The 50,024-nt window shown below is 68.5% G+C and carries 46 protein-coding genes, 1 tRNA gene and 1 CRISPR repeat array (1 of these 48 running past the window's edge); of the genes, 19 read left to right on the plus strand and 28 right to left on the minus strand.

All coding sequences use genetic code 11. The annotated features are described in order from the left end of the window. The 3 genes from ACIP8W_RS22575 to ACIP8W_RS22585 form a co-directional block, all read left to right on the plus strand. Nucleotides 1-828, plus strand: partial view of a glycosyltransferase family 39 protein gene (locus ACIP8W_RS22575; RefSeq protein WP_402204327.1) — the end only. Its footprint begins 1,386 nt before the window's first position; the window shows 828 of its 2,214 coding nt (coding positions 1,387-2,214); its start codon lies beyond the left edge, outside the window; the stop codon is at nt 826-828. A gap of 124 nt (nt 829-952) precedes the next feature. Next, nucleotides 953-2,485, plus strand: a complete 1,533-nt coding sequence (locus ACIP8W_RS22580) for an MFS transporter (protein WP_402204329.1) — start codon at nt 953-955, stop codon at nt 2,483-2,485. A 34-nt stretch (nt 2,486-2,519) separates the two neighbouring features. Further along, nucleotides 2,520-3,365: a TetR/AcrR family transcriptional regulator gene (locus tag ACIP8W_RS22585; RefSeq protein ID WP_402204331.1), complete on the plus strand. Its 846-nt coding sequence runs from the start codon at nt 2,520-2,522 to the stop codon at nt 3,363-3,365. Between the two features lie 116 nt (nt 3,366-3,481). On the opposite strand, the gene ACIP8W_RS22590 is transcribed toward ACIP8W_RS22585, so the two are convergent. The 4 genes from ACIP8W_RS22590 to ACIP8W_RS22605 form a co-directional block, all read right to left on the minus strand. Beyond that, entirely contained in the window at nt 3,482-3,946 is a 465-nt protein-coding gene (locus ACIP8W_RS22590; protein ID WP_401954697.1) for a PPOX class F420-dependent oxidoreductase, read from the minus strand. A gap of 49 nt (nt 3,947-3,995) precedes the next feature. After that, complete coding sequence (locus tag ACIP8W_RS22595) at nt 3,996-4,823, minus strand: YceI family protein (RefSeq protein ID WP_401954694.1); 828 nt, start codon at nt 4,821-4,823, stop codon at nt 3,996-3,998. Between the two features lie 62 nt (nt 4,824-4,885). Continuing rightward, entirely contained in the window at nt 4,886-7,375 is a 2,490-nt protein-coding gene (locus tag ACIP8W_RS22600; RefSeq protein ID WP_402204333.1) for an MFS transporter, read from the minus strand. Nucleotides 7,376-7,388: 13 nt separating this feature from the next. Further along, nucleotides 7,389-7,901 (minus strand): MarR family winged helix-turn-helix transcriptional regulator, encoded by a 513-nt coding sequence (locus ACIP8W_RS22605; RefSeq protein WP_402204335.1) that lies wholly within the window; start codon nt 7,899-7,901, stop codon nt 7,389-7,391. Between the two features lie 233 nt (nt 7,902-8,134). On the opposite strand from ACIP8W_RS22605, the gene ACIP8W_RS22610 reads away from it, so the two are divergent. Then, on the plus strand, nt 8,135-8,344 hold the full coding sequence (locus tag ACIP8W_RS22610; protein WP_401954686.1) for a hypothetical protein: 210 nt from the start codon (nt 8,135-8,137) through the stop codon (nt 8,342-8,344). Between the two features lie 276 nt (nt 8,345-8,620). On the opposite strand, the gene ACIP8W_RS22615 is transcribed toward ACIP8W_RS22610, so the two are convergent. The 6 genes from ACIP8W_RS22615 to ACIP8W_RS22640 all read right to left on the minus strand — a co-directional run bounded on the left by ACIP8W_RS22615 (nt 8,621) and on the right by ACIP8W_RS22640 (nt 13,131). Next, nucleotides 8,621-9,496, minus strand: coding sequence for an RNA polymerase sigma factor SigF (locus tag ACIP8W_RS22615; RefSeq protein WP_401954683.1), 876 nt, complete (start codon nt 9,494-9,496; stop codon nt 8,621-8,623). A 233-nt stretch (nt 9,497-9,729) separates the two neighbouring features. After that, the gene (locus ACIP8W_RS22620; protein ID WP_402204338.1) at nt 9,730-10,704 is read right to left on the minus strand and encodes an RNA polymerase sigma factor SigF; all 975 of its coding nucleotides are present in this window, start codon (nt 10,702-10,704) and stop codon (nt 9,730-9,732) included. Nucleotides 10,705-10,879: 175 nt separating this feature from the next. After that, entirely contained in the window at nt 10,880-11,173 is a 294-nt protein-coding gene (locus ACIP8W_RS22625) for a Dabb family protein (RefSeq protein ID WP_401954680.1), read from the minus strand. Between the two features lie 52 nt (nt 11,174-11,225). Then, complete coding sequence (locus tag ACIP8W_RS22630) at nt 11,226-11,390, minus strand: hypothetical protein (protein WP_401954678.1); 165 nt, start codon at nt 11,388-11,390, stop codon at nt 11,226-11,228. Nucleotides 11,391-12,553: 1,163 nt separating this feature from the next. Further along, nucleotides 12,554-12,808, minus strand: coding sequence for a hypothetical protein (locus ACIP8W_RS22635; RefSeq protein WP_402204340.1), 255 nt, complete (start codon nt 12,806-12,808; stop codon nt 12,554-12,556). 74 nt (nt 12,809-12,882) lie between these two features. Next, the gene (locus ACIP8W_RS22640) at nt 12,883-13,131 is read right to left on the minus strand and encodes a hypothetical protein (protein ID WP_402204341.1); all 249 of its coding nucleotides are present in this window, start codon (nt 13,129-13,131) and stop codon (nt 12,883-12,885) included. Between the two features lie 616 nt (nt 13,132-13,747). Next, nucleotides 13,748-16,274: direct repeats of the CRISPR family, unit length 28 nt; unit sequence GGAACACCCCCGCGGGCGCGGGGCCGAC. 188 nt (nt 16,275-16,462) lie between these two features. Between ACIP8W_RS22640 and cas3 the strand changes: the two genes are divergently transcribed. From cas3 to ACIP8W_RS22700, 12 genes are all read left to right on the plus strand, one after another. Further along, nucleotides 16,463-19,468, plus strand: a complete 3,006-nt coding sequence (gene cas3, locus ACIP8W_RS22645) for a CRISPR-associated helicase Cas3' (protein WP_401954670.1) — start codon at nt 16,463-16,465, stop codon at nt 19,466-19,468. 172 nt (nt 19,469-19,640) lie between these two features. Then, on the plus strand, nt 19,641-21,410 hold the full coding sequence (gene casA / locus ACIP8W_RS22650; protein ID WP_402204343.1) for a type I-E CRISPR-associated protein Cse1/CasA: 1,770 nt from the start codon (nt 19,641-19,643) through the stop codon (nt 21,408-21,410). Nucleotides 21,411-21,477: 67 nt separating this feature from the next. Continuing rightward, on the plus strand, nt 21,478-22,098 hold the full coding sequence (gene casB / locus ACIP8W_RS22655) for a type I-E CRISPR-associated protein Cse2/CasB (RefSeq protein ID WP_366396636.1): 621 nt from the start codon (nt 21,478-21,480) through the stop codon (nt 22,096-22,098). 151 nt (nt 22,099-22,249) lie between these two features. Beyond that, nucleotides 22,250-23,404, plus strand: coding sequence for a type I-E CRISPR-associated protein Cas7/Cse4/CasC (gene cas7e, locus ACIP8W_RS22660; RefSeq protein WP_401954664.1), 1,155 nt, complete (start codon nt 22,250-22,252; stop codon nt 23,402-23,404). Between the two features lie 71 nt (nt 23,405-23,475). Next, a complete protein-coding gene (cas5e, locus tag ACIP8W_RS22665) occupies nt 23,476-24,285 on the plus strand; it encodes a type I-E CRISPR-associated protein Cas5/CasD (protein WP_402204346.1) in 810 nt (269 codons plus the stop codon). 5 nt (nt 24,286-24,290) lie between these two features. Further along, on the plus strand, nt 24,291-25,124 hold the full coding sequence (gene cas6e, locus ACIP8W_RS22670) for a type I-E CRISPR-associated protein Cas6/Cse3/CasE (protein WP_401954658.1): 834 nt from the start codon (nt 24,291-24,293) through the stop codon (nt 25,122-25,124). A 3-nt stretch (nt 25,125-25,127) separates the two neighbouring features. Beyond that, nucleotides 25,128-26,291, plus strand: coding sequence for a type I-E CRISPR-associated endonuclease Cas1e (cas1e, locus tag ACIP8W_RS22675; protein ID WP_401954655.1), 1,164 nt, complete (start codon nt 25,128-25,130; stop codon nt 26,289-26,291). Beyond that, nucleotides 26,288-26,566 carry a type I-E CRISPR-associated endoribonuclease Cas2e gene (gene cas2e, locus ACIP8W_RS22680; RefSeq protein ID WP_366396632.1) on the plus strand — a complete coding sequence of 93 codons (279 nt, stop codon included), beginning with the start codon at nt 26,288-26,290 and terminating at the stop codon, nt 26,564-26,566. Before cas1e ends, cas2e begins: the two co-directional genes overlap by 4 nt. Before the next feature lie 983 nt (nt 26,567-27,549). After that, a complete protein-coding gene (locus tag ACIP8W_RS22685; RefSeq protein ID WP_366396599.1) occupies nt 27,550-28,182 on the plus strand; it encodes an HAD family phosphatase in 633 nt (210 codons plus the stop codon). Nucleotides 28,183-28,198: 16 nt separating this feature from the next. Further along, nucleotides 28,199-28,696, plus strand: a complete 498-nt coding sequence (locus ACIP8W_RS22690) for a gamma-glutamylcyclotransferase family protein (RefSeq protein WP_402204349.1) — start codon at nt 28,199-28,201, stop codon at nt 28,694-28,696. A 255-nt stretch (nt 28,697-28,951) separates the two neighbouring features. Then, nucleotides 28,952-29,215, plus strand: coding sequence for a hypothetical protein (locus ACIP8W_RS22695; RefSeq protein ID WP_366396597.1), 264 nt, complete (start codon nt 28,952-28,954; stop codon nt 29,213-29,215). Between the two features lie 29 nt (nt 29,216-29,244). Next, nucleotides 29,245-29,517, plus strand: a complete 273-nt coding sequence (locus ACIP8W_RS22700) for a hypothetical protein (protein WP_402147211.1) — start codon at nt 29,245-29,247, stop codon at nt 29,515-29,517. A gap of 17 nt (nt 29,518-29,534) precedes the next feature. Here ACIP8W_RS22700 and ACIP8W_RS22705 read toward each other — a convergent pair whose 3' ends face one another. From ACIP8W_RS22705 to ACIP8W_RS22720, 4 genes are all read right to left on the minus strand, one after another. Continuing rightward, nucleotides 29,535-29,684: a hypothetical protein gene (locus ACIP8W_RS22705; protein ID WP_401954645.1), complete on the minus strand. Its 150-nt coding sequence runs from the start codon at nt 29,682-29,684 to the stop codon at nt 29,535-29,537. A gap of 105 nt (nt 29,685-29,789) precedes the next feature. Beyond that, nucleotides 29,790-29,874 (minus strand) — tRNA-Ser (locus tag ACIP8W_RS22710). A gap of 79 nt (nt 29,875-29,953) precedes the next feature. Beyond that, nucleotides 29,954-30,382 carry a tRNA adenosine(34) deaminase TadA gene (gene tadA, locus ACIP8W_RS22715; protein WP_401954995.1) on the minus strand — a complete coding sequence of 143 codons (429 nt, stop codon included), beginning with the start codon at nt 30,380-30,382 and terminating at the stop codon, nt 29,954-29,956. Between the two features lie 53 nt (nt 30,383-30,435). Further along, nucleotides 30,436-30,999, minus strand: coding sequence for a hypothetical protein (locus ACIP8W_RS22720; RefSeq protein ID WP_401954642.1), 564 nt, complete (start codon nt 30,997-30,999; stop codon nt 30,436-30,438). 262 nt (nt 31,000-31,261) lie between these two features. Here ACIP8W_RS22720 and upp point away from each other — a divergent pair, with 262 nt between their 5' ends. Then, nucleotides 31,262-31,897 (plus strand): uracil phosphoribosyltransferase, encoded by a 636-nt coding sequence (upp, locus tag ACIP8W_RS22725; RefSeq protein WP_401954639.1) that lies wholly within the window; start codon nt 31,262-31,264, stop codon nt 31,895-31,897. Nucleotides 31,898-31,940: 43 nt separating this feature from the next. On the opposite strand, the gene ACIP8W_RS22730 is transcribed toward upp, so the two are convergent. The 12 genes from ACIP8W_RS22730 to ACIP8W_RS22785 all read right to left on the minus strand — a co-directional run bounded on the left by ACIP8W_RS22730 (nt 31,941) and on the right by ACIP8W_RS22785 (nt 47,287). Next, nucleotides 31,941-32,591: a LytR C-terminal domain-containing protein gene (locus ACIP8W_RS22730; protein ID WP_401954636.1), complete on the minus strand. Its 651-nt coding sequence runs from the start codon at nt 32,589-32,591 to the stop codon at nt 31,941-31,943. 118 nt (nt 32,592-32,709) lie between these two features. Beyond that, on the minus strand, nt 32,710-33,012 hold the full coding sequence (locus tag ACIP8W_RS22735) for a type II toxin-antitoxin system VapB family antitoxin (RefSeq protein ID WP_023540426.1): 303 nt from the start codon (nt 33,010-33,012) through the stop codon (nt 32,710-32,712). A gap of 582 nt (nt 33,013-33,594) precedes the next feature. Further along, complete coding sequence (locus ACIP8W_RS22740) at nt 33,595-34,773, minus strand: cytochrome P450 (RefSeq protein ID WP_402204352.1); 1,179 nt, start codon at nt 34,771-34,773, stop codon at nt 33,595-33,597. After that, nucleotides 34,770-35,996 carry an MAB_1171c family putative transporter gene (locus ACIP8W_RS22745; RefSeq protein ID WP_402204354.1) on the minus strand — a complete coding sequence of 409 codons (1,227 nt, stop codon included), beginning with the start codon at nt 35,994-35,996 and terminating at the stop codon, nt 34,770-34,772. Before ACIP8W_RS22745 ends, ACIP8W_RS22740 begins: the two co-directional genes overlap by 4 nt. Beyond that, complete coding sequence (locus ACIP8W_RS22750) at nt 35,993-36,520, minus strand: regulator component (protein ID WP_401954628.1); 528 nt, start codon at nt 36,518-36,520, stop codon at nt 35,993-35,995. The genes ACIP8W_RS22745 and ACIP8W_RS22750 overlap by 4 nt, the downstream gene beginning before the upstream one ends. Before the next feature lie 454 nt (nt 36,521-36,974). Beyond that, nucleotides 36,975-37,430, minus strand: coding sequence for a Secondary metabolite protein (locus tag ACIP8W_RS22755; protein ID WP_402152089.1), 456 nt, complete (start codon nt 37,428-37,430; stop codon nt 36,975-36,977). 384 nt (nt 37,431-37,814) lie between these two features. After that, a complete protein-coding gene (locus ACIP8W_RS22760) occupies nt 37,815-38,969 on the minus strand; it encodes a Gfo/Idh/MocA family protein (RefSeq protein ID WP_401954623.1) in 1,155 nt (384 codons plus the stop codon). A 918-nt stretch (nt 38,970-39,887) separates the two neighbouring features. Then, the gene (locus tag ACIP8W_RS22765) at nt 39,888-41,249 is read right to left on the minus strand and encodes a hypothetical protein (protein ID WP_401954620.1); all 1,362 of its coding nucleotides are present in this window, start codon (nt 41,247-41,249) and stop codon (nt 39,888-39,890) included. A gap of 36 nt (nt 41,250-41,285) precedes the next feature. Beyond that, nucleotides 41,286-43,220 carry a hypothetical protein gene (locus ACIP8W_RS22770; RefSeq protein ID WP_402152097.1) on the minus strand — a complete coding sequence of 645 codons (1,935 nt, stop codon included), beginning with the start codon at nt 43,218-43,220 and terminating at the stop codon, nt 41,286-41,288. After that, complete coding sequence (locus ACIP8W_RS22775; RefSeq protein WP_401954993.1) at nt 43,217-44,014, minus strand: toll/interleukin-1 receptor domain-containing protein; 798 nt, start codon at nt 44,012-44,014, stop codon at nt 43,217-43,219. The genes ACIP8W_RS22770 and ACIP8W_RS22775 overlap by 4 nt, the downstream gene beginning before the upstream one ends. A gap of 118 nt (nt 44,015-44,132) precedes the next feature. Further along, complete coding sequence (locus tag ACIP8W_RS22780; RefSeq protein ID WP_401954615.1) at nt 44,133-45,389, minus strand: multiprotein-bridging factor 1 family protein; 1,257 nt, start codon at nt 45,387-45,389, stop codon at nt 44,133-44,135. Between the two features lie 422 nt (nt 45,390-45,811). Further along, entirely contained in the window at nt 45,812-47,287 is a 1,476-nt protein-coding gene (locus tag ACIP8W_RS22785) for a glycoside hydrolase (RefSeq protein WP_402204357.1), read from the minus strand. Nucleotides 47,288-47,660: 373 nt separating this feature from the next. On the opposite strand from ACIP8W_RS22785, the gene ACIP8W_RS22790 reads away from it, so the two are divergent. Next, a complete protein-coding gene (locus ACIP8W_RS22790) occupies nt 47,661-48,590 on the plus strand; it encodes an intradiol ring-cleavage dioxygenase (RefSeq protein WP_402204359.1) in 930 nt (309 codons plus the stop codon). Nucleotides 48,591-48,650: 60 nt separating this feature from the next. Continuing rightward, nucleotides 48,651-49,460, plus strand: a complete 810-nt coding sequence (locus tag ACIP8W_RS22795; RefSeq protein ID WP_401958897.1) for a triphosphoribosyl-dephospho-CoA synthase — start codon at nt 48,651-48,653, stop codon at nt 49,458-49,460. 92 nt (nt 49,461-49,552) lie between these two features. On the opposite strand, the gene ACIP8W_RS22800 is transcribed toward ACIP8W_RS22795, so the two are convergent. Continuing rightward, nucleotides 49,553-49,804, minus strand: a complete 252-nt coding sequence (locus ACIP8W_RS22800) for a hypothetical protein (RefSeq protein ID WP_402204362.1) — start codon at nt 49,802-49,804, stop codon at nt 49,553-49,555. Continuing rightward, nucleotides 49,801-50,024: ATP-binding protein (locus ACIP8W_RS22805; protein ID WP_402204364.1), on the minus strand; the 224-nt coding region annotated here is incomplete at its 5' end. The genes ACIP8W_RS22800 and ACIP8W_RS22805, both read right to left, overlap by 4 nt.

Here is a 50,024-nt window from a genome sequence, read left to right on the forward strand (position 1 = left end):
GGACGCAGGCTGGCGATCGCGGCGGCGGGTCTCGCGGCCGTGGCCTCGCTGGCCGGGCCGTTCGCGTACACGCTCTCCACGGTCAACAGCGCGCACACCGGCTCGATCGTCACGGCGGGCCCTGCCTCCATGGGCGGCCCCGGCGGTATGGGCGGTGGTCGTGGCCCCGGCGGTGACGGTGGCCGCGGTGGCATGACCCCGCCCGGACAGCAGGGCACGGGACAGCAAGGAAACGGTACGGGTACGGGCACCCAGAACCAGAACGGCCAGAACCAGAACGGCCAGAACCAGAACGGCCAGAACCAGAACGGCATGGGCCAGAACGGCATGGGCCAGCCCCCCACGGGCGGCGGCGGCCAGATGGGCCAGCCCCCGGCCGGCACCGGCACCACCCGGAACGGCACCACGCAGCGGCCCGGCGGAATGCCCGGCGGCATGGGCGGCGGCACGGGCGAGCGCGGCGGTATGGGCGGCCTCCTCAACGGCCAGAAGGTCAGCGCCGAGGTCGAGACCGCGCTCAAGAAGAACGCCTCCGACTACACCTGGGTCGCCGCCGCCATCGGCTCCCAGAACGCGGCCAGCTACCAGCTCGCCACCGAGAAGCCGGTCATGGCGATCGGCGGCTTCAACGGCAGCGACCCCTCACCGACCCTGGCGCAGTTCAAGCAGTACGTCGCCGACGGGAAGATCCACTACTTCCTCTCGGGCAGCGGCGGCGGCCCCGGCGGGGGCGGCAGCTCCTCCATCACCACCTGGGTCGAGGCCAACTTCAAGAAGGTCACCGTGGACGGCACGACGCTCTACGACCTGACGCAGAAGACGACCTGACGCAGAAGCCCAAGCCGAACGACAGAAGGCAAGCCGAACGACAGATAGTAGATATACAGCGTAAGAGAACTCCTTGTACGGTGTACGGCGACGCCAGTCCCATACACCGTACAAGGAGTTTTTCATGACGGCGACGGCCGCCGAGAGCAACCGGAACCTCACCGCCCCCACCCGCCACCCGCAGCGCTGGCTCATCCTCGGTGTCATCGTCCTCGCCCAGCTCACCGTGATGCTCGACAACACCGTCCTCACCGTCGCGATCCCCTCCCTCACCCGCGAACTGGACGCGTCCACCGCCGATATCCAGTGGATGATCAACGCGTACGCGCTGGTCCAGGCGGGTCTGCTGCTCACCGCGGGCAACGCCGCCGACCGGTACGGCCGCAAGAGGCTGCTGCTCGCCGGGCTCGCGCTGTTCGGGATCGGCTCGCTCGTCGCCGGACTCGCCCAGTCCAGCGCGCAGTTGATCGCCGCCCGCGCCGGAATGGGCGTCGGGGGCGCGCTGCTGACGACCACGACGCTCGCCGTCGTCGTCCAGATCTTCGACGAGACGGAACGCGTCAAGGCCATCGGCATCTGGTCGACGGTCAACTCCCTCGGCTTCGCCGCCGGGCCGCTGCTCGGCGGGGTCGTGCTCGACCACTTCTGGTGGGGCGCGATCTTCCTGATCAACATCCCGGTCGCGGCCCTGGGCCTGGTCGCGGTCGCCGCGCTCGTACCGGAGTCGCGGAGCAAGCGGGGCGACCGGCCGGATCTGCTCGGCGCGCTGCTCTCCACCGTCGGGATGACCGCTCTCGTGTACGCGATCATCTCCGGCCCCGACCACGGCTGGACCTCCGGACAGGTGCTGCTCCCGGGCTGCGGCGGGGCGCTGGTGCTCGGGCTGTTCGTGCGCTGGGAGCTGCGGACCCCGTACCCGATGCTGGACATGCGCCTCTTCCGCGACCAGCGCTTCGTCGGGGCGGTCGGGGGCGTGATCCTGGTCGCGTTCGGGATGAGCGGCTCGCTCTTCCTGCTGACCCAGCACCTCCAGTTCGTCCTGGGGTACGGCCCGCTGGACGCGGGGCTGCGGACGGCTCCGCTGGCCATCGCCGTCGTCGTACTGAACCTGACGGGGGTCGCCGCGCGGATCGTAGGGCGGCTCGGCGCCCCCGGCGCCATCGGCACCGGGATGTCGCTGGTCGCCGCCGGACTCGCGGCCGTCGCGCTGCTCGGCGGGCGGGGGTACGCGGGGATGCTGCTCGGCCTGGTCGTGATGGGCGTCGGGGTCTCGCTCTCGATGCCCGCCATGGCGAACGCCCTGATGAGCGCGATCCCGCCGGAGAAGGCGGGTGTGGGCGCGGCGGTCAACGGCACGCTCGCCGAGTTCGGCAACGGCCTCGGCGTCGCCGTCCTGGGCGCCGTGCTCACCTCCCGCTTCGCCGCGCTCGTCCCGACGGCCGTGGGCGCGGCCTCGCTGCCCGTCGCGCTCGCGGCGGCGGACGGGGAGACGGAGCGGCTGCGGATCGCCGACGCGTTCGCCGCGGGGCTGGAGACGAGCCAACTGGTCGGCGCGGCGGCCGTACTGGCGGGCGGGCTGCTCGCGGCGCTGCTCCTGCGCCGGGCCGAGCGCGCGACGGCGACCGCCGCCTCCCTGGGCGGACCGGGCGCGGCATAGCATCGGAACGGCCGGACGAGACGAGGAGGCCCCCATGGTGTCGGAAGTCGACAGCGCCGAACGGCCGATTCGTACCAGCGTATGGCTGGAGGGCAGGTCTCCGGGCCGGGGCGGTAGGAGCAACAGGGGCGACGACGGTACGGCCCACCCGTCCGGGCTCGACCGCGACCGCATCACCGCCGTGTCGGTACGGCTGCTCGACGCGGAGGGCCACGCGAAGTTCTCCATGCGCCGGCTCGCCGCCGAGCTGGGGGTGACCGCGATGTCGCTCTACTGGTACGTCGACACCAAGGACTACCTCCTCGAACTCGCCCTGGACTCCGTCTTCGACGAGGTCCGTGTCCCCGACGCGAGCACCGACGACGAGACGGCCGACGCGGCCACCGACGACGCCACCGACTGGCGCGTCCAGCTGCGGGACCTGGCGGTCGGCTACCGGGCGCTGCTGGTCCGCCACCCCTGGGTCTCGCCGCTGATCGGCAAGTACCTGAACATCGGCCCCCGTTCGATGGCCTTCTCCGCCGCCGTACAAGCGGTCATCCGCCGTACAGGACTGCCGCCGCACCGGGAGCAGGGCGGGATCGCGGCGGTCTTCCAGTTCGTGTACGGATTCGGCACGGTCGAGGGCCACTTCGTGCAGCGCTGCGCCGATGCCGGGCTCAGCCAGGAGGCGTACTTCCGGCGGGCGATGGGGGCGATCGGAGACCAGCCACGGCTCGCGGGGGCGTTCGCCGACATGGAGGGCGCGCGGGGGGCGGACGGCGGTGCCTCGGTGGAGGTGATGCGCGACCAGGACTTCGATTTCGCGCTCGAACTCCTGGTCGCGGGCATCGACGCGATGTGCGCCCGCGAGCCTCACGAGCCCCGTGCCGCGTCGTAAGTCGCGCTCACCGCACTGGGTAACCGGCACGAGACCCGCCCTGCGGCACGAGACCGGCTCTACGGCACCAGGCGGGCTCTACGACACCAGGCGGGCTCTACGACACCAGGCGGGCTCTACGGCACCAGGCGGGCCGGGAAGCCGCCCGTGGCCAGCGGTCCCCAGCGCTCGGGGGTGACGCGGATGATCGACTTGCCCTGCTTGACCATGGCCGCGCGGTACTCGTCCCAGTCGGGGTGCTCGCCCGCGATGTTCCGGTAGTACTCCACCAGCGGTTCGACCGACTCGGGGCAGTCGATCACCTCGGCGACGCCGTCGACCTGCACCCACGGGCCGTTCCAGTCGTCCGACAGGACGATCACACTCACCCGCTCGTCCCGCTTGGCGTTGCGCGTCTTGGCGCGCTCGGGGTACGTGGAGACGACGATCCGCCCCGAGTCGTCGACCCCGCAGGAGAGCGGCGAGCCCTGCGGACGCCCGTCCGCACGGGTGGTCAGCAGGATCGCCCGGTGCCGGGGGCGTACGAACTCCAGCAGACCCGCGAGGTCCACGGTCGTATTCGTTGCGATGTTCGGTGCCATGGCCCGCAGCCTAACGCCGCGTCCCCCCGCCCCACCGCTACACCCACCGCTACGCCTCCGGCAGGTTCTCCCCCTGTACGGCCTGGATGTCCAGCTCCACCCGCAGGGTCGCGCCGATCGCCGCGATGCCCGCCGACACCACCTGGTTGTAGTTGATGGCGAAGTCCCCGCGATGCAGCTCCGCCGTCGCGTGGAAGGCCGCCCGTACCCCGCCCCACGGGTCGGGTCCCGTGCCCAGATAGCTCAGGTCGAGGTCCACCTCGCGCGCGACCCCGTGCAGCGTCAGCGTGCCGTGCACCTTCCAGCGGTCCGGGCCCGCCGGGGTCAGTCCCGTACTGCTGTACGTGATCTCCGGGTACCGCTCCACGTCCAGGAAATCGGGCGACCTGAGGTGTTTGTCGCGCAGTGCGTTGCCGGTGTCGATGGTCGCCGCCGGGATGACGGCCTCGACGTGGGCCCGCTCCTGGCCGTCCCCGGTCTCCTCGATCTCGATCCGGCCGCCGAAGCCGGTGAACCGCCCGCGCACGCTGGAGATCCCCAGGTGCTGGGCGACCGCGCCCACCGACGAGTGCGCCGGGTCGATGCTCCACACCCCGGCCGGCGGCAGCTCGACGCCGCCCTGTCTGGCCAGCACCACCGTGCCAAGCTCCGCCCGGCCGGTCCTGGTGACCAGCGCGGTGGAGGCGACCGGCGCGTAGCCGACGGCCGTGACGACCACGGTGTACGGGCCGGGCGCGAGCGCCGAGCCGTCCTGTACGTGGCCTTCGTCGTCGGCGGCCGTCCGCAGCACCTGGGCGCCGCTCATGTCGGTCATGGTCACGACCGCGTGCTGGACCGCCCAGCCGTCCCGCGTCCGTACCTGTCCGCGAAGTCCCATCGCCTTCTCTCCTCGATCCCACCGGGGTCCCGGTGCCGGACGCCGAACTGTCGGGCGTCCAACTACCCGCCAGGATGCGCCAGTTCGATGTCATGGCTGTCAACTCCGTGGCCGGCGACCGTCAGTGAGCCGGCCACCGGAGGGTATCCGGTCGCGATGACGGTGTACTCGCCCGAGTCCAGGTCGGTGAAGCCGTACGCCCCGTCCTCCCCGGTCGTCGCCGTGGCGACCACGTTCCCGGCCGCGTCGACCAGCGTCACCCGCGCGTCGGACGCGGGCCGCCGCGCGGCACCGGCCCTGACCGTGCCCCGGAGCAGGGCGCCGGAGCGCAGGACGGCCTCGACCCGGGTGGCGCCCTGGCCGCCGATCTCCACGGGCAGCGCCGTCGGGCGGTAGCCCGGGGCGTTGACCGCGACGGTCACCGAGCCGGGGATCAGCTCGCCGAAGGCGAACTCCCCCTGCCCGGCGGTCCTCCCGGTGGCCAGCACATCGCCGCGCACATCGGTCACGATCACCATCGCGCCCTCGATGGGCAGCCCGCCCTCGGCCGCGCGCACGGAGCCGGTGAGTCCGCTCGTACCGGAGAGCAGGATGTCGTACGGCAGCGGCGCGTCCCCGACGACCACGGTGGACGCCTGCGGCTGGAAGCCGTCGGCGGAGGCGATCAGGACGTACGAGCCGGGGCCCGGCGCGTCCAGCGAGTAGCCGCCGTCGGGCCGCGCGACCGCGCGGGCCAGCTGGCGGCCGGTCAGCGAGATCAGGGTGACGGCGGCGCGGGGCACGCCCGCCCCTTCGGCGCCGAGGACCGTACCGCGTACGGGGGTACCGGCCGGCGCCTCCGGCAGGGGCAGGACGGGAGCCGTGGCCACCGCGGCCCGCACGGACTCCGCGGCCTGCGCAGACTCAACAGCTTGTACGGACTTCACCGGAGCGGCGGCGTTCTCGGGGACCGTGGCACCGGAGGTGTGACCGGCGGCCCGGGTCCTCAGCGCGACCTCCTTGATGAACAGCGTCAGCAGGAAGGCGACCAGCGCGGCCGGGGCCGAGTAGAGGAAGACGTCGCCGACTCCGTGTCCGTACGCCACCTCCATGACCTGCCGCAGGGGGGCGGGCATCGAGGCCAGGTCCGGGATACCGCCGCCGCCACTCGACTTGGCCAGGGCGGCGCCCTGCGGGCCGAGCGCGGTCAGGCCGTCCGTGACGTAGTGGGTGACCCGGTTGCCGAGCACCGCGCCCAGCGCCGAGACGCCGACCGCGCCGCCCAGGGAGCGGAAGAAGGTCACGGTGGAGCTGGCGGAGCCGAGGTCCTCGGGGGCGACCTGGTTCTGGGTGGCGAGGACCAGGTTCTGCATCATCATGCCGACGCCGAGGCCCATCAGCGCCATGTAGACGCCCAGGTGCCAGTACGGGGTGTCGTACCGGATGGTGCCCAGCAGTCCGAGCCCCGCCGTCACCAGCACACCACCGCTGACCAGCCAGACCTTCCAGCGGCCCGTCTTGGTGATGATCATGCCGGAGACGGTCGAGGAGACGAACAGACCACCGATCATCGGGATGGTCATGACACCGGACATGGTCGGCGACTCGCCGCGCGCCAGCTGGAAGTACTGGCTGAAGAACACGGTCCCGGCGAACATCGCGACACCGACGAAGAGCGAGGCCAGCGAGGCCAGGGTGATCGTCCGGTTGCGGAAGAGCCGCAGCGGGATGATCGGCTCGCTCGCCCTCGACTCCACGAGGACGAAGAGCGCGCCCAGCAGGATCGATCCACCGACCATCGTCCAGGTCTGCCAGGAGATCCAGTCGTACTTGTCACCCGCGAAGGTGACCCAGACCAGCAGCAGCGAGACGGCCGCGCTGATGAGGAAGGCACCGCCCCAGTCGACCTTGACCTCGCGCTTGACGACCGGGAGGTTCAGGGTCTTCTGAAGGACGATCAGCGCGATGACGGCGAACGGTACGCCGACGTAGAAGCACCAGCGCCAGCCCAGCCACGAGGTGTCGGTGATGACCCCGCCGAGCAGCGGGCCGCCGACGGTCGCGACGGCGAAGGTCGCGCCGAGGTAGCCGCTGTACCGGCCGCGCTCGCGCGGGGAGATCATCGCGGCCATGACGATCTGCGCGAGCGCGGAGAGACCGCCCACCCCGATGCCCTGGACCACCCGGAGGGCGATCAGCGTGCCCGAGTTGTGCGCGAGACCGGCCAGCACGGAGCCCAGGACGTAGATCACCAGGGCTATCTGGACCAGCAGTTTCTTGCTGTAGAGGTCGGAGAGCTTGCCCCACAGCGGGGTGGACGCGGTCATCGACAGCAGCGCCGCGGTCACCACCCAGGTGTAGGCGCTCTGGCCGCCGCCGAGGTCGGCGATGATGTGCGGCAGGGCGTTGGAGACGATCGTCGACGAGAGGATCGCGACGAACATGCCCAGCAGCAGCCCGGACAGGGCCTCCATGATCTGGCGGTGTGTCATCGGCGTGCCGGTCGCGGCAGCGGGGACGGCCCCATGCTTGGCGTGGCCGCCCCGCACACCCGATGGTGTGGTCGTAGCCATTGAATTCCTTGTCCTACGTCTTGTGCGGTGTGGGTGTACGGGGGGTGGACGTACCGGTGTACGGGCCGGTGCGCGGGTCCTCGTGACGCCGGTCCCGGCAGTCGGTGAAGGCGCCGCGGAGCCGGTCCAGCATCGTGTTGAGTTGTCCGACCTCGTCGTCGGTCCAGCTGTCGAGCGCGTACGCGAACACCTCGGTGATCCGCCGGGCCAGCTCGTCGAGCAGCTCCTGCCCGGCCGGGGTGATCCGCAGGATGCGCGAGCGCCTGTCGGCGGGGTCGGGCATGCGCTCGATCCAGCCACGTTCCGCGACATGGGCCACCTGCCTGCTGGTGACCGACATGTCGACGGCGAGCAGCTCGGCGAGCCGGCTCATCCGCATCTCCCCGTGCCGTCCCAGCAGGGTCAGTACGGCGGCGGCGCCACCGGGGCACTCGGCGGGCAGAGCTCGGTCGAGGCCGCGCTTCACGGTGCCGATCGCGCTGAGCTGTCGGGCCAGTTCCGCGTATGTGCGCCGCGCTGCGGGCATGGGCCCCTCCCGATATTTCGTTGCTTGGAGCAACTATAGAACCCTAGGGGAAGTTGGTTGCTGCAGGCAAACTAAATCGGGCCGATCGCGGTAAAGGAACCCAAAAGGCTTCGCATGACCGAGGTCATGCGGGGCGAGCGAGGGGCGAGACAGGTCGTACGAGAGGTCCGGGAAGGGGCGCGAGAGGGACCGGAGTTGGGCGGGGCCCCGGCGGTTCGCTAGGGTCCTGGCACATGGCACACAACCCCCATGCTCCGCAGGGACCCGAGGGAACTCCTGACCCGGCGGGCAGCACTCAGATGTTCCGCGCGTTCGTCGACGACGGCGAGCCGCAGCGCAGGCAGACGCCTCGGCAGCAGAGCGGACCCAAGCCCGGGGTGATCATCGGTGCGGTCGCGGCCGTGGTGATCCTGGCCGTGGTGGCCTGGCTGGCCTTCCGCTGACGGATCGTGGGCGGGCGGCGGTGGCGGGGACGTAGTACGGCGCGGGCGCCGAAGGAGCTGCTGTACGGCATGGCGCTTCTGTCGGACGGCGGCGAGCCGAGCGATCCCGTGCGGAAGCTTCCGGTTCCCCGGTTTTCCGGTTCCTCGGTTTACGGTTCCTCGGTTTACGGTTCCTTGGTCTCTTCGGTTTCTTCGGTTCTCCAGCTCTCCGGCCGAACCCCGCCCGGGACATCGTCCACGGCACATGGAGTGGACGGTGGGCGGGGTCCGTGTGCCTCAGTCCGAGATCAGCCCCTCGCGGAGCTGCGCGAGCGTACGGGTCAGCAGCCGCGAGACATGCATCTGGGAGATGCCGACCTCCTCGCCGATCTGTGACTGGGTCATGTTCGCGAAGAACCGGAGCATGATGATCTGCCGCTCACGGGGCGGGAGCTTGGCCAGCAGCGGCTTGAGGGACTCGCGGTACTCGACGCCTTCCAGCGCCATGTCCTCGTAGCCCAGCCGGTCCGCGAGCGAGCCCTCGCCGCCGTCGTCCTCGGGGGAGGGCGAGTCCAGCGAGGAGGCCGTGTACGCGTTGCCGACCGCGAGGCCGTCGACCACGTCCTCCTCGGACACGCCCAGTACGACGGCGAGTTCGGGCACGGTCGGCGAACGGTCGAGCTTCTGCGCCAGCTCGTCGCTGGCCTTGGTCAGCGCGAGGCGCAGCTCCTGGAGCCGGCGCGGGACCCGTACCGACCAGGAGGTGTCCCGGAAGAAGCGCTTGATCTCGCCGACGACGGTCGGCATCGCGAACGTCGGGAACTCGACGCCCCGTTCGCAGTCGAACCGGTCGATCGCCTTGATCAGGCCGATGGTGCCGACCTGGACGATGTCCTCCATCGGTTCGTTACGGCTGCGGAAGCGGGCCGCCGCGTACCGCACCAGCGGGAGGTTCAGCTCGATGAGGGTGTCACGTACGTAGGCGCGCTCCGGGCTGTCCTGTTCGAGCACGGCGAGCCGCAGGAACAGGGAGCGGGACAGAGTGCGTGTGTCGATGGCTTCAGGCTGGGACACACGTGGCCGGACTGGCTGGACCACGTGGTCGAGCGCATGGGGCTCGGGAGCGCTCTTTGTGAGCGTGAGCACCTTCGAGCTGCCCTGTTCTACGGACATGCCACCCCCTTGAGGTCGCGGACGGTCGCGGCGGCCGCTCCCGTCGGAGGAACGCAGCCTCCACCTGAATACCGGCGGTGGGACTGCGGCAAACGCGGTTCCAGCAGAATGTCACATGTCGGCAACACGCTGTAGTGACATGTCGACAAGTTGGCGGGTGATGCGTCCGCTATTGGGGCGGTATCCTGCTTTTCGTCCGGTGGGGTGAGTTGACAGGTTTTTACCTGGGAGGGTTACGCCTCGATCCGATTTGCGGATCGCAACCGGGCGAAACTTCTGGCGAGCAATCTGGAAACGTGCATCTGGGAAACGCCCAGTTCCTGGCTGATCTGTGACTGCGTCAGGTTGTTGTAGTACCGCAGCATCAGGATGCGCTGCTCCCTCTCGGGCAGTTGCACCAGCAGATGGCGAACCAGGTCGCGGTGTTCGACCCCGGCCAGCGCGGGGTCCTCGTACCCGAGCCGGTCCAGCAGTCCCGGCAGCCCGTCGCCCTCCTGCGCGGCTTCCAGGGAGGCGGCGTGGTACGAGCGTCCCGCCTCGATGCAGGCCAGCACCTCGTCCTCGGAGATCTTCAGCCGCTCGGCGATCTCGGCGGTGGTGGGCGAGCGGCCGTGAGCCGTCGTCAGATCCTCGGTGGCACCGGTGACCTGGACCCAGAGCTCATGGAGCCGACGCGGTACGTGGACCGTCCGTACATTGTCCCGAAAGTAGCGCTTGATCTCGCCGACGACGGTCGGCATCGCGAAGGTGGGGAACTGGACACCGCGGTCGGGGTCGAACCGGTCGATGGCGTTGATCAGGCCGATGGTGCCGACCTGGACGACGTCCTCCATGGGCTCGTTACGGCTGCGGAAGCGGGCCGCCGCGTACCGCACCAGCGGCAGATTCGCCTCGATGAGTGCCCCGCGCACCCGGGAGTGCGCCTGGCAGCCGGGCTTCAGCTGCTTCAGCTCGGCGAAGAGGACCTGGGTGAGCGCCCTGGTGTCGGCGCCGCGGCTCTGCGGGGTGCGGGGCGGATCGGTTTCGACGACGGTTTCGACGGCGGTTTCGACGACGGTCTCGACCGCGGTCCCGGTCCCGGGCGTGATCACCGTCGTGGTCTGGTTCTGGTTCTGGGGTTGAGGAACGGTTTCGGCCACTGTCTCGGTGATGACAGTGTCGGGGTGCTGGCTCTGGGGCAGCACTTGAGGTGTCGTACTGGCCGGCACGGTTACGCCACCCCTTTGCGGTCGACTACGTCAACTCATCCGTCAAAAGCGGTCATAGCATCACAAGACATGTCCACTGTGTGCAAGCACCCGGAAAAACCGTGTTGACGTCAAAATGGGGTAATAAACCCAAAAACCCCGCACCGAAAGGGTGCGGGGTGGGGGAGCGGACGGCTCAGAACTCGTAGTCGGCGATCACCCAGGTGGCGAATTCGCGCCACTGTGCGGTACATGCCTGATGGGCCGGGTGGTCCAGATAGCGCTGGAGCGCGTCCCGGTCGGCGACCGCCGAGTTGATGGCGAAGTCGTAGGCGATCGGCCGGTCGGTGATGTTCCAGGCGCACTCCCAGAACTCGGCCTCGGGAACCACCCCGCCCAGCTCCGTGGAAGCCTTCGCCGCGGCGATCACCCGGGGCTCGTCGCGCGAGACGCCCTCGTTGAGCTTGAACAGGACCAGGTGGCGGATCATGGGGCACTCCTCAGGGGTGACACGGACCGGGGGTGGGGGCGATGTCGGCCGGTCAGCCGACGAGCGAGGTCATGAACTGCCCGACGCTCTGAGCGGCACCGGCAATGCCCTCGAACCCTACCTGGACGAGTTCGGCGGACCGCTCGGGAGCGGTGATGATCGTGTACAGCACGAAGACGGTGAGCCCGTACATCACGATCTTCTTCGCTTGCCCCATGGGCCACGTCCTCCCCGGTCTCCCCACGTGCGGTCGCGAGAGTCTAACCGTATGAACTGCTTTGCCCGGAAGCCCTCATCGCAGGCCCCGGAACTCCGCTCGGCGATCAACGCAGCCGAAACACCGACCGTACGGGCGCCCGCGGCCGGATCCGCAACGGAGTGACGGGCTCGAAGCCGTGGCGGTGGCGGGAGCGGTGCCCTGAGCGAGCCGACGGTGGACGGGATCACTGGTCGGAGAAGGTCCAGAACAGACCGACCCGGTGTCCGAGACGATGACGAGCCCGCAGTCCTCCAGGAGGACACTCGGCGGGCTGTACCGAAGCTCCGCAGCGTGAAGTCCAGTGTGCCGGGCGTGCTGCCGCTCCTGCCGGCATGGGCGGAGTAGCCGGCGCCGTCCCCGTAACGCGCGAGGATCGTGCGTGCCATCGCCCGCGGTTCGTCCGGGGACTCATCGAAGTACCGGAGGTTGGCCAGGGTGCAGCCGCCCTCCGTGAGGGCCAGGAGCAGGTTCTCGGCGCTGTCCCGGTCGATCCGCCTGAGGCGCCCCGCGACGTACTCCGGAGGGTGGACGGCGAACGGGTACGTGGGAAACCCCATGTGCTCGGAGCCATGTGCCGCGTCGTCCACGCGGGCCCAGCCCCGGGGGTCCGGGACCCGGACCGTCACCGCGAGGACGTCGAGCGTCCAGTCCTCTTGGCGACGCGGGCCCGTGGCGATGTGCGCGTACGCGTCCCTGTACAGGTGACGTACCGCGGCATCCCGGGATCTTTCAAGCCCGTCTGCCTGTGGGGCGTGATGCCAGGTCTGGAAGCAGGCCGGGCATCACGCTGTGCCTGGCGGCCCGCTTTGCGCACGGCCGCGCCGCGTTCGCACCGATGGCGGTCGGGACAGCTGAACCGAATCACCACTGGTCGGATGGGTTTCCCGTTGGCCACTGCCGTATCGCGCTGAACCCGAGTCCTGGCAAGAACGTTGTCCGTGCGGCCGAACCGCCGACACCGTGGGCTCGCACGTCCCGGTGCGCACGTCACTGCCGAGTACATCGAGCGGGCGGCGGGCCGGGGAAAGGTCAGACGCGGACCCATTCCACGGGGCTGCTGCGGCCTATGGATGCGGCGTGGCAGAGCTTCGGAATGTGGGAACCGTCGGTGGATGCGACCTTCATGGGGCCGCCCGAGCAGGCCGCGGTGGCGCGAGCGCGTCCACGACGTTTTCGTGACCGTCCAGGCCGGCGTCCTCCAGTAGTTCTGCCGCGCGGTCGGCGATGATCTCGGTTGCGGGGATGATGGTGAGTCGGGAGCGGAGCCGGCGCAGGTGGTTCGCGGCCTGTCCGGTGCGGCGGACTTCGGCGATGCCGACCGTGGAGATCGCGGCTACGTATCCCTCGGCTTCGGCGACCTTGAGCATCAGTGCCATTCTGCGGTCCTGGTCGGCTAGGAGGGACAGCGGCTGTGCATCAAGGACGAGGAGGGCGCGGGGGAACGACGGGACTACTCGCCGTGCCATGTCCGGCGGGCCTCCTCGATCTCCTCGGGAGTGAAGGAGCCGTGCTCGTCTTCGTACGCCTCGACGATCTCCCTGGTTTTGGTCAGGGCGAGGGCGTGTTCAACGGCGTCGGAGACGAAGCGCGAGAAACCCCGGGCGCCGGTGCGGGCTGCTACCTCGCGGGCAAGTGATCTGGGGATAGTGACGGACTTCTTGACGGTGGTCTCGTCCGGAGGCGCGGGATCGATAACCATGCATCCTTATCCCACCAGAAGTAGGACTTCTGTCCAGTCGGATGCAGACCTTCCGGCGGTCTCCTGTGGGCCCCTCTGCCGGGAAGCGGGCCCTCCCGTGAAGCGAAAAAGGCTCCTGGTCGGCCCGCAGGGGCGGGATCCCTCCGTGGGAGGCGCAACGCGCCTGGCGTGCGGGTCGGTTGCGCTTCTGCCAGCTCCCGTTCCGTACGGTCGTGCGGAACGTTCCGCACGCAAAACACCCTCCTGATCGCGTTTCCGCAGGTCAGGAGGGTTTGAGAGCGGTAGCGGAGGGATTTGAACCCGCTTGCGTGACCCGTCTCACCTGCGGTTTTCCCCGAGAGTGGGACATACCACCCTGTTTCTGTCCCGCTGGACCCTGCTCGATCGGCCTCTGACGGGTTCGGTGTGGACGTGTCCACACCGTGAGAAGGGCCTCCGGCCGTCCGTTTTCGCCTGCCTTCTCAGTGGTCGATCCGGGGTGTGCGGTGGCTGCTGGTTCCGTGCCCATCCTGCCGGAGGCTGCTCAGAACGGTCGTGCAAGGGCCTGAATCCATCTTCGCGAATGGTCGCAGAGTGTAATCGGTATGTGGTGTGCACGGACGGCGGTGAGGCACCGGGAACATCTCCGTAGGCGCGGGGCCGACCCGACCGTGACCACGATCAGCGTGGCGAGGATCGGAACACCCCCGCGGGCGCGGGGCCGACTTGCCGAGCTTGGTCCACGCCGCGGGGTCGTGGGGAACACCCCCGCGGGCGCGGGGCCGACGGGGGCGGCGGTGGCGAACAGGTGGGCGGCCGGAACACCCCCGCGGGCGCGGGGCCGACCGGGACGCGGTGACCTTGCAGTCAGCACGCAGCGGAACACCCCCGCGGGCGCGGGGCCGACCCACGGCCAGTCCCAGCGGGCGAAATCCCCGTGGGAACACCCCCGCGGGCGCGGGGCCGACCCGCACTCAGGGCCGCATACTCGCGGACCATCGGGAACACCCCCGCGGGCGCGGGGCCGACGTGCGGTCCCGCGTCGCCACGTTGATCGCTGTGGGAACACCCCCGCGGGCGCGGGGCCGACGTCTCCTGCTGGGACTCCAGACGACCGTACAACGGAACACCCCCGCGGGCGCGGGGCCGACACGACGATCCCGATCATCAGCAGCAGACAGCCCGGAACACCCCCGCGGGCGCGGGGCCGACACGACGATCCCGATCATCAGCAGCAGACAGCCCGGAACACCCCCGCGGGCGCGGGGCCGACCGCAGCATCTTGGTAATCACCGTGGGACTCCACGGAACACCCCCGCGGGCGCGGGGCCGACCAGGGCCTCCCACGTCAGCGCGGGTCCACTGCCGGAACACCCCCGCGGGCGCGGGGCCGACACGGTGTCCTGAGCGACGTTGCGGCCGAGAAGCGGAACACCCCCGCGGGCGCGGGGCCGACCTCAGCCTTCGGAATCGAGGGGGTCGGGATGACGGAACACCCCCGCGGGCGCGGGGCCGACCCCCTGAACCTCCGTACGAAGGAGCCCTCATGCGGAACACCCCCGCGGGCGCGGGGCCGACCCCCTGACCCTCCGTACGAAGGAGCGCTCATGCGGAACACCCCCGCGGGCGCGGGGCCGACGTACGGGCGGGCAGTCATCTGCTCAGGCATCCGGGAACACCCCCGCGGGCGCGGGGCCGACTGGCAACGCTCGACTGCCTCGGACGTGAGCTGGGGAACACCCCCGCGGGCGCGGGGCCGACCATCGCACTGGTGTGCGTGTAGGGCCTGGGATCGGAACACCCCCGCGGGCGCGGGGCCGACCCGGCGGCCGGTGTCGGCCCGGGTGATCAGGTAGGAACACCCCCGCGGGCGCGGGGCCGACGCCTCAGTGATCCCAAGAACCCAATATCGTGGCGGAACACCCCCGCGGGCGCGGGGCCGACCCACGCCATTCCAGACGTCATCGGGATCAGCTGGGAACACCCCCGCGGGCGCGGGGCCGACGCGCTTCTTCGCCAGGTCGATCACCGGGGCGTCGGAACACCCCCGCGGGCGCGGGGCCGACGCCAAAGGACTCAGGGTGGGCGGAACGTCATGCGGAACACCCCCGCGGGCGCGGGGCCGACATCGTAGTCAAGGTCATCGAGTGGGTCGCCAAGGGAACACCCCCGCGGGCGCGGGGCCGACGTCGCCACGGAGGCCATCAGCTCCGAACCGGGCGGAACACCCCCGCGGGCGCGGGGCCGACGTCGTCGAGGCTGTCAAGGGCATCGTCAACTGGGGAACACCCCCGCGGGCGCGGGGCCGACACGGCTTTGGCGATCTGCTCGGGGGTCATGCGCGGAACACCCCCGCGGGCGCGGGGCCGACTGTGTGAACCGAAGCCCAGAGGTCGCGTCGAACGGAACACCCCCGCGGGCGCGGGGCCGACTACGTGCTCGACAAGGTCGACCCGCAGGAGGTCGGAACACCCCCGCGGGCGCGGGGCCGACCTCTGGGACCCGTTCACCGGCAGGGTGACCCAGGGAACACCCCCGCGGGCGCGGGGCCGACAGCGCGTCCCCCTCTGCCAGGTCGACGCTGAGGGGAACACCCCCGCGGGCGCGGGGCCGACTACTTCCACGGAGCGTATGGGACCCATACACTCGGAACACCCCCGCGGGCGCGGGGCCGACTCGGTTGGGTTGGTGGCAAAGTCCGTCTGGCGGGGAACACCCCCGCGGGCGCGGGGCCGACGACGGCCGCCTCCGTGATTACTAGCTCGCCCGAGGAACACCCCCGCGGGCGCGGGGCCGACTCTCCCGACACACGGGGAGGGGGGTCTCGCGCGGGAACACCCCCGCGGGCGCGGGGCCGACGCCTCCAACTCCCCGACCCGGACCTTCCACCGGGGAACACCCCCGCGGGCGCGGGGCCGACCAGTCGCAGTCGACTCCGGTGAGCCGGTAGAGCGGAACACCCCCGCGGGCGCGGGGCCGACCGGGAGATGAGCGAGGAACAGCTCACCGCCCTCGGAACACCCCCGCGGGCGCGGGGCCGACACCGGATGACCGGATACATGACCCTCACCACCCGGAACACCCCCGCGGGCGCGGGGCCGACCGCCTGACGCAAGGTCTCGGGGCTCGTCTCGAAGGAACACCCCCGCGGGCGCGGGGCCGACACTTGCTGACCTGGTCCTTTATCTGGAGAAGGCTTCGTTTTCATTCAGTGGGATCGACCTGAGACGTTCAACGAGGAGCAGTCGACAAGCGTCAGAAATGAACAATTGCGGTCGATTCCCCACTCGTTGTCAGTGCCGCCACTTACGCTGCCCAATCACCTTACTGAACTGAGTGGACGGGGGGCGGAGTGTCCCGCAGCGGCGTTGAATCCGGTAGTGGTTGTGATGATCTTCTCGGCGTGCTGTGGGGGAAGTCCGAAGAGAAGGCCGGCGGGACGATGAACCTGCTGTTGTCGCATCTCCTGGACACAGCTGCGGTTGCGGAACGTATGTGGGACGACTTCCTGGCGCCGTCCACCAAGCGAATGCTGGATGAGACCGCAGGAGGCGCGGGCAAGGGGCGGCGTCTGTTCTCCTGGTTGTGCGGGGTGCATGACTGTGGGAAGGCGACGCCGGCTTTCCAGCGGATGTGGGTGAAGGGCGCTGAGGCGGTGCGTGCTGCCGGGCTCGGTTGGTCCGAGGCGGCTATCGCTAACTGTAAGTGGCGGCATGACCGAGCTGGTGGGTATCTGCTGCAGAAACTGCTGCCGAGCGGTGGCTGGTGCGAGGAACAGGTGTCCTGGGTCTGGCCGTTGGTGGCGGGGCACCATGGTGCGTTCCCCAGCCGTGCCATCACCCAGCCGGCGCGTAAGGCGCGGGGGCAGTTGGCCGGTAGCGGGCGTTGGCCCGAAGTCCAGCTGGCGTTGGTAGAGCGTTTCACCGAGGAGTTGGGTTTTGGCGACCTGGCTGAGGTGGAGCCGTGCCGGGTTCCGTCGCGGGCGGCGCAGTTACATCTGAGCGGGCTCATTGTGATGGCGGACTGGATCGCCAGCGACGAGAGGCACTTCAAGGGCGTCGATGTCCTGGCGAAGGTGACCCTGGACAACGCACGGGTGCGCGCCGGACTGGTGTGGGAGGCGCTTGGCCTGCGTGGTGGGTGGGGTCGTCTGGCCGAGCCGGGGCCGGAGGCGTTCGGTGATCGGTTCGGGCAGAGTCCTCGTCCGTCGCAGCGGATGGTGATGGAGGCGGCGCGGAGGATGGAGGCCCCCGGGCTGCTGGTGGTCGAGGCGCCGATGGGTGAAGGGAAGACGAAGGCCGCGCTGTTGGCGGCCGAGATCCTGGCGGCGAAGTTCGGGGCAGATGGTGTGTTCGTGGGGATGCCGACACAGTCCACGAGCGACCCGATGTTCAGCCAGGTCAGAACGTGGGTCGCCATGGTCGACGGGGGCTCGGACTCCCAGGTTGCCCTGCTTCATGGCAAGCGGATGTTCAACAAGGAATGGCGGCAACTGCTTGATCCAGGTGCCGATTTGGCTTCCGAGGCCAGGTTCGGAGGGATCGACGAGTACGGCGAGTGCGAGGGCGACGACCTCTACGGCGACGACCTCTACGGGGACGGCGATCCGTACTGCGGGAGCGGCGCCAACGCGCGAGCGGGTCTGCCGGATCAGCCGTCGTCGCGTGGACCAGCGGAGTGGTTCCTGGGCGCGAAGCGGGGGCTGCTGTGTCCGTTCGTGGTGGGGACCATCGACCAGTTGCTGTTCGCCGCGACCCGGACCAGGCATGTGATGCTCCGTATGGCGGGGCTGGCCGGCAAAGTCGTGGTGCTCGACGAGATCCACGCCGCGGATGTCTACATGTCCCAGTTCCTCAAGGAGGGCTTGCGTTGGCTGGGGCAGGCGGGTGTTCCGGTGGTTCTGCTGTCCGCGACGCTGCCGCCGCGGCAGCGCCGTGAGCTGATCGACGCCTACCTCGCCGGTGCCGTGTCCCGAGAGGAGTTCACGGCCGAGGGCCTGCCCGATCCGCTGGGGTATCCGTCGGTCAGCGCAGCGTGGCTGGCGCCCGACGGCTCCGGTCCGCGGTTCGCTGTCGAGGACTGTGCCGGCTGGCGCAACGATCTTTCCGTCGCGGTTGGGTTCATGCCGGAGACGATTCCCGGCCGGCAGACGCCGTACGAAAAGAGGGAAGCGATCAAGGCCGAGACGAACGCGTCGGTTGCCGCGTACCTCGGCCGCGAGCTTGCCGACGGCGGGTGCGCGCTGGTGATCCGTAACACCGTGGACCGCGCGCAGTCTCTGTACACCGAACTCCGCAAGAGATTCGGTGACGAGGTGCTCCTGCTGCACGGGCGCATCGCCGTCGGACCGCGAGCTGACCGTACGGAAAAGTGCCTGAGCCTGCTCGGCGCGGCGAAGAAGGGCCTGCCGCCCAGCAGACCGGCGCGGTTGATCGTGGTCGCTACTCAAATCGCGGAGCAGTCCTTCGACGTCGACGCGGATCTCCTCATCACCGACCTTGCCCCGATCGACCTGGTGCTTCAGCGGGTCGGCCGTCTGCACCGGCACGAGGCGACTCGGCGTTGCGGGCGGCTGGCCAGACCTCGTGTGGTGATCACTGGTTTCGCCGGCGCGGACGGTGCGTGCGAGGTCACGGGTTTTGAAGGCGGTACGACGGCACTGGAGCGGCCCGCACCGCGGTTTCTCGGCGGGTCCGAGTTCATCTACGGGCGGCACCTGCTCCTCAGGGCGGCGGCGCTGCTGTTCACGGCTGGGGACGGCTGGCGTATTCCGGCGCAGGTTCCGGAACTGGTCGCGGCCGGCTACGGGGAGGGCGAGGACGGGATGTCGCAGGCGTGGCGCGAGGACGCGGCGTCAGCTCGGTTGCGGTGGGAGGACGAGCAGCGGCGGCGGGCTGATAACGCGGCCGACTGTCTCCTGACCCGGCGGGGTGACAGAGAGGGCACGACCCTGTCCGGACTGCACTACTCCTCGGTTCCGGGTGCGGGCCGTGACACGGACCTGGACGCGGTGGTCCGTGACGGCGAGGCCAGTACGGAGGTCATCGTCGTGGTTCACGACGGTGAGACGTACCGGACCCTGGCGGGGCGTTCCCTGACGGTGAACGGGGACGTTCCGGACGAACTGCTGGAGGAGGTCCTCGGTGGGACGGTGAGACTTCCGCCGCGCTATACGGCGGCTGCGGCTCAGGAGCTCGTTCCACTGCCAGGATGGCTCGGTCACCCGCGGCTCGGATACAGCCCGGCACTCGTCCTCGACTCCGGATACGGGACGGTTCTCGCCGATCGGGCAGTGCGTTACGAGCAGGACCTGGGGCTGGTGGAGGAGAGGGCTCCCGCCGGGCGGCCCGGGAGATAGCGGGAGACGGAACGGGTTCTCAGCGTTCCGCGTTCCGCGGAGCGAGCGGGAGAGAACGAGGGAAAGGACCGCCCGGAATACTGGTCGGTAGGAATCATTGGCGAACCTTTGGCCAATGATTCGGGCTTATCGCTTTTCCTCTCAAGTTGCTTGCTGATGTGTAGGGTTGCTTATGCGTCCTAAGACGGGAAAGGTGCTTGGGGGAACCGAGTTGTTCAATTTGCTGGATGAACCATGGCTGCCCGCGAGGGTCCTGGACGGTTCCGCGGAGCCAAGCTCTCAGAATCTCGGTGTGCTTGAGGAGATCGGGCTGCGTCGGCTTCTTCTGAAGGCGGATCGATTACAGGACCTCGTGGTCGATCTACCGACTCAGAAGCCCGCAATTTTCCGCCAGTTGTTGCTGCCTATCGTGGTGCACGCTCTCGGCCGACCGCCGGGTGCCGCCCAGTGGGCGGAAATGTTCCAGGCCGGTGCCTTCACCCCGGAGCAGAGTCAGAAGCTCACCGACTATCTGGACGATCACCGTCATCTCTTTGACCTGTTCGACGCCGCTGACCCTTTCGGGCAGGTCGCCGGACTCCACACGGCCAAGGGGGAGACGAAGGGATCGGCCCTCCTCGTCGCGACGGCCGCGACCGGGAACAACGTGCCGCTGTTCTCCTCCCGCACGGAGGGTGATCCGCTGGAGCTGACCCCCGCGCAGGCCGCCCGCTGGCTCGTGCACACACACTGCTGGGACACGGCTGCCATCAAGACCGGCGTCGTCGGAGACCCACAGGCGAAAGCAGGGAAGACGACGGGCAACCCGACTGGTCCACTGGGCCAGTTGGGCGTCGTCATGCCGGTGGGTAGCACAGTGTACGAGACCCTTCTGCTGAACATCCCTTTCGGGCAAGCGCCTCTGTCGGACGACCTGCCGCAGTGGCTCCGGCGCGCAAAGGAAGGCAGGGTCGAAGACACCCTGTCGTGTGCCACCCCCGCATGGCAGACACGGCCGGCTCGCGGACTGCTGGATCTGTGGACCTGGCAGTCACGGCGTATCCGACTGATCCCCGAGGAGACCCCGGCCGGGACACGGGTCACCCGAGTCGTCGTGGCAGCCGGCGACCGGCTCACCTCGACGCCCGCCGACGAGCCCCACACCACCTGGATCAGAGACCGCCCCGCATCACGCGCCAAGAAGACCGGCAAGGCCGGCAAGACCGCAGCGCCGGCGGCCGAGCGGCCCCGCAGGCATCAACCGGGGCGGGCAGCCTGGCGTGGTCTTGAAGCCCTGCTGGCGGTCGAGAGCGCCACCATGGACTACGAGGCGACCGCCACCCGCGCTGGTTTCCGCTCCAGTGTCCTGCTCAGCTCCCTCAGCGACACGGTCGACCGGATGCCGGAGACGTACCCGCTCCAGGTGGAGCTGACCGGCATCGCCTACGGCAACCAGTCCGCCGTCATCGAAGACGTCTTCTTCGACCGGATCCCGCTGCCGCTGGCCGCACTGGACCCGGACGGCATCATCTACGGCTCGCTCCTGGCTGCTGTGGAGCAGGCAGAGAAGTTGGCCGCGGCCGTCAACAACCTCTCCGGGGATCTTCGGCGGGCCGCAGGCAGCGAACCGATCCCCTGGGACAAGGGACAGCGCCCCGGCGACACCCTGTTGCACGCCCTCGACCCGATTGTGCGGCGCCTGCTGGCCGGACTGCGCAAGGCAGGAGAGGACTTCGACCAGTCCGAGCGTGGGCTTGAGGCATGGGAGGAGAAAGCCGGACGCGCAACGTGGAAGGTGGCCGAGCAGGTTTTCTCCACCGCCGCGCCCACTCTGTTCACCGGCCGCTCGGTCACCAGGGACGGCAAGGAGTACGTGTACCGGCTCAGTACCGCGGAGCAGAACTTCCGGGACCGTCTCGACGCGGTCCTCACACGCCGCTCGGCACCGCGCAAGGGCCGGTGAATCATGACGCCGCGCGTTCCCGGCACCACTTCACACCTGCTGGCCTTCTGACCGAAGGGGGACCGCTGTGTCCGCCACCCCACAGACCGACACTACCCGTGTCACCACCCCCAACATCCGCCGCTACTGGGCGCAACGCGTGGACAGCGACGGCGCTTGGCACAAGCAGCCGGTGGTCAAGACGCCCATGCGCCCGCCCGGCGAGGACCTGGCGGCACTGCGCTCCGGCCTGGGGCGACCAGCCGGCACCGTACCGGCACTCTGGCGTTTCTACACCAGCCCCGTCGACGGGAAGGTAACGCCAGAACTGGAAGCCGAACACGCGGCCCTGTCGCTCTACGGCCTGCACCAGCAGAGTCAGAGCCGCCCCATGCACAAGCCCGGTATTCACGTGGGGACCGCACTGCGAACGCTGCACCGCAGTGAACGCTTCGGTGAGGAGGCCGTCGACCGCCGAGTCGCCGCGGCGGTTCACACCTCGTCCGTCACCGCTCTGGTCTACCGGTTGCGTGGACTGATCACACAACTCCGTTCCGTGGAACAGCCGCTCGACTACGACCGCCTGCTCCAGGACATCAAGCGCTGGCACTACGCCGAGTCCCGGCAGAGCGTCCGCCGGGACTGGGGCCTCGCCTATCACGCGTGGAGCGCCCGCAGCGACAAGGAATCCCCGGCGAAAGCACGCTGATCGCGCCGCGGCCTTCGGCGAGCGGACACGCTGACACCCGGCTCCGGCGACCGACTTCGGCGCCTGTATCGCCTCACCCGCAGCGGTCCGCCAGGGCCGCCCGTTTCCCGTACCCACTGACACCGACGCTGACCGAACCGCTGGAGGACCCATGGCGCTGCCCGCGTCCCGCACCTACATCGACGTTCACATCCTGCAGACCGTGCCCCCGGCCAACCTCAACCGGGACGACCAGGGCAACCCCAAGGAGGCGTACTTCGGCGGGGTGCGCCGCTCACGCGTCTCCTCCCAGGCGTGGAAGCGCGCCACCCGGACCCACTTCACCGAGCGCCTTCCCCAGCAGGACCTCGCCACCCGTACCCGGCGGATTGGCGGCGCGCTCGCCAAACGGATCGTCTCCGTAACCGACCTGGAAACCGAGGACGCGACCCGTCTGGCGGGCGCCCTCCTGGAGCCCTTGAAGATCAGCGCCGGCAAGAAGGAGGGCGACACCGCCTATCTGTTCTTCTACGGCCGCCGCCAGCTCGATTCCGTCGCGGGCCTGGTCAAGGACAGGGCCGCCGAACTTATCGCCCTGGACGACGAGGAACTGGCCTCTGAGATCAAGCAGTTGCCTGTCCAGAAGCAGTTCAGCACTGGACACCCCGTGGATGTCGCCCTCTTCGGGCGCATGGTCGCCGACATGCCGGCGCTCAATGTCGACGCGGCCACCCAGGTCGCCCACGCGCTCTCCACCCACGCGGTCGAGCTGGAATTCGACTACTTCACCGCGGTGGACGACGAACAGAAGAAGGGAGAGGAGACCGGCGCCGGCATGATCGGCACCATCGGTTTCAACTCCGCGACCCTCTACCGCTACGCGTCCGTCGGCCTTCACCAGCTCGTGGAGAACCTCACCGACGAGGAAGCCGCTGTGACCGCGGTCGAGGAGTTCATGACCTCCTTCGCACGCTCCATGCCCTCGGGATACGGAAACTCCTTCGCGCACCGCACCCTGCCCAGTCTCGTCGCCGTCACCGTACGGTCCGACCAGCCCGTCAACCTCGTCTCCGCCTTCGAGGAACCGGTCACCGGATCCTCGGGAATCGCGGCGGCCTCCGCGACCGAGCTGGCCCGCGAGCACGCCAGGGCAGTCAAGGCATGGGGTGACACCCCCGCCTTCACGGCCCTGTGCCACTCCTTTCCCGCCACGGGCGACACCGCCAAAGTGCTGGAGCACACCTTTGGCGAAGCACTCCCCTTTCCTCAGCTCCTCAGCGGCCTGCGCACCCACCTGACCGACACCCTCAAGCAGGCCGCCCGATGATGCCACCCCCCACCTCCACGCCACCGCCGTCCTTGGTATCGCCGCCCGTCCCACCGGACCAGGACCATGCGGTGCTGCTGCTCCGCCTCGCCGGTCCGCTCCAGTCATGGGGTTTACGCAGCGCCTTCAACCGGCGGGAGACCAACCCGGAACCCACCAAGTCCGGTGTGATCGGCCTGCTTGCCGCGGCCTCCGGACTCGCCCGCGAGGACGGTCTCGACGAACTCCTCCCCCTGCGCCTGGGAATCCGTGTCGACCAGCCCGGAACCCTGCTGCGCGATTACCACACCGTCAGTGACTACCGGGGCCGCCCGTTACCCCAGGCCGGTGTGAACGCGAAGGGCATCCAGAAGCCGACCTCCCCCGCCAAGAACACCCATGTGACCATCCGCTACTACCTCCAGGACGCGGTGTTCCTCGCCGCGGTGGCAGGCCCACGCCCTCTGCTCACCACACTCGACCTGGCGGTCCGCGCACCCGCGTTCCCCCTCGCCCTGGGCCGCCGCTCGTGCCCGCCCACCCAGCCGGTCTCCTGCGGTGTGCGTGACGGAAGCATCGAGGACGTGCTGCGGGAGGAGCCCTGGCAGGCGTCCCGACGGGCCCGCGAACAGTACGCCGCCCAGCGGGGGCGCGAGCGCAATCTGGGCCGCTCCCTCTACCCGGCCCGGGTGGACCGCGCCGTCACCGTAGAAGATCCGGACGGGGACGACATCCTCCACGACGCCCCCGTCTCCTTCCACCCGCACGCCCGCACCTTCACCAGCCGACGCGTACGGCACGACTGGCTGAGCATTCCCACCGGCTTTCCCGGAACCCACGACGACCCCAACGGTTCGGACGACGAAGCCGGACACGACCCTTTCGCCCTGCTGGGCTGGTGATGGCCATGACCTATCTCTCCCGTATCCGCGTCAACCCGCTCCGGGCACAGAGCCGTCTACTGCTCGCCAACCCCCGGGCCATGCACGGTGCCGTCATGGGGGGTGTGCCGGGCGCCGCGGGCAGTGAGCGCGTTCTGTGGCGGCTGGACGCCGACAACCCCCACCGCCCCCATCTGTTCGTCCTCACCAGCTCCAAGCCCGACTGGACACACGTGATCGAGCAGGCCGGCTGGCCCGACGCCGACGGGGAACACGCGGCCGTCCGCGACTACGCTCCCCTCCTCCGGCAGATCGCCGCCGGACGCGAGTTCGCCTTCCGCCTGACGGCCAGCCCCGTACAGAACACCCAGGCACCCCATACCCCCACCCCCGCCCAGGCCGCCCGCCTGGACGCCCGTACCGACAGCAAGCGCGAACGCGGCTTCCGCCTCGGGCACCGCACCGTCGCCGCCCAACTCGGCTGGTTCCTCGACCGCACCGACCGCTGGGGCTTCGACATCCCGGCCTCCCGCACCGACACCCCGGCCTCCGGCCTCGATTCCCCGGCTCCCGGCCTTGACATCCCGAATCCGGACACCGCGCTCGATGCGCAGGAGGCACCCCGGGCCCGGGACATCAACCCACTCCGCGAAGTCCGTATTACCGACCGTCAGCGCCACTCCTTCACCAAGGGCGGCAATGGCCCCCGCGTCACCTTCCACAGTGCCACTTTCGAGGGACGTCTCCGCATCACCGATCCCACGGCGTTCACTACCCGCCTCCTGGAGGGGATCGGCCCCTCCAAGGCATACGGCTGCGGCCTCCTCACCCTCGCACCCCTCCCCGCACAGAAGGACTGATCCATGGCCGATCCCTGGTGGAAAGCCGATCCGCACGACCTGCACCGCATCGTGGACCGCGTATCCAGCGTCTACGTCGAGCGAAGCCACCTCGACCGCGACGAGAACGCCGTCGTCATCATCAACAAACGCGAAACCGTACGCGTACCGGCCGCCATGATCGCCGTCATGCTCCTCGGCCCCGGCACCCGCGTCACCCACGGAGCCATCCGCCTCCTCGCCGACTCCGGCACCACCGTCTGTTGGGTCGGCGAACAGGGCGTACGCATGTACGCGGCCGGACTCGGCCCCAGCCGCAGCGCCGGCCTCCTCCACCGCCAGGCATGGCTCATCACCCGGCCCAAGGAACGCCTCAACGTCGCCCGCGCCATGTACGGCATGCGTTTCCCCGGGGAAGACGTCTCCAAATCCACCATGCAGCAGCTCCGAGGCCGCGAAGGCGCCCGCTTCCGCAAGCTCTACCAGGAGCACTCCCGCCGCAGCGGTGTGCCCTGGGACGGCCGCGTCTACAAGGCCGGAGATGCCTTCGCCGCAGGCGACGACCTCAACCGCCTGCTGTCCGCGGCCAACGCGGCCCTTTACGGCATCTGCCATGCGGTCATCGTCGGGCTCGGCGCGAGCCCCGGACTCGGCTTCGTGCACACCGGCTCGGCGATCTCCTTCGTTCTCGACATCGCCGACCTCTACAAGGCCGAGTACACCCTTCCCCTCGCCTTCGACCTCGCTGCCCAAGGACTCACCGATGAACGGGACGCCCGTATCGGCCTCCGCAACCAGATCGCCGAAACCAAGCTCCTCGGCCGCATCGTGCACGACGTCAAGACACTACTGAATCCACCTGGCACGGATTTCGACACCCCGGAAACCAGCGAACTGTGGGACGAACGACTCGGATCGGTCGCAGCAGGAGTCAACTGGGCCGCCGACGCGTCGCACGACTCGTCGGCGGCCTCCCCCTCGGCCGAACCCACCGATCAAGCGAAGCCGGATGGACTCGCCCCGCCGGAACTGACCGAGGCCGGCATGGGCGAGCAGCACATCACCATCATCGGACCGGAGTTCGAGGCTCCACCTTCGTCGGAGCCCTCAAAATCACCGGAGGTTCCTAACACTCCAGACCTCCCGAAACCGCCGGAATCACCGGAACCTCCGGAGCAGACCTCGTGACCGTCATCGTCCTGATCGCCGCTCCCGACGGACTCCGCGGCCACCTCACCCGTTGGATGGTCGAAGTCAACGCCGGCGTATTCGTCGGCAACCCGAGCCGCCGCATCCGCGACCGCCTCTGGGAACTCCTCGCCACACGCATCGGCGACGGCCAAGCAGTCCTCATCGAACCCGCCTCCAACGAACAGGGCTGGGCCGTCCGGACAGCCGGCCGGGACCGCTGGCGGCCGGTGGACTTCGATGGCCTGATCCTCTCGGCCCGCAACCGCCGGTGACCGTATCGCTGTCCGGGTTGCGGGCGCACAGGCACGCGGGCGTCTTCGTCTTCATACCCGGCGTAGTCTTTCGCTGAGATTTCGTCGGTGCCCAGCCGGTTCTTGTGACCCTGCATGTGCGGGGATTGCCCTGGCCTCATGACTGGGCGTGCCATGTCACATCGGTTCTGGCCCCGCAGCGGCGGGGGTGACTTCCGTAGCAAGCAGTGAAGGCCGTCCGCACCTCTGAGTGCGGACGGCCTTCGTGTTTTCCTCGTCGATCTTTTCTGGGGCGTGTCCGAGTGAAGTCCTCCGTCGTTGAGCATGACGAACGGGGCGATGTGCCCCCGTCATTAGGTCATTCGGTACACGTGGCCTACATGGAAAGGATGACCATGGACCGCAGCTCTGCTCACTCCTTCTTACAGAACGTCATCAGGATCATGAGGCGGCTCTTCGGCTTGGTCCGCGTCCACCGCCGGACCGTTACCATCCAGATGCTCCGGGGGGCCTGCTACGGCGTTGGAACCAGCGCTGTCAGCATCCTTGCTGTTTGGGCCCAGAGGCACCTCTGAGCGGTCCCCCGCCGCCTGATGCCCCTGTCCCTTGACGAAAGAGACAGGAGCCCGCAGGGCGCGGGGCCGACCAGGAGAACGAACGGCGCCTCGGCTGGACCAAGGGAACACCCCCGCGGGCGCGGGGCCGACTCTTGTAGACCCAATTCTCCGACCTGCCGATAAGGTCACCCAAGACCCGTTGGGACATCCCACGGCGCTCTCGGAACCACTTGATCCTCTGCCCGATACTGAACAACTCTCCGTCATACGACATGGATTGACCATCCGTCGTAGGGGGACAGGGCACGCACGTTCAGCGTATGCCCGCGCGGATTGGTCAGGGGTGATACTGGTTCTCTCTCCTCTGGGAGGGAACTCAACGGTCCCCCTGCGGACATGCGGCCGGGGGATCGCGTACACGCACGAGCAGATCGGCAGGGGGCCCCTATGCCAGCCCCGTACCGTGGCCTGATTCTCGACTTCGGTGGTGTGCTCACCACCCACATGAGACTGAACGGCGAGGCATTCGAGAGGTCCGAGGGATTGCGGCCCGGCGCTTATTTCGCCGCCCTGGACGACAACCCGAAAGGCGTAGAGATCTACGCCGCTCTTGAGGTCGGAGAGGCCACTCAAGAGGACTGGAACCGCGTCATCGGCGGCATTCTCGGCATCGATCCCACGGACCTGATGCGGCGCGCCCTTGCCAACCTGCATCCGGAGCCACAGATGGTCGCCGCGGCGCAGCGCGCCCGCGCGACCGGCATCAAGGTGGCGATGCTCAGCAACTCGTTCGGGATCGAGCCCTACAACCCCTACGAGGACAAGGGCATGTGGGGAGACTTCTTCGACGCGGTGATCCTGTCGGAGCTGGAGGGCGTACGGAAGCCGTCCCCCGTCATCTACCAGCGGGCGCTCGACGCCTTGGGGCTGACCGGGCCCGAGTGCGTGTTCGTGGACGATCGCGAAGTCAACCTGCCTCCCGCCGAGGCGCTGGGTATCCGGACCGTGCACCACACGACCGACCCCGCGGCGACCGCGCGGCTGCTGGACTCGCTCCTTCTCGACCCGACCCCGGCCTGACCGAAGCGGAGGCTCCATGCGGGATGCGGATCCCTATGAGCGCTCGGCCGGACCGGCCGCGGCGGCGCTGCCGAGCCGGCTTGCCGGGGGTCCCACGGCGTTGTTCGTCTACGGCACTCTTCAGTTCGACGCCGTTCTTTCCGGGCTCATCGGACGCGTGCCAGCGCGGATTCCCGCGGTCGCCTCCGGGTGGCGGGCCGCCGCGCTCGAAGGGCGCGTCCACCCGGGGTTGGTGGAGGCAGCCGGCGCAGTGGCATCCGGCTTCCTGCTGACCGGCCTGAGTCTGCGGGAGTGGGTGATCCTCGATCTGTTCGAGGACGATCAGTACGACCTGCGGGAGGTCGCGCTCGCTTCCGGTGCGCGTGGTTGGGCGTATGTCTGGCCGGTCGGAGAGGTCCGGAACGAGGACTGGGACGCGGACGAGTTCGCGGCCTCGCACCTCCAGGAGTACGCCGCCAGGTGTGCGCGGATCTCTGCGCGTCTGGCGGCGGACGCGAGCGAGATCGTCCCGTAGAGGTTCGCTGCCCGTCGCGTGTCCTCTTGCGCTGTCCGTCGTTGCGGAGGCACGACGGTGATTGCTGTATGAAGGGTGATCGGCACCCGAAGCCGGATGTCGAAGCGGCTCTGCGGCGGGCGGAGAGCACGGGTCTGAAGGTCAAACGGGACCAGAACGGCCACCGGTGGGGATACGTCATCTGCTGTCCGTGCTCGGCCAGCACGAAGGTGTGGTCCACGCCGGCGAATCAGGGCACGGAAGGTAAGAAGATCGATGAGTTCACCCGTCGGCACAGCAACTGTGCGTGAGTGGTCGTTCATCCTGTACCCCGAGAACGAGCCGACGCAGGAGCAGTCCGACCGTTTCGACCATGCGGACGCCCTTGCCGGGGGTCAGGTTGGCTGGGAGGAGGACGGGCAGGGCACGCGGTTCCCCTGCGTGGTGGAGGCAGCCCACTTCGACGAGGCCGTGGCGTGGGCCATTGAGCGGTTGGGCGAACTGGGGTTGCCGATCGCGCGGGTCGAGGCAACGGGGTAACTGGTCACGGAGCGTCCAGTTACCTGGCCGTGGACGCCGCCGGGGCGGAGGGCCAAGCGGCGAGCTGGAAGCGGGACGGGCGGGCGTCGTGGCGGCCGACTCGGCAGTCGTCGGCGGCCTTGCCGAGGGCGTTGGAAGAGATCGGCACCCGCACCTGGCCCGACCGGGCCACCGCCCGCGCCGAGGTCTTCGCCTTCATCGAGACGTTCTATAACCGGCGTCGCCTGCGCAAGCACAAGGTCTTCGGCTACCTCACACCGGCCGAGACCAGGCAGTACCACCAGCACGCCCTCGCGGCATAGAGATCGAGTATCCAAGATCACGGGGAAACTTCACGGAAGCGCTTCGCCAGTTCCTCGTCATCGAAGTTCTCGTTGTTCCACGCGCCGTCGCGGGTGCCACCTGTGCGCCAGACGATGGTGTACGTGATCTCGCCATTGGCCCGTTTGCGCGGCTTGATTGATGCCATGGCGAAGAATCTTAGGAAGGTCCCGTGTGGACGTTCGTGTGGACACGAGGGGCGCAAAAAACCGCCCCCAACCTGTTTTCGCAGGTCAGGGGCGGTTCTTAAGGGCGGTAGCGGAGGGATTTGAACCCTCGGTGAGTTTCCCCACACTCGCTTTCGAGGCGAGCTCCTTCGGCCGCTCGGACACGCTACCGGGAGAGAGCTTAGCCCAAGGTGGGCCGTGGTCGAAATCGATAGGTGGAGGCGGGGGCCGGAGGGCTGTGGGTGGGGGGTCAGGGGGTGCGGAAGAACGTGGTCAGGAGGGTGGCGCACTCCTCGGCCAGGACTCCGTGGATCACCTCGGGGCGGTGGTTGAGGCGGCGGTCGCGTACGACGTCCCAGAGGGAGCCCGCGGCGCCGGCCTTCTCGTCCAGGGCGCCGAAGACCACCCGGTCCACCCGGGACTGCACGAGGGCGCCCGCGCACATCGTGCACGGTTCCAGGGTGACCACCAGCGTGCAGCCCGTCAGGCGCCACTCACCGAGCTTCGCGGCGGCCCGTCGGATGGCCAGGACCTCCGCGTGGGCCGTCGGATCGCCGGTCGCCTCGCGTTCGTTGTGGCCCGAGGCGAGGACCGTCCCGGCCGGGGACAGCACGACGGCGCCGACCGGTACGTCACCGGCCCTGCCCGCGGCCGCCGCCTGGTCCAGGGCGAGGCGCATCGACGCCCGCCAGGGTTCGCGTACCGGGTCGGGCGTCGTGTCGGGCCGGGTCACTAGCGGACGGTCTCCAGTACCTCGGAGGCGCCCAGGGCGTCCGCGATCTCGGCCATCGCGTCGGTCTCCAGCGCCAGCAGGTCCGCCTCGGACAGCCCGAGGTCGGTGAGGATGGACCGGTCGCCCACGGCGCCCGAGGGCACCGGCCCCTTGCCGGACGCCGGGGCGTCGTCGGAGTCGTCGTCATCGGTGGCGCTGTCGGCCCGTACGTACTCCTCGTCCGGTTCGCCGTCCTCCGTACCGTCGAGGTCGAGCGCGTCCAGTTCGTCGGCCGGGTCGCTGTCGTCCCCGCCGAGCAGTTCGTCAATGAGGATCTCCCCGTACGAGGAGCGTGCGGCCGCGGCCGCGTCGGAGACGTAGATACGAGGGTCTTCCTCACCCTCCACCCGGACGATGCCGAACCAGGCATCCTCCTGTTCGATGAAGACGAGAACCGTTTCCTCGTCCACCGCGGCCTCGCGGGCCAGGTCGGTCAGATCCGACAGGGTCTCCACGTCGTCGAGATCTGTATCGCTCGCTTCCCATCCGTCTTCGGTGCGCGCGAGCAGTGCGGCGAAGTACACCGTGGCTCTCCCACTGATCAGAGGTGTGACGATTCAGAGATGTGACGATTCGGCGGTGCGCTTGCGGTGCTCCGCCCCGCCCAATCGGCATCGTGGCAGAAACCGGCGCTTCGCGAGAGGTCTTCCGCCGTTGCGTCGTCGCACCATTTTATTAGGCCCCTGTTCGGCCCTCCCGGCCGACCCCGGCAAACAGGGCCCCGGTCCGCCGGTCCGGAGCCGGTGGCAGCGCGTGGAGCCTTGGCCCCCGGTTACTGTGGTCGCCATGCGGATTCACGTCGTCGACCACCCGCTGGTCGCGCACAAACTCACCACCCTGCGCGACCGGCGCACCGACTCCCCGACCTTCCGGCGCCTCGCCGACGAGCTGGTCACCCTGCTCGCGTACGAGGCCACCCGGGACGTACGGACCGAACAGGTCGACATCCAGACCCCCGTACAGCCCACCACGGGGGTGAAGCTCTCCCATCCGCGCCCGCTCGTCGTCCCGATCCTCCGGGCCGGTCTCGGCATGCTCGACGGCATGGTGCGGCTGTTGCCGACCGCCGAGGTGGGCTTCCTCGGCATGATCCGTAACGAGGAGACGCTCCAGGCGTCCACGTACGCCACCCGGATGCCCGAGGACCTCTCCGGCCGCCAGGTGTACGTCCTCGACCCGATGCTGGCCACCGGCGGCACCCTGGTCGCGGCCATCCGCGAGCTGATCAAGCGCGGCGCCGACGATGTGACCGCCGTGGTCCTGCTCGCCGCCCCCGAGGGCGTCGAGATCATGGAGCGCGAGCTGGCGGGCGCGCCGGTGACCGTCGTCACCGCCGCGGTCGACGAGCGGCTCAACGAGAACGGCTACATCGTCCCGGGCCTCGGCGACGCGGGCGACCGTATGTACGGGACGGCCGACTGACCTTGTTGTACGGGCCGGTCCGCCGCCATGGCGAACCGGCCCGTCAGTTCTTGCTCGGCTTGCCCGTCCTGCTCGCGCAGTCCGGCGACTGTGCCGCGACGGGCGCGGCGAGGGTCGCCAGCACCTGATCGGCGTCCTTCTGGACGGCCAGGTTCTTGAAAGCCGTACCGATGATCAGATCGACATCCTTCGTGATGCGGGTGTCGGTCTTCGGCTGGGCCCCCTTCAGCTGTGCTCCGAGTACGGGGAAGGCGCCGTCCGAAGCGGTCGGAGCGCCCAGCAGTATCCCGGCGCCGGGCACCTTCTTGTCGTACGCGGCGGGCGCGTTGCCCACCTTCCCGATGACGAAGCCGCGCTTCGCGAGTTCGTCGGCGGTGGTCTTGGCGAGTCCGCCTCGCGGGGTCGCGTTGTAGACGTTGACCGTGATCTGGCCGGGCTTGGGCAGCGCCCTGACGGGCGCGGTGGACGGCTGGCAGTCCGGCTTCCGGTCGGCGGCGGTGGTGCGGGCCCCGCTGTCGCCCGAGAAGACATCGATGAGCTGCAGCGTTCCCCAGCCGGCCAGGCCGAGGGCAACGGTGGCGGCGACGGCCGCGAGCACGATCCTGCGGCGATTACGGGGGCGGCGCATACGCGGGTACGTGGTACCCGTGACGCGGTACTTTCCGCCCATGCCGGGGGGAGTCAGCATGCTCATGGCCGCAGCGTAGTGGGCGCCGGTTATGTTTCCTACAAGATGATCAACCGTTTGGGGGGTACGGGGACGGAATGGCCCCGAAAGGCCCAGTCCCCGACCGCTCGGCGACCACTCGGGCTCAGCCCAGGTCCAGTTCGAGCACGCGCGCGTGCAGCACCTGACGCTGCTGGAGCGCGGCGCGCACCGCGCGGTGCAGCCCGTCCTCCAGATAGAGGTCGCCCTGCCACTTCACGACGTGGGCGAACAGGTCACCGTAGAAGGTGGAGTCCTCGGCGAGCAGCGTCTCCAGGTCCAGCTGACCCTTCGTCGTCACCAGCTGATCGAGGCGGACCGGGCGCGGCGCGACATCCGCCCACTGCCGGGTGGATTCCCGGCCGTGGTCGGGATACGGCCGCCCGTTACCGATGCGCTTGAAGATCACACGGAAAGCCTACCGGGCGAGCGGCTCCGGGCGCAGCCATGGAGCCGGAGAGGCCGACGGGTCAATGGGGAGCAAAGGCGGCATTTGACGTCAAAGAGAGAGTGAAGTTCGAGGTGACTTCCAGCCGTTAAAAGCGGAACCATTCCGTCCGCCAGGATCGGGCGAGGTCCGGCGGGGTCGGGCTGGGTACGGCGAGGTCCGGCGGGGTCGGGCTGGGTACGGCGAGGTCCGGCGGGTACGGCTGGGTACGGCGAGGTCCGGCGGGTCGGGCGAGGTCCGGCGGGGTCGGGCGAGGTTCGGCGGGTACGGCGAGGTCCGGCGGGGTCGGGCGAGGTTCGGCGGGTACGGCGAGGTCCGGCGGGGTCCGGCGGGGTCCGGCGGGTACGGCGGGTACGGCTGGGTATGGCGAGGCTCGGCGGGGTCGGGCGGGTGGGGGCGGGGTTCGGCGGGCTCGCTCAAGGGGAGGCAGGGGCTCATCGGCGTGCTTCGCCCGGTGGTGCCGCCGGAGCGGCACCAGACAGTCGACTGCCCGCTCGGCTCGCCCTCGCTCGGCTCGCCGCGGAGTCTGATGCGGGGATTCCCTCACAGGACCAGCGGCAGAGCCGCGAGTCCGCGCATCAATCGCGTGTGGCGCCATTCCAGTTCTTCGGCGGGGACCGCCAGTCGGATTTCGGGAAAGCGGGAAATGAGCGCCCCGAGTGCGAGTTCGGCTTCGGCTTTCGCGAGGGGGGCTCCCACACATCGGTGGATGCCGTGGCCGAAGGCGAGGTGGCCGGTGGCGGTGCGGTCGAGGTCGAGTTGGGACGGGGTGGGGAAGCGGGCCGGGTCGCGGTTGGCGGCGCCGGGGGCGATGAGGACCGGGACGCCCGCGGGGATCTCGGTTCCGCCGAGGGTGAGCGCTTCGGTGCTGTAGCGGAACGTGGCGATTCCGACGGGTGAGTCGAAGCGCAGCAGCTCGTCCAGGGAGTTCGCGAGCAGGCGCGGCTCGGCCCGCAGGCGCGCCGGCGATTCCGGGTGCTGGAGAAGGGCGAGGGCCGCGTTGCCGATGAAGTTGGTGGTGGTCTCGTGGCCGGCCACGAGCAGAAGTACGCCGAGCGAGACGAGTTCGTCCTCCGTCAGCCGGTCCTCGGCGTCGCGTACGGCGATGAGGTCGTCGAGCAGACTCTCGCCGGGCGAGCGGCGTTTGGCGGCGACGAGGTCGGACAGGTAACCGGCTATGGAGTGGGAGGCGGCGTCGCTCCGCTGCGGCTCTCCGGCGGCGAACAGCTCGCTCGACCAGGTGCGTACGTGCGCGCGGTCGGCTTCGGGGACCCCCAGCATCTCGCAGATGACGGTGACCGGCAGCGGGACCGCGAGGCTCGCGACGAGGTCCACCGGTCCGTGGTCGGGCCAGGCGTCGAGCAGTTCGTCGGCCAGACCCGCGATGTACGGGCGCAGCCGCGCGACGGCCCCGGGGGTGAACGCCTTCGTCACCAGGGCCCGCAGCCGGGTGTGCTGCGGGGGGTCCGTGGTCAGCATGTTCCGGGAGACCGCGGGATGGAGGTCGCGGTTCGACGGCCGGCTCTCGAAGAACCGCGCGGTGTTCTTCGAGAGCCGAGGGTGGGTGAACGCCTCCCGGGCCTCCGCGTAGCCGGTGACCAGGTAGCTGTAGTGCCCTCCCGAACCGGTGGGCACCTTCTGCACCGGGGCCGCGTCTCGCAGCCGGTCGTACGCCGGGTAGGGATCGGCGAAGAACCGCGGGTCCCGCAACGGGTCGGTCACGCCTGCGCGTCCCTCGCGGAGGGCGCCAGTTCCGCGGCGGCGGTGGTACGTACGATCTCGCTCTCCGCGTAGGCGTGGGCGACCAGGAGCAGCCACTCGGTCTCGGCGCGCAGGTTGCCCGCCCGCGCGGCGGCTCCGAACGCCAGTGGTACGGCGTCCGCCCGCGGATCGCTCCCGTCGTTCTTCGCCTGTACGGCGGCGCGCAGGACCGCGGCCTCCACGATCGCGTCGCCTTCCGGGGTGCCCGCCAGGCCGCCCGCGGCGACGGCCCGCCCGGCGCTCTCCTGGACGCGCGGGGAACGGTAGGGCCGCAGGACGAGCCCGCCGTCGTTGATCTCGATCACCCGGCGGTGGAGGAGGAAATCGGGGTCGGCCGCCTGCTCCCCCTCACGGAACATGGCCGGGACCAGGACCACTTCGGGCGCCGCGCCGGTGACGTCCGCCCACAACGGGCCGAGCGTGGCGTGCGACCGGGACTCCCAGCGCCGCCGCAGGAACTGGCTGAACGGCCAGGCGACCGCGGGGAGTGTGAGGCCCAGGGTCATCAGGAGCGCGGCCAGGGCGGGCACCGTCACACTGAACGCGCAGCGGAGGGGGGTGAGGGGCGTCGAGCAGCGCCCGCCGTCCGGGATGATGCCCAGCCCGAACCCGCTGGACACCAGGGCGAACACCTTGTACGCGGTGTACAGCAGGGCGAAGAGGCAGCCGGAGGCGGCGATGCGCAGTCCGACGCGCTGGCTCCTGCGCCGTGAGCGGCTGGACTGGTGCCAGGTCTGTTGGCCGAAGTCCTTCGCGGTGACACCCAGATAGGTGATGTAGATCAGCACGTAGAGCGCGTACAGCTGGGGCGACCGGTCGTTCAGCTGCTCGGCGGCGAACAGGACCGTCATCCCGGCGACGGAGATCCCGAGGAACAGCACCCGCAGCCGGATGCCTCGCCGGGCCTCCTCGGGCTCCTGGTTGAGCTGGAGCATGAACACCAGGGCGGCGGTCGCGGCGGCCAGTGTGAACGAGTTGCTGAACAGCCGGCTCACATGGGGGACGACGCTCTCGATGGCGTTCTCCACGAACGGTGTGTACGAGCCGAAGGAGAGCGCGAAGGAGGCCAGCAGCGCCGTCATGGCCCAGGTGCCGGTCGGTCGGGGGCCGCCCCGGCCGCGTACCCAATAACCGGCGGCGAGCAGGAGCACGAGCGCCACGCCCGGGAACAACAGGTTGATCATCGGTGCCGACGGCCCTTCCTGGTGGGTTCGGCGAACAGGGCCTCCCAGCGCTCGGCGCCCTTCGCGGGCTCGCTGGGGGGAAGTTCACGTCCGCGGTAGATGCGCTGCCGTATGACGGTGGCCATCATCTCGGCCTCGCGCTCGTCATCCGTGGAGTAGCTCGTCCGTCCGTTCATCCGCTGGACGAGGGTGGGGTTGAAGCCGATGGTACGGATGGTCTCGGCGTCCAGCGCCAGACTGCCGGGGTGGTCGCAGATGATGTGGCTGACCTCGTGGGCGAGGATGTGGTTCTGGTGCAGGGCGGACGTTCCCTCCTCGTAGAAGAGGAGGTCGGCGCCGGGCGTCTCCAGACGGATGCCGCACGGTGCGTCGATCGCGCCGAGTGTGTTCAGCGGCCTGAGGATGATCGGCCGGCCGCGCTGCTCCGCCACGGCGTCGCACAGGTCCCGGGTGCTGAAACGGTGGGGGAGCCGAAGGGCCTCTACGCGTGTCTCGCACTCCTCGCGAAGCCGCTCAAGGTCCATGATCGGTCCTGACGTTGCTCGGGTCCGTCCTCCTCCGGAGGTGACCCCGTACGGCCGGAGAATGATCCGGCCACACCCGCTCCGAACCGATCGAAATCTTAGGCGAAGACCAGTGCCCGGCCAAGGGAATCCCGGCCAAGGGAACCGGCCAGCGCAATCCTGGCCAGGGGGCCCCGGCCGAGGAGGTCCCGACCGGCCGGAATCCCGGCCTCCGGCACGACCGGCCTCCGGACCTGTCTCTGGTACGACCGGCCTCCGGCACGACTGGCCTCCGGTACGACTGGCCTCCGGTACGACTGGCCTCCGGCACGACCGGCCTCCGGACCTGCCTCCGGTACGACCTGCCTCCGGCAGGGCCGACTTCTGGTACGACCCGACTTCTGGTACGACCCGGCTTCTGGTGCGACCTGCCTTCGGCAGGACCGGCCTCCTCCATGAGCCGGACGAGCGGCCTCTAGTCGTCCAAGTTGAGCTTGTTCGGGGCGGGTTCGCCCGGCAGTCCTTCCAGGATCCTGGCCTGCTCGATCACGGTCGCCACCATCTGGAGGGTCTCCGTGCTCAGCCCGTTGGCGCGCAGGGCGACGCTCCGGACGTTCCGGTCCCGCATGGCGGCGAGGACGGCGATCTCCGCCCGGGTCCGGTGAGCGGCCTCCTCGTCGACGAAGTAGCCCGCGGGCACACCGAAGAAGTCGGCGAGCGCCTTGATGGTGTGTCGCGTGGGGTTCTTCTTGACCCCGGTGCGCAACTGCTGGATCGCGCTCGCGGTGAGCCCCCTGCCCTGATCCCCCGACGCCTCCTGGATGCCCGCGGCGACCTCGGCGTACGTGTAGGGCCCGCGATTCTCCGGGTGAACCTGCTCGAACAGGTAGTCCAGCAGCTGCGCGAAGGTGTGCGGCTCGTTGTCCGTCACGTCCGGTACATCCTTGTCACGATCATCGCTGTGTCCACTCCAGTGCGTGAGGAGCAGGGAATGCCCTGGCATTTGACACACTCTAGTTGCCAACCTCCCACAACCAGGGTGTACGTTCTGGGAGGAGCGGCTCACACCAGAGTGTCTGTCTACTGGATGGGCATCTCCGTGTCTCGGGATGCGTTCGAACTCCCGGAAGTTGGCCGGGTTTTACGGGGGTAAGCCCGGCCGACTGGAAGAAACGCATATATCGAAGGGCCCCACCGATCGCGGCGGGGCCCTTCAACGTACGGGACAGGGAAGGCAGTTGGCAGGGCCGTCAGCCCCTATGCCGCCAACCCCCCTATGGCGTCGGGCGCTACGCCGTCGGCCACGATGGCGCGCTCACGCCGGGCTCACCCACGTACCGCTCTCGGCGGAGCGGGCCATGGCGTCCAGTGCCGCGGCGCTGAGCACGGCGTCCTCCAGGGTGGCGCCGTACGGGGTGGACTCGGCGACGGAGCGCAGGAAGTGGTACGCCTCGATGACCTTGAGGTCGTCGTAGCCCATGGCGGAGGCGGAGCCGGGCTGGAAAGCCGCGTACTCGCCGTGGCCGGGGCCGACATGGAGGGTGCTGACGGGCTGGTCCTGGTAGGCGGTGCCCCGGCTGACGCCGAGTTCGCCCATGCGACGGAAGTCCCAGGCAACCGCGCCCTTGGTGCCGTGGATCTCGAAACCGTAGTTGTTCTGCTCGCCCACCGAGACCCGGCACGCCTCCAGGACACCGCGCGCGCCGGAGGCGAAGCGCAGCAGGCAGGAGACGTAGTCCTCGTTCTCGACCGGGCCCAGCTCGCCGCCCGTCGCACGGGTGTGGCCCGCGGTGGCACCGCTGGGGCGGGCCCGTTCGCGCAGGAAGACGGCGGTGTCGGCGGTCAGTTCGGTGATGTCGCCGAGCAGGTGTCCGGCCAGGTCCACCCCGTGCGAGGCGAGATCGCCCAGGACCCCGCTGCCGCCGCGCTCGCGCTCGTACCGCCAGGTCAGCGCGGATTCGGGGTGGGCCGCGTAGTCGCTGAACAGGCGGATACGGGCATGGGTGACGGCGCCGATCCCGCCCGAGGCGATCAGTTCGCGGGCGGCGGCCACGGCGGGGGCGTTGCGGTAGTTGAAACCGACCGTGCCCTGGACACCGGCCTTGGCTACGGCTCCGGCGACGGCGCGGGCGTCCCCGGCGGTCAGCCCGACGGGCTTCTCGATCCAGATGTGCTTGCCCGCCTCGGCCATGGCCGTGCCGATCTCACGGTGCAGGAAGTTGGGCGCGGTGATGCTCACCGCCTGGACCCGGGGATCGGCGGCGATCTCGCGCCAGTCCAGGACGGCGCGGGCGAACCCGTACCGACCTGCGGCTTCCTCGGCCCGGCCGGGCACTTCGTCGGCTACGGCGACCAGCTCGGGCCGTACCGGCAGCTGGGGGAAGTGGTGCGGGAGGCGAGCGTAGGACTGGGTGTGCACCCGCCCCATCCAGCCGAATCCCACGACGGCGACACCGAGCGTACTCACCATGACTGCCCCACTTCGCTCACCCTGACTGCCCCCTTTTCACTCCCCGGCCCGGCCCGCTCGGACCGGTCCATCATTCTGGCTCGGCGCGGAAGGGTGTTGTGGCGGGTGGCCCACTGTCGTCGCGGGGACCCGGACGGGTCGGCGGCCGAGTCGGCCGGTCCGCTCGCTGCGCCCTACAGCAAGGGCGGCGTCTTTCTCAATATCATCTGGATACAATAATCGATCCTGAATGCCCAGCCCCCTGAGCAAATCTTCCCGGCTGATCACACGAAGTCGCGGCATCACTCCCAAGTGCTGGGCCAGTGCACCAAAACGCATCCCATCGAGCCGGGTCGCCAACCCGGCCGAGTTTCTTTTAATGTCGATCGCTCCGAGAATTTCCCTCTCCTCAGGTTTGGCTGGTGAGCCAATCGCTCTTGTTGTGCCAAGCCTCCATCATCCAGTGAAATCTCCCACGAAGGATGTCCTTGTGATTTTCTGGCGGCACTGTATGCCGCGTCAATAAGAGTTGCGCGAATATGGTTCTCCACCGGTCGAATCGAGCGCAATCCGAGCGGCGCACCATCGATCATGGAGTCCCTCGCATCGGATACTTCCACGCCCTGCTGGCGAGAAATTCTGAAGACGCCGGACCGTAACTGCGGAATAATCAACCAGACCGCAATCGGGGACCCTTTTCCCTTTCATGAATCTCATGGCTCTGGGCCAGCTGCACGATTCGATGCCACGCCGCCTGACAAAATTCGGTGTCAGCTGTACGGAGTGAGGCAACGGATCGAGCCTCGGACAGGGTGAGATGGTCACCTAACTCACTCCCGAGCAGCTCCTCTGGACGCAGAAACAAGAGGCCGTCCGGAAAATGATGTGGCCGCCTGACGCTCGATCGTTTTAAGAACATCCACAGACGTCAACAACAGGTCACTTCCCATCGCGGTTCTGGTCCCACCATTCGCGTCCGGTCTCCGTGGAGGAAGCGTCCGGCCTATCTGCCGGCGATCCTGTTCCTCCGAGCAGTCCGGTCGAGTCGTAAATTCCGGGTTCCCCCGGATCCTCCCTCTCCTCTTCCTTCTTCTCTTCTTGCTTCTCTTCCTGCACCCCTCCACTGTCGTACTCGGAATCCGGCCCCACGTCTGCAATATTCTCGGTAGCCGCGGGGTCGGTGGGCAGCGAAGATCCAGTGGCGAATTCGTTATCAGCCTCCGAAGGGCGATCACTACTGGGATCGGAAGCCTGGTCAGTAAATCCTTGTCCGCTACGGTCGGCTGTTGCAGAACGACTTGCGCTCTCCTGCAACCGGGCGATTCGGTGCGCAAAAACTGCTCGCTCGTCGGATCCTTCCGCCAGACCGCACTCGTCAAGCCATCCGGAGAGGTGATCAACTGCTTTGTCGCCGGTACCGGGATTCCCTGTTCCAGGAGAAAAGTAGATACCCGCTTGTCCGTGATGCTCCGGGTAATCACAGTTACCGATCGGAACGTCCGCTGGCGCTACCAAATGCTGGAACAGCTCGGGGACCTCGGTGTCGTTTGCGGCAGCCGCGATCTGAGCGAGCGGACCGATCATCTCCACCGCCTTTTCCACCTCGTCGTCGTGCCTTGCCAGCCACCACACCACTGCACTGCCCGGGGTTTTCAATACCTCGTCACCCAGATAAGCCCGCTTGTTCCGTTCGTATTGGCGCTGCTGTTCCCATGCCTGCTCCGCCTTTCGGAGTCCGGCAATTTCCTGAAGTCTTTCCCGATCGGCATGAGCCAGATCGAGCCTGGCATCGGTCGCCAGCGCGGTCACCGATGCCGATTCGTCCAGCCCGGGTGATCCCAGGGCGCCATCGAGCAGATACCGAACGAATTCTGATCTACTGGGGTGTTCCTGCCCGGTGATGGCTCGCGCCCTATTCAGAATGGAAGCCCTGGCAAGGTTCGGCAGATACGAATCGGAGGTCCGTGAGTAACCTTGGGCCGGCCGCCACCACACTGTGGCCGAGAAAATAAAATCGTAGTCGGCCATCGAACTCGGAAGCATCACTTCGCTCAGGTGAAATTCCCGATACGGAGGTTCGGCCGGTGTTTCAGGGACCGTGGGCGGATCTTCCTCGAACTGTGAGCCGTTCCCGCGGGCAGGGCCCGAGTGGTTCAACACCAGCAAGAGCGCGACACCGGAAAGCACGGTTGTCGGCACAAGAATTCGCAGCCACAAGGACCAGCCGAAAGCATCTCCTACGATTACGGGAGCCAGTCCGCAGATGAGAAGAGTCGAAACTGATTTCGTCCTGAAATTCACTGGATCTCTCCTGAGTCCTTCACTCCGGGTCTGCGTTCAACACACAGCGCCCTGAGCGGAATCGATTTTCTGCCAGAACCGCGTGGCAACCCCGTCCCTGGCAGTACGAGAGGACATCGAGGTCAAGGAGTCCGCCTGGACCCAGTCGCACGTGGTCATATAGAGGCGGTTGAGCACATTCGCCCGTCCGGAGGCTGCGGTAAGCAGGACATCCAGCACCGGCTCCCAGTACTTGTCCTCCTGAACTACATCAAGCCAGCGATGGACTTTCGGAGCCCAGTCGGCTGCTGGTTGATCCGCCAGGACTGTGCGCCAGGCGCGGGTCAGCTCGGTCCATGGCGTGTCGAGCGGCAGCGCGCTCCGCTCAATGAGTTCGCTGAGCAACTCCAGGTTGGGTTCGGCTTGGTTGCGGAGCCTGGTATGGAGGCGATCGACCAGCCGCCGGTACAGCCGACGATCACTGCCCGCGAGTGCGAGCAGGGCTGTACGGGCTTCTCCGATCTCCTCCCCGCCCCGGCGAAGAGCGAGGTGGTGCAGCCTCACCAGAGCCTGGTCGGGGTGGGTTGCCGCCATCACCTGTCGGCAAATATCGATCAGTACCCGAACCAGATCGGCTGACAGACTGGACGCGGTCGCCCAGTCGTAGATCTGCCTGCGGAAACCAGCCCCGTACCGCTCATGACTGAGACCTTGTTCGAGGGCGGCGGCTGCCTCTTCCCGCATCGGTTTGAGAGACGGCGAATCCATTCCTCTCTCCGTCCACCTTTCGGCAAGGGTGCAGAGGTGCTCCGGACTGCCGACGGTGAGGCACTGCTCGGCAAAGCGCGCGACCACGTTCATCCGGTCACCGGCCGTGAGGCCCGGCAGTCTGACGGAGCCGACGATCCAGTCCCTCAACCCCTCGCGCAGATCGGGAAAGTTGGCCCAGAAGTGCGTCCGAACCGCCCCGTCGTAGGCGAGTCCCTGGAAACCGACCCGATTCTCACGATCGCGCTTGATCTTCAGGGATTCCAACTGCTCGCCGAAGTCCTGCTGCGCGAGCCGAGATGTCTCGTCCGGCGTATGGCCGAGCTGTTTCAGTAAGTCGTCAGTTCCCTGGAAAACCGCGTCGGCGGATGCTCCGTTCAACATGGCGGTGGTGAGCAGCAACGCCCGCTCATTCGCGGTCCGATGTGTTCTCACTTGTCCGGCCGCTTCCCGCGTCCGGTTGGTGACCGCGGCCACGGCCTCGGCGCACCAGGAGCGGAAGTCAGTACCGTACTGACCGCTGTCCCTGGCCTGCCTGGTCATCCAGGACAGCCGAGCCAGCTCACTCATCGGAGAGTGGCTGAGCATCTGCCCCAGTTCGAGCCCGGCCAACTGCTCGAACCCAAAAACAATGCCGTCCGCGCGCAGGTGCTGGCTGAGAACTGTCAGCCCGCGCGGCCTGCCGAGCCGAACCACCAACGGTTCGAGTTCGGGGTTGAGATCATTCAGACCTGCCGGGAGTACGACGGCCAACCGTGCGCCGTAGGGTTGTGACTCCGCCCGGTACCAAGTGATGAGCCGCTGGGCAGCGCGGTAGTTCTCGGCGGTGGTATTGGACAGGTCGAGGAAGAAACGGTCACTGGGGGCAGCATCCAAGCTGCCTTCGTCCTGCTCCGCCGAGAGCTCCTCGAACCGTCCTTCCCACTCTCCGAGTCGATGCAGCAGCATGATTGCCGCTGTCCGTCGTCCGCTGCCACGCGGCCCGTCCAGCAGGACCACCGCACCCGGGACCGCCATCCGTTCGGTGGCTTCCCCGTAGTTAAGCGGGGGGATGAACCGTCTGTTGAGTTGGTGTCGGAGCTGCTGGACAACTTTGATCGGGTCAGCGCCTGCCGGCCGACTTGGGGCGCCGACCGTGAAGGTGAGGTTATTGAACTGCGGACCGGAGCCGCTGTGGACCGGGCCTTGAGGATCGCTGATCCAAGCTCCGTCACTGCCTGTCATTCGCCCTCTTCCGCAGCCCGTCGCCTGCGCTCGAACCGCTGATGGACGGTGCTGGAGTTGTCACCTCCGGTGTAGTTCACGCCTGTGTTGTCACCGGAGAACCGTGGAGCGTTGTACTGATCTCCATCACCTGTGTGCACCGGAGCTTGGGGATCGCTGATGAAGGTGCCGGAGAAGTCCCCGTTCAGATTTCCGATACCACCGCGCTGTCGCTGCTTGACCTCGCGGGCCTGAAGTGATGTGCCCCGGAATTCCCCGCTCCTGTCTCCCGGCCTGTCCGCCGCCTGCTGCTGGTCGCTTTCGGTCTTCCGCGCGGTGTCGGCAGCGCCCAGCTGTGGTACGAGATCGGCCAGCTCATCCGCCAGCCCGGACAGGTCGGCCTCCGTGTCACGGAAGTCCAGCCTCCGGTACTGGTAATCCGCCAGCTCCTGCATTTCCGCCGGCAGCGCCCGGCGATCGAGCCGGGTGGCCTTGTTCACCAGTACGGGAATGACCAAGGCGCCGCTCTCCATGGCCTCCAGGATTTCGCGCCGCGTCCAGTCCGCGGGGTCGTCGAGCGCCCGACGACCGTCCGCGGACCGCGCCTCGGCCCAGCGTGGTCCGATGACGGCGAGCAGGACACTGCTGCGGCGGACCGCGGTGATCAGTTCCTGCGGAAAACGGTGCCCCGGGTCGATCGACTTGCTGGCGCGGAACACCCGTTCGTTGCCGAAGCGCCGGGAAAGCTCGCGTTCCACGAGAGTGGCGGCGCCTTCCTCGTCCCCCGTACGGTAATTCACAAAAATGTCCGGCATGATGAATTCCTCATTCGAAGATGAAGGGACCGAATGGATGCCCGATTTCAGGGCAGGCCGACAGGCTGAACGGCGCTGGGGAATCCGTACGCCGTACAGCCGCTGCGTCATAGGTGAATCAGTTCGCGGAGGGGCTGAGAGCCTGGGCCAGTGCGGGCTGGAGATCACGCACAGCCCGATTGGCCCGAAACCTCGAAAGCTCTTTGGCGAGTCGACGGATGTCGGCCTTCACTGTCGCCGAAGGCACCGTCGCGGTGATGTCGAGCAGTTCCTTGGCGATTTCGCAGGAATGCTCGACCTCTCCCGAGGCGGCATGGGCCAGTGACCTCCGCATGCCGTACCTGGTCCGCGTGCGAAATGCCTGCGGCGCGATGCGCGAGCATTCCTGGTCGAAGATCTTGGCAGCCGCTTTCGGGCGTCCGAGATCGTAGAGACACCAGCCGGTCACCATGGCCACCGGATCTGCCACGCTGGTGGTGCCGAGCACCGGCTCCGTACCGGTTCGGGAGTCAGCGGATCCGAGCAGTTCACGCGCTTGGTCGAGACTGTTCAGGCAGGTCAGTTCATCACCTGTCAGCGCCTGCCCCTGCGCCTTGCGCTGGGTGGCCAGGCCGCGAATCCTCGGCGGCAGCCCGCTGTCCTGTGCCTGACTCGCGAGGGCGATGGTCTGCTCCGCGTCGGAGTCGTAGAAGGTGACCAAGGCACGTCGGACGAGCGCGTAGGAGGCGAGGTCGAGGTCTCCCCCGGCACGGGCCAGTTCGACGGCTTCCCCGGTCCATCCGAGAGCGGCTTCGTTGTCGCCCGCCTCTTGTGCCATCCAGCCCGCGTACTCCGCGAAACGGGCGGCGAGGACGAGCAGCCCAGCCCGGTCGCGTGAGCCGCCTGCCGCAGCGAGTTGAACCACGGTGCGGGTCTGAGATTTCAGCAGAGGAAGGATCATCACCGGATCGACGCTCTGACCGAGTTTCCGCATGTGGTCGAATTGCGCGCGGAACGGGGATTCGACGGATGGCCCTTCGGACCAGGTGGCGCCATCGGACGAAACCAGACCCAATCCGATCAGCGATCCCACTCCGGTTGCGAGCAACTTCCGGCGAGCCACTGATCCCTGCTCATCCTTGGCGGAAGGGATCTCTTGCAGTGTTTTCGGTTCGATCAGTCGCTGCAACTTCCCGCCTGCGCCGAAAAAAGCATCGCAGCGCCGGGCAAGTTCGATTGTAGCCCGCCGCTTACCGCATTCGACCTTGCTCAGATGGCCTTTGTCGTAATTCATGGCCTGTGCGAACTTCCCGAGCGAGAGTCCTGATTCGTGGCGCAGCCGACGTAATTCAGATCCGAAGTTCAATTGCCCATCCACGCCAAACGCATCCTTCACGCTAAAGAATACAAAAGCCTTGGATCGGCGACCGGAGTGATTCCTTGCCGCCTCGGTAATGAGTTTGACATGCGAGGCGTCCGCGTGGATCAGGTTCGGAAGGGTTGCCTGTTGCCTCTGCCTGTACTACAAGCGAACCGGGCCGGACCGCGACCCTTCCGAAATTCGAACAGAAGCCCCTGGCCAGGGCAAATGGCTGTGGGACATTTCGACGACCTTCAGGTGGGCGTTGGTGAACAATGACGCCTTCACCCATTCCGGGAAACAACCCGGCCGGCCGGAGAGCTGTACTCGTGTGCGCATAGGGGGAATTGGATACTCGTGTTGCGGAAGTGACAGGAGCACACACGATGTCTCAGCCGACCGATACCGGGGCTCCCTCGGCGGTCATCGCCCGCGCGGGCGATGACCGCCACCGTGCGTCAGACAACCACCCCGTCGATCTGGAACGTCTGCACCGACGCCGCCGCGAAGTTCGCGGTGAGGCGCTTGCCGTTGAGGAAGGTGTCGGCGCGTTCGGTGTAGAGGTCGCCGCCGCCCGAGGTCTGGGTGGACCAGCGGCGGACGAGGCCGTTGGTGCCGCCGGTGACCTGGGCGAAGCGGGACAGGTCGAAGGTGAGGTTCTGCGCGGCGCCGGGGTTCACCGCGACGATGACGAGCCGCCGCTGCGCCGGGTCGTACGCGGCCGCCGCGTAGTCGACGCCGGTGTTGAGGATGGTCATCCCGGGACGGATGTGCCGGCTGAACTGGGCCATCACGTAGTACTTGGTCTGGACGGCGCCGGGCTGGCGGCTGCTCGGGTCGTACGTGATCATCGCCCAGCCGGGGCTGGGGTCCATGACCTGCCAGTAGCAGTACGCGGTGGGGTGCAGCCAGTTGAAGTCGAGGCAGAGGTTGGAGGCGAGGGTCAGGCCGGTGGCGTCGTTCTCGCCGGTCTCGGAGTTCCAGAGCTTCTTGCCCGCCGTGGTCACGACATCCGTGTAGAGCAGGTCGCGACGGCCGCCCGAGCTCTGGTAGCCGTGTGTGTTCACCTGGCTGACCAGCGCCTTGGTCGCCGGGTCGAACGCGTTCCAGGTGGTGCGGGAGAGGTCGTAGGTGTTCTCGTCGGAGGCGGCGAGCCGGATGCCGTTCAGACCGCGCTTGTCGAGTTCGCTGCGCATCAGCGGGAGGATCGCGGCCTGTTCGGTCGCGTTGATGTGGCAGCCCTCCTGGGTGCCGGTCGCGGTCCACCAGCTGGAGGAGGGTTCGTTGAACGGGTCGACCGTCGCGAAGTTCACCCCCCAGTTGTTCTTCGCGCGCAGGGCCACGGCGGCGAGGTGGGAGGCGTGCTGGCGGTAGTTCCAGGACTGGAGGTTGCTGCCGCCGTTGGCCGCGCCGGACGGGTTGTGGTTGAGGCACATCCACCACATCGGCGAGTTGGAGAACAGCTCACTGATCGCACCCCGCTGCGTGGCCTTGACCAGGGCGGCCCGCTGGGCGCTGTCGGCGTTCCAGTTCCAGGCGGAGGAGGTGGGGTCCTCGTTGCGCCAGTCCTGCCAGAAGCCCTCTATCTGCTTGAACGAGGGAATGTTGGGGGAGACCGCCATGGAATCCCCGTCGACGGTGTTCCAGCTGGACCCGCCAAGGTTGTACCGGGCTATGTTCAGGCCCAGGCCCGGCAGCGTCCGTCCGCCGTACGCGACGGATTTGGTGGTGAAGAAGAGGTCGGCGAAGTCGTCACGGTCGCCGAAGACATTGGCCCACCAGGCCAGGGAGGTGCCCCAGCCCTCCCACGTTCCGTACGAGGTTCCTGGGTTCACCGCGACTGTCGCGTCGGCGTGTGCGGTTCCTGTCGCCAGGGCCCCACCGAGCAGGGTGCCGCCGGCCGTCGCGGCGAGCAGCGTTCTGCGTGTGATCATTTTCCACCTCTTCTGCCACGTTCATCTCATGCGTCACTGAAGGATCCGGGCGCGGCCGCATGATTGTCGAGAGGTGTGACAGCGCTTTCTTTTGGTGCTGACGCGGAGGTGGGGAACCGACGGAGAGCTGGTGGAGAGTCTGCGGAGGGTATCGCTCCGGTTTCCGGCTCGGCGAGGGTGGAGCGCCGCGCTCCGGTTTCCGTACGGGATCACTGCCCTGGTACGGGATCACTGCCCCCGTACGGGATCACTGCCCCCGTACCGGATCACCGCCCCCGTACCGGATCACCGCCCCCGTACCGGATCACCGCTCACAGCCGGCCCACAGGTCAGGGCAGGGTCGCTCCCAGGCTCGCTCTCTACGGTTCCGTACATGACAGCGAAACACGCGGACAAGAGTGTGAGCCGGCGTCGGGCACTGGTCATCGGTGGCGGCGCGGTGGCGGGTGCGGGGGTCGTGGCGGTCGGTATCAACGCCTTCGCGGCGGAGGAGGGGAGCGACAGCGGTACGGAGACCAGTACGACCACCACCGCGACGGCGGCGGCCACCACCGGTACCTGTGTCCTGATGTCGAGCGTCACCGAGGGCCCGTACTACCTGGACGGCGCGCTCGTACGCAAAGACATCACCGAGGGCAAGGCGGGCGTCCCGCTCAGCCTGCGGATCACCGTCCAGGACACCACCGAGTCCTGCGCTCCGGTCGCCGGCGCGGCCGTCGAGATCTGGCACTGCGACGCGTGGGGCTACTACTCCGGCTACACCACCGCCAACCCCGGCGGCAGCGCGCCCGCCGAGAGCGAGGACGGCTCGACCGCCAACGACCGTACGTACCTTCGGGGTTACCAGATCGCCAACGCCAACGGGGTCGTCGAGTTCAAGACGATCTTCCCCGGCTGGTACACCCCGCGTACCTGCCACATCCACGTCAAGGTGCACACCGGCGGCCAGAAGGAGGACGGCACCTACGAGGGCGGCAAGGCCAACTTCACCGGCCAGCTGTTCTTCGACGACGACGCGGCCGCCGAGATCTTCACACTGGAGCCGTACTCCCAGCACTCCGGCAGCTACACCAAGCTCGCCGATGACATGGTGTACGAGGACAACGGCGCGGCCGGCGGACTGCTGGCCCTGACGCCCGTCCACAAGAAGGATCCTTCGAAGGGGTACAAGGGCACCATCGTCCTCGGTATCGACCCGGACGCCGAGAACACCGGCGCGGGCGGTGGCGGGGGCGGTGCGGGCGGCGAGCCTCCGACCGGTACACCTCCGACCGGTACGCCCCCGACCGGTGCCCCCTCCTGAGCAGATCCTGAACGGAACCTGACAGATCCTGAACAGATCTTGAGCAGAGAAGGAAACGGTATGAGCCGCGAGGACAAGGCGCTGGCGGACACGGCGATCCACGCCCTGCTGGCCGAGGCCGAGTTGACCCCCAAGCCCGGCCTCCCGGACACCCGCGAGGCGGACTTCGGCGCGCTGCGCTGGTCGGCGCGTTCGCTGGCACCCGGCCTCGCGGCCATGGCCGCCGCCGCCCGGCGCGCGGACGAGGGCCCCAGCCGTCAGCTCCGCAGGGAGCTGGGCGCGATCGGACGCGGTACGGAACGCTCCATGGCGCGCGCCAACGCGGGCACCGCCCTGCACCACGGCGCCATCTGGCCGCTGGGCCTCCTCGTGGCCGCCGCCGCGCTCGAACCTCGTACCGCCCCCGACGAACTGCCCACCACAGCCAGGCGCATCGCCGCCATCCCCGACGGGACGGCGCCGCGGACCCCATCCCCCGGGTCCGCGGCGGCGTCCCGCTTCGGAGCGGCCGGCGCGCGCGGCGAGGCCCGCGCCGGATTCCCGCACGTACGAAGGGCGTTGAAGGTATTACGTACGTCCAGAAAGGCCGGCGCCCGCGAACCGGAGGCCCGCCTCGACGCCCTGCTCACCGTCATGTCCACCCTCCAGGACACCGGCCTGCTCCACACCGCGGGCCCCCACGGACTGCGCCGGGTCCAGAACGGCGCCCGCGAGGTCCTCGAAGAGGGCGGCGCGGGCAGCGGCCGGGGCGCCCCCGCCCTGGAACGCCTCGACGGCGACCTCCGCGACAACAACCTCCACCCCCGGGGCAGCGCCCACCTCCTGGCGGCGGCGCTCTTCCTGGACTCGCTGGCGGGGGCGCCGGTATAACGGAAAGTTCTCGTCCTCGGCGGTTACGGAGCCGTCGAATCCACGTCGTGACCCGGCTGCGAGCCCGGAACGATCTCGTGTACGCCGCAGGCTCACCCCGGCAAGCTCTCCCGCATCCAGTGTCCGATGGCTTGTCGGCGGGGGATTTGGTCGAGGCGGATGGTGACGGTGGCGGGGGTGCGGTGGCAGTGGCAGGTGTAGGTGTACGTGTCGCTGCGGTCCGGTGGCAGTGGCGGAAGTGGGGCGGGTTCGGGTTGCCAGGTGAGGGCGTACAGAATCCCGAAGACCAGTGCGAGGAAGCTGATGATGAGGGCGACGATGCCCCACAGGGACTCGTCCGTCACGGGTTCGATCGCCGGCCCCGGCCCGCTTCTCGGGCCGTGCTTGTTTCCCGGGGCAGGTCGATTTCCGCGTAGACGGTTTTGCCGATGGTGCGGGGTTCGGTTCCCCAGCGGTCGGTGAGCTGCGCGACGATGAGCAGGCCGCGTCCGAAGCATTCGTCGTCGTCGGCGGTACGTGGTGCGGGGTTCCGTTCTCCGCGTGGGTCGCTGACCTCGATACGGA

Source organism: Streptomyces sp. NPDC088554, assembly GCF_044752945.1.
Taxonomy (GTDB): domain Bacteria; phylum Actinomycetota; class Actinomycetes; order Streptomycetales; family Streptomycetaceae; genus Streptomyces.

Bases quoted from the DNA above. Each gene is read 5' to 3' on its own strand.
- ACIP8W_RS22580 (WP_402204329.1), top strand. From the start codon at position 953: ATGACGGCGACGGCCGCCGAGAGCAACCGGAACCTCACCGCCCCCACC.
- ACIP8W_RS22585 (WP_402204331.1), top strand. From the start codon at position 2,520: ATGGTGTCGGAAGTCGACAGCGCCGAACGGCCGATTCGTACCAGCGTA.
- ACIP8W_RS22590 (WP_401954697.1), bottom strand. From the start codon at position 3,946: ATGGCACCGAACATCGCAACGAATACGACCGTGGACCTCGCGGGTCTG.
- ACIP8W_RS22595 (WP_401954694.1), bottom strand. From the start codon at position 4,823: ATGGGACTTCGCGGACAGGTACGGACGCGGGACGGCTGGGCGGTCCAG.
- ACIP8W_RS22600 (WP_402204333.1), bottom strand. From the start codon at position 7,375: ATGGCTACGACCACACCATCGGGTGTGCGGGGCGGCCACGCCAAGCAT.
- ACIP8W_RS22605 (WP_402204335.1), bottom strand. From the start codon at position 7,901: ATGCCCGCAGCGCGGCGCACATACGCGGAACTGGCCCGACAGCTCAGC.
- ACIP8W_RS22610 (WP_401954686.1), top strand. From the start codon at position 8,135: ATGGCACACAACCCCCATGCTCCGCAGGGACCCGAGGGAACTCCTGAC.
- ACIP8W_RS22615 (WP_401954683.1), bottom strand. From the start codon at position 9,496: ATGTCCGTAGAACAGGGCAGCTCGAAGGTGCTCACGCTCACAAAGAGC.
- ACIP8W_RS22625 (WP_401954680.1), bottom strand. From the start codon at position 11,173: ATGATCCGCCACCTGGTCCTGTTCAAGCTCAACGAGGGCGTCTCGCGC.
- ACIP8W_RS22630 (WP_401954678.1), bottom strand. From the start codon at position 11,390: ATGGGGCAAGCGAAGAAGATCGTGATGTACGGGCTCACCGTCTTCGTG.
- ACIP8W_RS22635 (WP_402204340.1), bottom strand. From the start codon at position 12,808: ATGGCACTGATGCTCAAGGTCGCCGAAGCCGAGGGATACGTAGCCGCG.
- ACIP8W_RS22640 (WP_402204341.1), bottom strand. From the start codon at position 13,131: ATGGTTATCGATCCCGCGCCTCCGGACGAGACCACCGTCAAGAAGTCC.
- casA (WP_402204343.1), top strand. From the start codon at position 19,641: ATGCGTCCTAAGACGGGAAAGGTGCTTGGGGGAACCGAGTTGTTCAAT.
- cas7e (WP_401954664.1), top strand. From the start codon at position 22,250: ATGGCGCTGCCCGCGTCCCGCACCTACATCGACGTTCACATCCTGCAG.
- cas6e (WP_401954658.1), top strand. From the start codon at position 24,291: ATGACCTATCTCTCCCGTATCCGCGTCAACCCGCTCCGGGCACAGAGC.
- cas1e (WP_401954655.1), top strand. From the start codon at position 25,128: ATGGCCGATCCCTGGTGGAAAGCCGATCCGCACGACCTGCACCGCATC.
- ACIP8W_RS22685 (WP_366396599.1), top strand. From the start codon at position 27,550: ATGCCAGCCCCGTACCGTGGCCTGATTCTCGACTTCGGTGGTGTGCTC.
- ACIP8W_RS22690 (WP_402204349.1), top strand. From the start codon at position 28,199: ATGCGGGATGCGGATCCCTATGAGCGCTCGGCCGGACCGGCCGCGGCG.
- ACIP8W_RS22695 (WP_366396597.1), top strand. From the start codon at position 28,952: ATGAGTTCACCCGTCGGCACAGCAACTGTGCGTGAGTGGTCGTTCATC.
- ACIP8W_RS22705 (WP_401954645.1), bottom strand. From the start codon at position 29,684: ATGGCATCAATCAAGCCGCGCAAACGGGCCAATGGCGAGATCACGTAC.
- tadA (WP_401954995.1), bottom strand. From the start codon at position 30,382: ATGCGCCTCGCCCTGGACCAGGCGGCGGCCGCGGGCAGGGCCGGTGAC.
- upp (WP_401954639.1), top strand. From the start codon at position 31,262: ATGCGGATTCACGTCGTCGACCACCCGCTGGTCGCGCACAAACTCACC.
- ACIP8W_RS22730 (WP_401954636.1), bottom strand. From the start codon at position 32,591: ATGAGCATGCTGACTCCCCCCGGCATGGGCGGAAAGTACCGCGTCACG.
- ACIP8W_RS22745 (WP_402204354.1), bottom strand. From the start codon at position 35,996: ATGATCAACCTGTTGTTCCCGGGCGTGGCGCTCGTGCTCCTGCTCGCC.
- ACIP8W_RS22750 (WP_401954628.1), bottom strand. From the start codon at position 36,520: ATGGACCTTGAGCGGCTTCGCGAGGAGTGCGAGACACGCGTAGAGGCC.
- ACIP8W_RS22760 (WP_401954623.1), bottom strand. From the start codon at position 38,969: ATGGTGAGTACGCTCGGTGTCGCCGTCGTGGGATTCGGCTGGATGGGG.
- ACIP8W_RS22770 (WP_402152097.1), bottom strand. From the start codon at position 43,220: ATGACAGGCAGTGACGGAGCTTGGATCAGCGATCCTCAAGGCCCGGTC.
- ACIP8W_RS22775 (WP_401954993.1), bottom strand. From the start codon at position 44,014: ATGCCGGACATTTTTGTGAATTACCGTACGGGGGACGAGGAAGGCGCC.
- ACIP8W_RS22785 (WP_402204357.1), bottom strand. From the start codon at position 47,287: ATGATCACACGCAGAACGCTGCTCGCCGCGACGGCCGGCGGCACCCTG.
- ACIP8W_RS22790 (WP_402204359.1), top strand. From the start codon at position 47,661: ATGACAGCGAAACACGCGGACAAGAGTGTGAGCCGGCGTCGGGCACTG.
- ACIP8W_RS22795 (WP_401958897.1), top strand. From the start codon at position 48,651: ATGAGCCGCGAGGACAAGGCGCTGGCGGACACGGCGATCCACGCCCTG.